Annotated in this window: 40 protein-coding genes (1 of these 40 running past the window's edge); 11 read left to right on the top strand and 29 right to left on the bottom strand. The window is 55.7% G+C overall.

The window, feature by feature from the left end:
• Nucleotides 1-159 precede the first annotated feature (159 nt).
• Nucleotides 160-393, top strand: coding sequence for a helix-turn-helix transcriptional regulator (locus tag JHD74_RS27040; protein WP_199062533.1), 234 nt, complete (start codon nucleotides 160-162; stop codon nucleotides 391-393).
• A gap of 400 nt (nucleotides 394-793) precedes the next feature.
• On the opposite strand, the gene JHD74_RS09445 is transcribed toward JHD74_RS27040, so the two are convergent.
• Nucleotides 794-1,813, bottom strand: a complete 1,020-nt coding sequence (locus tag JHD74_RS09445; protein ID WP_199062531.1) for a LacI family DNA-binding transcriptional regulator — start codon at nucleotides 1,811-1,813, stop codon at nucleotides 794-796.
• A 198-nt stretch (nucleotides 1,814-2,011) separates the two neighbouring features.
• Here JHD74_RS09445 and ascF point away from each other — a divergent pair, with 198 nt between their 5' ends.
• Together ascF and JHD74_RS09435 are read left to right on the top strand one after the other, a co-directional pair.
• Nucleotides 2,012-3,451, top strand: a complete 1,440-nt coding sequence (ascF, locus tag JHD74_RS09440) for a PTS cellobiose/arbutin/salicin transporter subunit IIBC (RefSeq protein ID WP_199062529.1) — start codon at nucleotides 2,012-2,014, stop codon at nucleotides 3,449-3,451.
• Nucleotides 3,452-3,488: 37 nt separating this feature from the next.
• A complete protein-coding gene (locus JHD74_RS09435) occupies nucleotides 3,489-4,919 on the top strand; it encodes a 6-phospho-beta-glucosidase (protein ID WP_199062527.1) in 1,431 nt (476 codons plus the stop codon).
• Between the two features lie 86 nt (nucleotides 4,920-5,005).
• Here the strand turns inward: JHD74_RS09435 and potE are convergent, their stop codons facing one another.
• The 3 genes from potE to speFL all read right to left on the bottom strand — a co-directional run bounded on the left by potE (nucleotide 5,006) and on the right by speFL (nucleotide 9,110).
• Nucleotides 5,006-6,322, bottom strand: coding sequence for a putrescine-ornithine antiporter (gene potE / locus JHD74_RS09430; RefSeq protein ID WP_024529041.1), 1,317 nt, complete (start codon nucleotides 6,320-6,322; stop codon nucleotides 5,006-5,008).
• A gap of 232 nt (nucleotides 6,323-6,554) precedes the next feature.
• Nucleotides 6,555-8,717, bottom strand: coding sequence for an ornithine decarboxylase SpeF (speF, locus tag JHD74_RS09425; RefSeq protein WP_199062525.1), 2,163 nt, complete (start codon nucleotides 8,715-8,717; stop codon nucleotides 6,555-6,557).
• 288 nt (nucleotides 8,718-9,005) lie between these two features.
• Nucleotides 9,006-9,110, bottom strand: a complete 105-nt coding sequence (gene speFL / locus JHD74_RS09420; protein WP_112363015.1) for a leader peptide SpeFL — start codon at nucleotides 9,108-9,110, stop codon at nucleotides 9,006-9,008.
• A gap of 429 nt (nucleotides 9,111-9,539) precedes the next feature.
• Between speFL and JHD74_RS09415 the strand changes: the two genes are divergently transcribed.
• The 3 genes from JHD74_RS09415 (at nucleotide 9,540) to JHD74_RS09405 (ending at nucleotide 11,758) form a co-directional block, all read left to right on the top strand.
• The gene (locus tag JHD74_RS09415; RefSeq protein WP_024529039.1) at nucleotides 9,540-9,971 is read left to right on the top strand and encodes a YhbP family protein; all 432 of its coding nucleotides are present in this window, start codon (nucleotides 9,540-9,542) and stop codon (nucleotides 9,969-9,971) included.
• 30 nt (nucleotides 9,972-10,001) lie between these two features.
• Complete coding sequence (locus tag JHD74_RS09410) at nucleotides 10,002-11,057, top strand: DUF1176 domain-containing protein (RefSeq protein WP_199062523.1); 1,056 nt, start codon at nucleotides 10,002-10,004, stop codon at nucleotides 11,055-11,057.
• Nucleotides 11,058-11,122: 65 nt separating this feature from the next.
• Complete coding sequence (locus JHD74_RS09405; protein WP_199062521.1) at nucleotides 11,123-11,758, top strand: NAD(P)H-binding protein; 636 nt, start codon at nucleotides 11,123-11,125, stop codon at nucleotides 11,756-11,758.
• Here JHD74_RS09405 and phnP read toward each other — a convergent pair.
• The 13 genes from phnP to JHD74_RS09340 all read right to left on the bottom strand — a co-directional run bounded on the left by phnP (nucleotide 11,753) and on the right by JHD74_RS09340 (nucleotide 23,927).
• Nucleotides 11,753-12,502 (bottom strand): phosphonate metabolism protein PhnP, encoded by a 750-nt coding sequence (gene phnP / locus JHD74_RS09400; RefSeq protein ID WP_199062519.1) that lies wholly within the window; start codon nucleotides 12,500-12,502, stop codon nucleotides 11,753-11,755. The two genes, JHD74_RS09405 and phnP, sit on opposite strands and share 6 nt — an antisense overlap.
• 217 nt (nucleotides 12,503-12,719) lie before the next feature.
• The gene (gene phnN, locus JHD74_RS09395) at nucleotides 12,720-13,280 is read right to left on the bottom strand and encodes a ribose 1,5-bisphosphokinase (protein WP_024529446.1); all 561 of its coding nucleotides are present in this window, start codon (nucleotides 13,278-13,280) and stop codon (nucleotides 12,720-12,722) included.
• On the bottom strand, nucleotides 13,280-14,416 hold the full coding sequence (gene phnM, locus JHD74_RS09390) for an alpha-D-ribose 1-methylphosphonate 5-triphosphate diphosphatase (RefSeq protein ID WP_199062516.1): 1,137 nt from the start codon (nucleotides 14,414-14,416) through the stop codon (nucleotides 13,280-13,282). The genes phnN and phnM overlap by 1 nt, the downstream gene beginning before the upstream one ends.
• Complete coding sequence (phnL, locus tag JHD74_RS09385) at nucleotides 14,413-15,117, bottom strand: phosphonate C-P lyase system protein PhnL (protein ID WP_199062514.1); 705 nt, start codon at nucleotides 15,115-15,117, stop codon at nucleotides 14,413-14,415. Before phnL ends, phnM begins: the two co-directional genes overlap by 4 nt.
• Nucleotides 15,118-15,130: 13 nt before the next feature.
• Nucleotides 15,131-15,919 (bottom strand): phosphonate C-P lyase system protein PhnK, encoded by a 789-nt coding sequence (phnK, locus tag JHD74_RS09380; RefSeq protein ID WP_024483394.1) that lies wholly within the window; start codon nucleotides 15,917-15,919, stop codon nucleotides 15,131-15,133.
• Entirely contained in the window at nucleotides 15,919-16,770 is an 852-nt protein-coding gene (locus JHD74_RS09375) for an alpha-D-ribose 1-methylphosphonate 5-phosphate C-P-lyase PhnJ (RefSeq protein WP_024529442.1), read from the bottom strand. The genes phnK and JHD74_RS09375 overlap by 1 nt, the downstream gene beginning before the upstream one ends.
• On the bottom strand, nucleotides 16,763-17,848 hold the full coding sequence (locus JHD74_RS09370) for a carbon-phosphorus lyase complex subunit PhnI (RefSeq protein WP_199062512.1): 1,086 nt from the start codon (nucleotides 17,846-17,848) through the stop codon (nucleotides 16,763-16,765). The genes JHD74_RS09375 and JHD74_RS09370 overlap by 8 nt, the downstream gene beginning before the upstream one ends.
• Nucleotides 17,848-18,429: a phosphonate C-P lyase system protein PhnH gene (gene phnH / locus JHD74_RS09365; RefSeq protein ID WP_024529440.1), complete on the bottom strand. Its 582-nt coding sequence runs from the start codon at nucleotides 18,427-18,429 to the stop codon at nucleotides 17,848-17,850. The genes JHD74_RS09370 and phnH overlap by 1 nt, the downstream gene beginning before the upstream one ends.
• A 3-nt stretch (nucleotides 18,430-18,432) precedes the next feature.
• Nucleotides 18,433-18,876 (bottom strand): phosphonate C-P lyase system protein PhnG, encoded by a 444-nt coding sequence (gene phnG / locus JHD74_RS09360; RefSeq protein ID WP_024529439.1) that lies wholly within the window; start codon nucleotides 18,874-18,876, stop codon nucleotides 18,433-18,435.
• On the bottom strand, nucleotides 18,877-19,605 hold the full coding sequence (gene phnF, locus JHD74_RS09355; protein ID WP_024529438.1) for a phosphonate metabolism transcriptional regulator PhnF: 729 nt from the start codon (nucleotides 19,603-19,605) through the stop codon (nucleotides 18,877-18,879).
• Between the two features lie 242 nt (nucleotides 19,606-19,847).
• A complete protein-coding gene (gene nrdG, locus JHD74_RS09350; protein ID WP_065684291.1) occupies nucleotides 19,848-20,312 on the bottom strand; it encodes an anaerobic ribonucleoside-triphosphate reductase-activating protein in 465 nt (154 codons plus the stop codon).
• 277 nt (nucleotides 20,313-20,589) lie between these two features.
• Complete coding sequence (gene nrdD, locus JHD74_RS09345; protein WP_024529434.1) at nucleotides 20,590-22,728, bottom strand: anaerobic ribonucleoside-triphosphate reductase; 2,139 nt, start codon at nucleotides 22,726-22,728, stop codon at nucleotides 20,590-20,592.
• A 311-nt stretch (nucleotides 22,729-23,039) separates the two neighbouring features.
• Complete coding sequence (locus JHD74_RS09340) at nucleotides 23,040-23,927, bottom strand: LysR family transcriptional regulator (RefSeq protein WP_199062510.1); 888 nt, start codon at nucleotides 23,925-23,927, stop codon at nucleotides 23,040-23,042.
• A gap of 104 nt (nucleotides 23,928-24,031) precedes the next feature.
• Between JHD74_RS09340 and JHD74_RS09335 the strand changes: the two genes are divergently transcribed.
• On the top strand, nucleotides 24,032-24,556 hold the full coding sequence (locus tag JHD74_RS09335) for an NAD(P)H-dependent oxidoreductase (protein WP_024529432.1): 525 nt from the start codon (nucleotides 24,032-24,034) through the stop codon (nucleotides 24,554-24,556).
• A 125-nt stretch (nucleotides 24,557-24,681) separates the two neighbouring features.
• Here JHD74_RS09335 and JHD74_RS09330 read toward each other — a convergent pair whose 3' ends face one another.
• The 4 genes from JHD74_RS09330 to treR all read right to left on the bottom strand — a co-directional run bounded on the left by JHD74_RS09330 (nucleotide 24,682) and on the right by treR (nucleotide 31,465).
• Nucleotides 24,682-26,715 carry a glycoside hydrolase family 3 N-terminal domain-containing protein gene (locus JHD74_RS09330; RefSeq protein ID WP_074028348.1) on the bottom strand — a complete coding sequence of 678 codons (2,034 nt, stop codon included), beginning with the start codon at nucleotides 26,713-26,715 and terminating at the stop codon, nucleotides 24,682-24,684.
• A gap of 500 nt (nucleotides 26,716-27,215) precedes the next feature.
• Nucleotides 27,216-28,880, bottom strand: coding sequence for an alpha,alpha-phosphotrehalase (gene treC, locus JHD74_RS09325; protein WP_199062509.1), 1,665 nt, complete (start codon nucleotides 28,878-28,880; stop codon nucleotides 27,216-27,218).
• Between the two features lie 18 nt (nucleotides 28,881-28,898).
• On the bottom strand, nucleotides 28,899-30,314 hold the full coding sequence (gene treB / locus JHD74_RS09320) for a PTS trehalose transporter subunit IIBC (protein WP_021179093.1): 1,416 nt from the start codon (nucleotides 30,312-30,314) through the stop codon (nucleotides 28,899-28,901).
• 203 nt (nucleotides 30,315-30,517) lie between these two features.
• The gene (gene treR / locus JHD74_RS09315; protein WP_065684297.1) at nucleotides 30,518-31,465 is read right to left on the bottom strand and encodes a trehalose operon repressor TreR; all 948 of its coding nucleotides are present in this window, start codon (nucleotides 31,463-31,465) and stop codon (nucleotides 30,518-30,520) included.
• A gap of 411 nt (nucleotides 31,466-31,876) precedes the next feature.
• Here treR and mgtA point away from each other — a divergent pair, with 411 nt between their 5' ends.
• Both mgtA and JHD74_RS09305 read left to right on the top strand, forming a co-directional pair.
• On the top strand, nucleotides 31,877-34,585 hold the full coding sequence (mgtA, locus tag JHD74_RS09310; RefSeq protein ID WP_065684298.1) for a magnesium-translocating P-type ATPase: 2,709 nt from the start codon (nucleotides 31,877-31,879) through the stop codon (nucleotides 34,583-34,585).
• A gap of 156 nt (nucleotides 34,586-34,741) precedes the next feature.
• Complete coding sequence (locus JHD74_RS09305) at nucleotides 34,742-37,135, top strand: beta-N-acetylhexosaminidase (protein WP_199062507.1); 2,394 nt, start codon at nucleotides 34,742-34,744, stop codon at nucleotides 37,133-37,135.
• Nucleotides 37,136-37,154: 19 nt separating this feature from the next.
• Here the strand turns inward: JHD74_RS09305 and JHD74_RS09300 are convergent, their stop codons facing one another.
• Nucleotides 37,155-38,084 (bottom strand): LysR family transcriptional regulator, encoded by a 930-nt coding sequence (locus tag JHD74_RS09300; protein WP_199062505.1) that lies wholly within the window; start codon nucleotides 38,082-38,084, stop codon nucleotides 37,155-37,157.
• 224 nt (nucleotides 38,085-38,308) lie between these two features.
• Between JHD74_RS09300 and JHD74_RS09295 the strand changes: the two genes are divergently transcribed.
• Together JHD74_RS09295 and metC are read left to right on the top strand one after the other, a co-directional pair.
• Nucleotides 38,309-39,556 (top strand): dicarboxylate/amino acid:cation symporter, encoded by a 1,248-nt coding sequence (locus JHD74_RS09295; protein WP_024529424.1) that lies wholly within the window; start codon nucleotides 38,309-38,311, stop codon nucleotides 39,554-39,556.
• Nucleotides 39,557-39,610: 54 nt separating this feature from the next.
• Nucleotides 39,611-40,798 carry a cystathionine beta-lyase gene (gene metC / locus JHD74_RS09290; protein ID WP_199062502.1) on the top strand — a complete coding sequence of 396 codons (1,188 nt, stop codon included), beginning with the start codon at nucleotides 39,611-39,613 and terminating at the stop codon, nucleotides 40,796-40,798.
• Between the two features lie 395 nt (nucleotides 40,799-41,193).
• On the opposite strand, the gene ridA is transcribed toward metC, so the two are convergent.
• The 7 genes from ridA to JHD74_RS09255 all read right to left on the bottom strand — a co-directional run.
• Complete coding sequence (gene ridA, locus JHD74_RS09285) at nucleotides 41,194-41,580, bottom strand: 2-iminobutanoate/2-iminopropanoate deaminase (protein ID WP_021179099.1); 387 nt, start codon at nucleotides 41,578-41,580, stop codon at nucleotides 41,194-41,196.
• Between the two features lie 147 nt (nucleotides 41,581-41,727).
• Complete coding sequence (pyrI, locus tag JHD74_RS09280; RefSeq protein WP_021807800.1) at nucleotides 41,728-42,192, bottom strand: aspartate carbamoyltransferase regulatory subunit; 465 nt, start codon at nucleotides 42,190-42,192, stop codon at nucleotides 41,728-41,730.
• Between the two features lie 12 nt (nucleotides 42,193-42,204).
• Nucleotides 42,205-43,140, bottom strand: a complete 936-nt coding sequence (pyrB, locus tag JHD74_RS09275) for an aspartate carbamoyltransferase (protein WP_024483414.1) — start codon at nucleotides 43,138-43,140, stop codon at nucleotides 42,205-42,207.
• Between the two features lie 348 nt (nucleotides 43,141-43,488).
• Complete coding sequence (locus JHD74_RS09270) at nucleotides 43,489-44,205, bottom strand: ABC transporter ATP-binding protein (RefSeq protein ID WP_199062500.1); 717 nt, start codon at nucleotides 44,203-44,205, stop codon at nucleotides 43,489-43,491.
• Nucleotides 44,192-45,028: an ABC transporter ATP-binding protein gene (locus tag JHD74_RS09265; RefSeq protein ID WP_199062498.1), complete on the bottom strand. Its 837-nt coding sequence runs from the start codon at nucleotides 45,026-45,028 to the stop codon at nucleotides 44,192-44,194. The genes JHD74_RS09270 and JHD74_RS09265 overlap by 14 nt, the downstream gene beginning before the upstream one ends.
• Nucleotides 45,021-45,842 (bottom strand): ABC transporter permease, encoded by an 822-nt coding sequence (locus JHD74_RS09260; RefSeq protein WP_024483417.1) that lies wholly within the window; start codon nucleotides 45,840-45,842, stop codon nucleotides 45,021-45,023. Before JHD74_RS09260 ends, JHD74_RS09265 begins: the two co-directional genes overlap by 8 nt.
• Nucleotides 45,839-46,204, bottom strand: partial view of an ABC transporter permease gene (locus JHD74_RS09255; protein ID WP_199062496.1) — the 3' portion only. 687 nt of this gene lie beyond the right edge of the window; the window shows 366 of its 1,053 coding nt (coding positions 688-1,053); its start codon lies off the right edge, out of view — the gene reads right to left on this strand; it ends in the stop codon at nucleotides 45,839-45,841. Before JHD74_RS09255 ends, JHD74_RS09260 begins: the two co-directional genes overlap by 4 nt.

The following is a 46,204-nucleotide window of genomic DNA, read 5'->3' as shown; positions in this document are numbered from 1 at the left end:
CCCCCCCCCCCCCCCCCCCCCCCCCCCCCCCCCCCCCCCCCCCCCCCCCCCCCCCCCCCCCCCCCCCCCCCCCCCCCCCCCCCCCCCCCCCCCCCCCCCCCCCCCCCCCCCCCCCCCCCCCCACCCCTTTTTTAGTTGGCATCGTCGGCAGCGTCAGATGTGTATAAGAGACAGACAGAGCTTTTTACATGTAACAAAAAAAACACTCAGCCTTTATCGTTACGTGAACGGCAAGTATTAAGTGGTATTTTAATGGAATTTAATTATAAGCAGATAGCTCAAATGCTTTCTATTAGTTCTAAATTGGTGGGGCATTATAAGCGGCTTGCCTTAAGAAAATTAGGAGCAAAGAGTATACAGTCACTGTTAATACCTACTAACTCACTGGATTGAGTTACACCAATTTCGACTCGGGCTCAGATAAATACGCATTTATAAATCCTGTTGACATGAAAAGGCGGTATTACCTGAAAGATGAGTGAGGAGATAGCTTGTTTCTAACGAATTAACAGCGACTTGATCATTGCCTGTCATTCTCTGTTTAAGAGGAAGATAGATACGACGGGAATGTAATAATTAATTGAATAAACATATGGTTACGTATGCACGTGGCACGTCTTCGCTTATGATTGATGTGCTCGCGAGAGTGATTTTAGGCTGGCGAGTCGCCATCAAGAATGGGACAGAAAACGCGTATTATAATTCCGTGATGAACGAGGTTAAAGTTACCCGTGCGCAGTTGGTGCTGCATACTGTGCTCGCTAGTTTACTGCCGTATAGGCAGTAAACTAGCTCACTGCTCCCAAAAAGGTCCCTTAGCAACAGAATCTCTAACCAGCAGCTCCGAAATAAAAACGTTGTCCTTTGACAGATAGCCGCCGTCTAGCATAGCGATCAGCCGGTCGATCACTTCGCTCATCATATCGCTCACCGGGTCTTTAACGCTGGATAACGCCGGGGAGAGATAGGGAGCCGTTGGGATATTATCGAAGCCGATCACGGAGACCTCATTGGGGACGGCAATGCCCGCCTCGTTCAATTTCTTGATGGCACCAATGGCCATATCATCATTGCTGGCCAGTACTGCACTAAACGTGATTTTATCCTTGAGCAAGGACTCCATCGCTGCCGCACCGCTGGCTGGTGTCCACTTTCCTTTAAAGATGAGTTTATCATCAAGCCCGATATCATATTGATTCAAGGCTTCTTTATAACCGGATAATCGCTCAATAGCCGTTGGCGAATCCAGTGAGCCGGTAATAAAAGCGATATTCCGGTGGCCCTGCTCAATCAGGTATTTTGTTGCCTTAAAGCTGGCTCCTTTGTGGTCGCAGCAGATGCAGTGGCTGTGATGTTTTCTCAGCCTACGGTTAACCACCATGATGGGTTGTTTGTGCTGCTCAATGATGTCGTCCATCGCTTCGATGGTTAAGAAACGCGGGTAGATAATGATGGCGTCGCAGCGTAAATCGAGCAGGAATTGGATCGCCTCTTGCTCCTCTGCGGCACTGTGTTTGCCGTCCACCAAAATCAACTGGCGACCGTTGTCTTCCAGCTTTTGCGCCGCCTGGGAAAGTATCTCGCTGAAATAACTGCCGTTATAGAGGGTGTTGGTGACCACCAGGCCAATGCACTGGGATTTATTGGTGGCCAGATTTCTCGCCAGTAGATTGGGACGATAACCCGCTTCTTCGATGGCTTTAAACACCTGATCTTTGGTGGCTTCGCTGACGTACCCTTTGCCGGAAAGAACGCGTGAAACAGTGGCTTTTGAGACGCCTGCTTTTTTTGCCACTTCCTGCATGGTAGACATAGGGTTTTCCCGGCTTTTAACAATTATCCCCATTCTACACATTCCACTGCGTTAGAGCAGGCCATTCGCAGCACCGCAAACCCACTCATGTCGATCTCAGTCACAGAACAGACAATAAATAAATATATCGATTGATCTGCAATCTTAATATCAACACTCTTATGTGAAACCGGTTACCTATCTATGAGAGTGGTCCTCATGTCTAAGAATTATGCGGCGGTATCAAGATCGATAGTGGATGCAGTTGGGGGAGCGAGTAACGTCGCGGCGGTGACTCATTGCATGACGCGTTTACGCTTTGTGCTCAACGACGACACCCTCGTCGATGCCGCCAGGCTGAAGGCAATTGGTGGCGTACTGGGTGTGGTAAGAAGCGAAAATCAGTGTCAGGTGATCATTGGCAACACCGTTTCACAGGCCTATGCCGAGGTGTTGAAACTGTTGCCCGAAGGGGCGGTAGCCCAGCAACCGGCGCCGGAAAAGAGCAAAATCACTCTCAAACGTATCGGTGCGGGGATCCTGGACGCGCTGATTGGCACCATGTCACCGCTGATCCCGGCCATTATCGGCGGCTCGATGGTGAAACTGCTCGCCATGATCCTGGATATGACCGGCGTGTTCGGCAAAGGCTCCTCGACGCTGATTATCCTCAACGTTATTGGCGACGGGGCGTTCTTCTTCCTGCCGGTGATGGTTGCCGCTTCCGCAGCGGTAAAATTCAAAACCAATATGTCGCTGGCGATTGCGATTGCCGGGGTATTGGTTCACCCCGCATTTATCGATCTGATGGCGAAAGCCGCGCAGGGCCAGCAGGTTGAATTTATGGGCATACCTGTCACGGCGGTGAAATACACCTACACGGTGATCCCGGCGTTGTTCATGACCTGGTTGCTCTCCTACATTGAAAGATGGGTCGATCGCATCACGCCAGCCGTGACGAAAAACTTCCTCAAACCGATGCTGATTGTGCTGATCTCTGCGCCGATTGCCATCTTGTTGATTGGCCCGCTGGGCATTTGGATTGGTAGCGGCATTTCCGCGCTGGTGTACACCATTCATAGCTACTTGGGGTGGCTATCTGTAGCGATTATGGGTGGGCTTTGGCCGCTGCTGGTTATGACCGGGATGCACCGCGTATTTACGCCAACCATCATTCAAACCATCGCGGAAACCGGCAAAGAAGGCATGGTGATGCCCTCTGAAATTGGTGCCAACCTCTCGCTGGGCGGTTCATCGTTGGCGGTTGCCTGGCGTACCAAAAACCCGGAACTGCGTCAGACGGCGCTGGCCGCTGCGGCATCGGCGATTGTGGCCGGGATTTCAGAACCCGCGCTTTACGGGGTGGCAATACGCCTGAAGCGCCCGCTTATCGCAGCGCTGATCAGTGGCTTTGTCTGCGGCGGCGTGGCCGGAATTGCCGGATTGGCGAGCCACTCGATGGCCTCTCCGGGCCTGTTTACCAGCGTGCAGTTCTTTGATCCGGCCAACCCAATGACCATTGTCTGGGTGTTTGGCGTGATGATTTTGGCGGTGGTGCTTTCCTTCATCCTTACGCTGTTGCTGGGCTTTGAAGATATCCCGGTCACCGAAGAGGCGGAAAGTGAAAAAGCTAAATCAGCGCCCGCGTTATCCGTATAACCTGTTGTAAAAATGCATATTTGAGAAGAGGTATCTTATGCCAGCATCTGTTTTCCCCGCAGACTTTTTATGGGGTGGTGCACTAGCGGCTAACCAGGCCGAAGGCGCTTACCTTGAGGGCGGTAAAGGGCTGACCACGGTTGATATGATCCCTCATGGCAAAGATCGGCTGGCGGTAAAGCTGGGCCAGCAAAAGCGCTTTGAGCTGCGGGAGGATGAGTTCTATCCCAGCCATGTTGGCATCGATTTTTATCACCGCTATAAAGATGACATTGCCCTGATGGCAGAGATGGGGTTCAGCGTATTCCGTACTTCGATCGCCTGGAGCCGCATTTTCCCTAACGGGGATGAAAGAGTGCCGAACGCGGAAGGGATCGCTTTCTACCGTGACGTTTTCAATGAGTGCAAAAAGCACGGCATCGAACCGCTGGTTACGCTGTGCCACTTTGATGTGCCGATGCATCTGGTGCGGGAATACGGTTCGTGGCGCAACCGGAAAATGGTGGAGTTCTTCACGCACTACGCCCGTACCTGTTTTGAGGCCTTTGATGGTCTGGTGAAATACTGGCTGACATTTAATGAAATCAATATCCTGCTGCACAGCCCGTTCTCCGGCGCGGGGCTGGTGTTCGAGCCAGGCGATAATCAGGAGCAGGTGAAATATCAGGCGGCGCATCATGAACTGTTGGCCAGCGCGTTAGCGACCAAAATCGCCCATGAGGTTAACCCGCACAATCAGGTTGGCTGCATGCTGGCTGGGGGCAATTTCTACCCGTGGTCCTGTAAACCCGAAGACGTCTGGGCTGCGCTGGAGAAAGATCGCGAGAACCTGTTCTTCATCGACGTTCAGGCTCGCGGCGCTTACCCGTCGTACACCAAGCGCCTGTTTCAGGAAAAGGGTATCACTATAGCAATGGAGCCAGGCGACAGTGAGATCCTCAAAAACAGCGTTGATTTTGTCTCCTTCAGCTATTACGCCTCCCGCTGCGCCTCGGCTGATATGAATGAGCACAACAGCAGCGCGGCCAATATCGTCAAATCGCTGAAAAACCCACATATCCAGGCCAGTGAGTGGGGTTGGGGTATCGATCCGCTGGGCCTGCGCATCACTATGAACATGATGTATGACCGTTACCAGAAACCGTTGTTCCTGGTGGAGAACGGGCTGGGAGCGAAGGACGAAATCAATCCGCAGGGCGAGATCGACGACGAATACCGCATCAGCTACTTGCGTGAGCATATCAAAGCTATGGCAGACGCTATCGAGGATGGTATCCCGGTGATGGGTTACACCTCCTGGGGCTGTATCGATCTGGTTTCTGCTTCTACCGGGGAAATGAGTAAGCGCTATGGCTTTGTCTATGTGGACCGCGATGACCAGGGTAATGGCACTTTGGCCAGAACCAGAAAGAAATCGTTTTACTGGTATAAGAAGGTGATTGCCAGCAATGGGGCGGATTTGAGTTAGCCAAATGGGTACCGAAGTGCCCATTTAGACAACTGATAAACCTAAACTTTATGGGCGCTGCTTACAGCGCCCTTTGTTATCAAAACTCACGCCTTCTTCTCAGCCATCTCAAAGCGAGGTGAAACCAACCCGTACAAAGTCCAACCGAAGAATGTAGCAATAGCGCCCCACATCATTGCCTCTTCACCGGAGCTGTAAAGCGCATAGAAGCTATACAGTGCACCAATCACGGCAATCACGTTGGCAATACGCGCCTTGTTCTCCGGTACTTTGGCTACTTTCTGGATAATAATCAGCGCGGCCATCGACAGGATATACGGAATAATATTGGTCACCACGGCCAGGTTAACCAGCACGTTAAACTGCTTATTCAGCGACGGGCTGATGGTCATCAGCGACATCACGCTCTGAATAATCACGATGGTCAGCATGCCTTTAACAGGTGCATCTGATTTACTGACTTTAGAGAAGATTTTCGGGAAGAAGCCGCTGTCGGCAGAGGATTTGAATACCTGGGCGATAGTGAACTGCCAGCCCAGCAGCGAACCCACGCAGGACATGATCATCAACGCCATGATGATTTTACCGACCGTTGGGTTGAACATATGTGAGAACGCCAGGCCAAACGGCGCGGTGGAGTTAGCCAGTTCCATATTTGGCACGATACCGGCGATCACGTTGGTGGAAACAATGTAGATCACTGCGGCACCCAGTGTGCCACCGAGTACGGCGATAGGTACGTTACGTTCCGGGTTTTCTACCACGTCGGTATTGGCACAGGCAGATTCAAGACCGAGGAAAGCCCACAGTGTCATCGAGATAGAAGACCCGATGGCTTCAAAGGTTGGCACCGCATGCGGGTTCCAGGCGGCGAGATAAGCGGTGCCACTGAACCAATACCAACCGATAATCGAGATACCGACCACCGGAATAATTACCCCCCAGACGGTGATCCCGCTGATCTGCCCGGTGATGCGTGCGCCACCGAAGTTGGCAACCGTAGCCAGCCACAGCACGGCGATAGTGGCAATACAGATGCCCAAGGGTGTCAGGGCAACACCAAACAGCTCGGTGCCATAACCCACGGCAGAAATGGCGATGGCGATATTGGCGATCAGCAGCGAAACGCCATAGGTGTAGTTGGCCATAAAGTTGCCAGATTTACCGAAAGCGTACTCGGCATAGCCGCCCATCCCGCCGGATTTACGGCTGAACATGCCGCATTTGGCAAACGCATAGGCTAAGGCCATCGAGCCTACGGCAGTCACCAACCAGGAAACGATGGAGATTGTCCCCACTTCGGCCAGCTTGGTTGGTAGCATAATTATGCCGGACCCCATCATATTAACCGCTGTCAGGATCGTTAATTGCACAACCCCCATCTTATTATTGGATTTGCTCATGATCGTTCTCGCTCTTATATTCCTCAAATTATACCCGTCGTCTTTCAAGCTGCAGCGTTGGTACCTGCGCTATCTCACCCCAGTCACTTACAAAAACGTAAGCTCCTGGGGATGAGATAGCTTGTCGCCTAGCTGCAACTTGAAATCCATAGGGTATGGATTCTTTTTGAAATTCGAGGAATAGCTAAATATGTCTGGCGGCAAGGAAATATGCCGCCTCCGGTAAAGTTAATTACGCTTTCATGACATAGCCGTAAGCCCGGTTCCAGCCATCTTCATCCTGCTGGATATACACGCCTTGTAATTCAGGGGCGAATCCAGGTAATAAATTAATCCCTTCTTCCAGTGCCAGGAAATAGCGTTGAGCAGAGCCTCCCCAGATTTCGCCCGGGACTACGCACAGCACGCCCGGTGGGTAAGGTAATGCCCCTTCAGCGGCAATGCGGCCTTCGGCTTTAGCGAGAGAAACCAGTTCCACCTTGCCACGTACGAATTCGGTATTGGCGGTTTGTGGATCCATGGCGACGCGTGGGAAATGGCTCTTACGGAACATTTCCTTCTGCAATTCTTTCACATTGTAGCTGACGTAGAGATCGTGCATCTCTTGGCACAGCTGGCGCAGGGTGTAGTTCTGGTAACGTTTTTCGTTGTTCTTGTACACGGTCGGCAGGACTTCACTCAGCAAGGAGTCTTGTTCGACGTGTTTTTCGAAGCGGGCAATCAGCGCCACCAGATGCTGCATTTTGGCGATATCTTCCGCCGGGGTGAGCAAGAACAGGATGGAGTTCAGGTCGCATTTTTCGGGCACAATACCGTTTTCGCGCAGGTAGTTAGCCAGAATGGTGGCTGGGATACCGAAGCTGCTGTACTCGCCGCTGGCGGTATCGATGCCCGGCGTGGTCAACAGCAGTTTGCAGGGATCCACAAAGTATTGTGATTCTTCATAACCCTCGAAGGCATGCCATTTTTCGCCAGGGATAAAGTTGAAGAAGCGTAGGTCGTTGGCCATGGCTTCAGTGCTGTAGGATTGCCAAGGTTTACCGTCGATTTGCTCCGGTACGAAAGGTTTGATCATGGTGCAGGTGTCCAACAGCATTTTGCGCGACTCAATGCCGATGCGCACACACTCTTTCCACAGGCGCTGGCCGCTCTTGCCTTCATGCATTTTAGCGTTCACATCCAGTGCGGCAAACAGCGGGTAGAATGGGCTGGTGGACGCGTGCAACATAAAGGCGTTATTGAAACGTTTATGGTTGCAGTAACGATCTTGTCCTTTGATGTGCTTGTCTTTTTTATGGATCTGCGAAGTTTGTGAGAAGCCGGCCTGCTGTTTGTGTACCGACTGGGTAACGATGATCCCCGGATCGTTTTCGTTCAGCTCCAGCAGCAGTGGCGAGCAGTCTTTCATCATTGGGATGAACTGCTCATAGCCGACCCAGGCAGAATCAAACAGGATGTAGTCACACAGGTGGCCAATCTTGTCGACGACCTGGCGGGCGTTATAGATCGTGCCGTCGTAGGTACCCAGTTGGATAATCGCGAGGCGGAATGGGCGAGCGTCGTTAGCGCGTTCCGGTGCAGTTTCACGGATTTGCTGGCGCAGATAGCCTTCTTCAAAGCAGTGAGCATCGATGCCGCCGATAAAGCCGAATGGGTTACGTGCTGTTTCGAGATATACCGGCGTTGCCCCGGCCTGGATCAGCGCGCCATGGTGGTTGGACTTATGGTTGTTACGGTCGAACAGCACCAGATCGCCACGGCTCAGTAGAGCGTTGGTCACTACTTTGTTGGAAGCCGAAGTCCCATTCAACACGAAATAGGTTTTATCGGCGTTGAACACCTTGGCGGCGTGTTTTTGGGCGTCACAAGGCGCGCCTTCGTGGATTAGCAGATCGCCCAGCTTAACGTCGGCGTTGCACATATCGGAGCGGAACAGCGTTTCGCCATAGAAATCAAAGAACTGGCGGCCAGCGGGATGCTTTCGGAAGAACTCACCGCCCTGATGGCCTGGGCAGGCGAAGGTGGCGTTACCCATCTCTACATATTGGGTCAGGGTATTAAAGAACGGCGGTAGCAGCTCGCTTTCATATTTTACCGCTGCGGCTTCCAGCTGCTTGCCGTAGAATTGGGTGTTCTTACCACAGAGTTCAAAAACGCCGTTCAGCGCCGGTAATACGGCGTTATCCAGTTCTTCTTCACAGCAGACGGCGACAAAGATCGGGATGTTTAAACCGGTTTCTTCCAGCTGTGCCACCAGGCCTTGCTGTACGTCTTGCACGGAAAGCACGATGGCGGCTACGTCATTAAAGTCGCTGTGGTGCACATCGCTAATTTCACGTGTGGTTTCAAAACAAGAGAGAGTTTTTTGGTTCGCTGCAATTTTTAGTTTGTTCATTTTTATCATTCTTCAGGCGAAAATATCCCGCCGGCAAATAAGGTCTTTGCCAGGAAGTATTTTCGTTAAAATAAAGGTATGCGTGAGCGTAATCATGTTCATCGAACATAATTAGGTTACGAGTTTATTTTGACGAAATATTTTTTGGGTTCTTAAACGAGGTTGCAATTATGCCGGATCCACTCTGTTTTGAACAAAAACATAGCGATACCGTCGCCGTCAGGCGCAGGGAATGATCGTTGGCATAGGTCTGACTGCAAGACGCAATAAGAACGCAGAGGAGGGAGTTTATCTGAAGTTAAAAAAGGCAAAGCTAAAGCAGCTGCGGTGAGCCATCATCATAATATGTGTAGTTCGTCGGATGTGAGCCATCTTTCTGTTGTTGTTTTCCATTTTCCATCTACCTATGGGTTTCGGACTTGGCGCTATTTTATCCCCTAAATGCGGAAATAAAGTGATGCAGATCACGTTAATTATGCGATTTATACTTAACTATTCAATTTCTATGCATCGAAGTGAATAGCTATGAATTCTGCAGCGAAGGCATATGTGAAGCAATTGCTACAAATGGAGCCAGCGGACTGGATAAATTTGGCTTAGGCTAACTCAACCCCTGAAAACCGCCTTTAATATAAACAGGTAATAGCAGGAATAGAGCTAGGATGTTTTTTATTTGTTATTACTGCGCTCAGGTTTATCTTGCATAAAGATGCATGGATTGCCAATGAATATGCTAGTTTTATGTTGGGCATAATTTGTCGCTAATTGTGACTGCCTTCAAATCTGCGGGTAAGATGGCGGAGGTGAAAAGGAGAACTTACGTTGAATCAGAGTGAAGATCGGCTGCACATTATCCGTTTTCTCAGTAAGCAGCATGTGCTCACGCTGTGTGCCGGTGATGGCACGGCAATGTGGTGCGCCAACTGCTTTTACGTATTCGATGCCGAGCGCATGGCGCTATGGCTGATGACCGAGCCGCATACCCGCCACGGCGAACTGATGCAAAGGAACAACCGGGTGGTTGGCACTATTGCCCCCCAGCCCAAGACCATTGCGTTGATCAAAGGGGTACAATATGCGGGGGAAATCACTCTGTTGGCGGGAGACGAGGCTGAACTTGCCCGAACGCGCTACTGCAAACGCTTCCCGGTGGCCAAGGTGATGAAAGCGCCTATTTGGCAGATCGCGTTGCAGGAAGTGAAGATGACCGATAACACCCTGGGCTTTGGCAAAAAACTGCACTGGGCACGTTGACAAACCAGCTGAATATTAAGGATCGATGGCATGAAAAACACCGAGATAGCCGCATTATCGCTACTGGCGGCATTGGTTTCCCCTGCGATGGCGCAAGATAGCGGCGTTTCCTTTGGCCATAAGAACTGGGAACTGGCCTGTGACAACACCAATACCTGTCGTGCGGCGGGCTACGCTAATGAAGATGAGCCAAGCGATTCGAACGGCTCGGTGCTGCTCACGCGCATTGCTGGCCCTGGCACCGTCCCAACGGGGGAAGTGACCTTGGCGGATTACGAAGGGGGTGACTCAGCCCCGGTGGCAAAGCTGACGTTGTGGATCAACGGCAAGGCGGCGGGGGCGCTCAAACCGACCAAGGATGGAAACTGGAACCTGTCAGCAAGCCAGACTCTGGCACTGATCGGCGCAATCAAAGGCAGCGGCACGGTTGAATTTAAAGGCGGCCCGGCACCTTTCGTGCTGTCAGGCGATGGGGCTTCGGCCACCTTATTGAAGATGGATGATGTGCAGGGGCGTATCGGCACGCCTGGTGCCCTGACTAAAAAAGGCGACAAGCCGGAAAGCAGCGTGCCAGCCGCTATTCCTGCCCCGGTGATCCAGGCAGTGAAGGTGCCCAAGGCGGAAGAACGCCCGCTTACGGCACCCGAGATCGCCGCGCTGACTCCCAAACTGCTGGCGACGCTGAAACCGGATGATTGCGACCGCATGCAGTCCCCACAGGATAATGACGGCGCAAGCGAAGATGGCATCACGCTGACCCCGCTTGGCAATGGTCATGCCCTGATAACCGCCGTGTGTTGGCGGGCGGCCTATAACGAAGGTTACGGCTATTGGGTGATCGACAGTGCCCTGAAGCAGGCCCCGGTCTTGGTGACCAATTCCGGCTCCGGCTATGATGAAGGGATAATCTCAATGGGGCAAAAGGGGCGTGGATTGGGTGATTGCTGGGCTACCGCCAGTTGGGTATGGGATGGCACGGCGTTCCGTCAAAGCAACGAGGCCACCACCGGCCTGTGCCGTTTAATCCATGCGGGCGGAACCTGGGATTTACCGACGTACGTCGCTGAGGTGAAAGCGGCGCAGTAAGGGACCCAGAGAGTCTCCACGGGCAGTTTTGTGCCTTGAGCATACAGAGGTGAGGGGGAAATCATATGGCACGGGTACTGATCACAGGCGCCAGCGGGCTGGTGGGGAGTGAACTGTTGCGTCTGCTGTTGGCAGATAGTCAGGTCACTTCGGTAATTGCCCCTACGCGTAAGGCGCTGCCGCCACACGCCAAATTGCACAACCCGATCGGCAGCGATCTGCACGAGTTGTTGACGCAACTGACACAGCCGGTGGATGCGGTATTCTGCTGCCTGGGTACCACGCGCAGTCAGGCTGGTAGCGCAGAGGCATTCCGCCACGTCGACTATCAGTTAGTGGTTGAAACGGCCCTTACCGGGCAGCGCCTTGGTGCGCAGCATTGCCTGGTGGTGAGCGCTATTGGGGCTAATCCAGGCTCTGTATTCTTGTATAACCGCACCAAAGGGCAGATGGAGCAGGCGCTGCGTGAGCAAAACTGGCCACGCCTGACGTTGGTACGCCCTTCAATGTTGTTCGGTTCTCGTGCGGAGCCGCGTTTGCTGGAGCGACTCAGTCAACCGTTGTTTGGTCTATTGCCTGGTAAATGGAAGGGCGTTGCCGCCAAAGACGTGGCGCAAACGTTGCTGACACAGGCCTTCAGCCCAGGCCGCGGGGTCAAGATTTTAGAATCCGACCAGTTGCACTGCTCGCACCGTTTATAGCTCAACGCAGAGATTATCGAATGCCAGTTCCATGCCGGGCGGCAGTTCGTTGGCCATCAACCATAAATCGAGGTGATGGCTGATGTGCGTCAGCAGCGTACGCCGTGGTTGCAAGCGTTGCTGGATCTCCTGCGCACGGGGCAGATCGTTGTGATTACGCGGTGTCTGTGGCTGCGGCGGCAGGCTGCAATCCAACACCAGTAAATCGAGAGTGACCTGTTGCAGGTAGCGTGTGGTTTCTGGCGGCAGGCCGACGGTGTCGGTCAGGTATGCCAGGATTTTGCCTGCCGCCTGGATCAGATAGCCGTGGGTGAGTTTGGAGTGGATTAACGGCAACGGCGTGACGTGCAGCCCGCCTAGTTCAACCGTTTCAAAGGGATGTAGCGGGGGTTGGAATGCCAGAATACCGGGGTGTTTGAACAAGTCGTCACAGCCTTGTTCATCTGCCGGGCCATAGACCGGGATCGCATTTCCACACCCCCAGCGCAAAGGAAATAACCCCTGAACGTGATCCATGTGGTAATGTGTCAGTAAAAAACGTTGAATTTCCCCCGCCGCAAAACGCCTTTCCAACGAGCTCAATCCCGCGTCCAACAACGTCGTTTCCCCTTCAAATTTGATCATCGCACTGCACGGTCGCCGCCGAAATGCCGGTTCACGCCGCGCCCGTTGGCACACCAGGCATTCGCAGCCAAAGGCGGGCACCTGTTGTGCCCCGCCGGTACCAAGAAAGGTCAGTTGCATGTTGGTTTCCTCTTGTTGACGGTATGGATCTCCCCTCACCCAAAGGGAGAGGGAGCTGGTACGGTGCCGTTTTGGTGCATTGAGCTCTCCATCAATCCCAACCGATACGGAGCTGAAGACAGGTTCGGAAGTTAATTTGTGGCACGTTCTGTCCCCTCTCCTTTTGGGAGAGGGCTAGGGTGAGGGGCGTCACTGTGCTCAAACTTGACTGCTCACCTCATGACAGAGTGTCCTGTGGTTGTTTTTCGGTTAAGGCCAGCAATGCGTCGAGGGTATGTCCGAGATCGCCATTGTTATCCAGCAGGTGGCAGCCAATCGGTAGGGTCTGCTGATAGTCAGCCGCCCGTGCGAGCCGTTGCTCGATCTGTATCGCGTTTTCCCGCCCGCGCTGTTCCAGCCTTTTACGCAACACCGGTGGGGATACCTGTAGGCAGACCGGCAGCAGTTGGGCACCGTAGCGTTGTAGCGCCTGTGGCAGATGAGCGCGGGATCCGTTGACCACCACGTCGATCCCTTGCAATAACCACAGATCGACCTCGATACCAAAGGCGTAATGGTGTTCGTGCGCCTGCCAGTCCAGGGCGAATAATCCTTTGGCGCGGCGGCGCAGAAACTCCTGTTCGCTCAGGGCGATATGGTTCTCGCAGCCAGCATTGGCCGGGCGGGTGATGTAACGGTGCGCCACCAGCGGCCCGGCACCGGTGGCGGCCCGTAACCGTTCGAGCAGGCTGTCCTTGCCTGCTCCGGACGGGCCCATCAGGTAGATGAGATAGGCCATCAGAACACCTGCTTGCCCTGGCGCCAGACGTTTTGCACGTAGATATGCTCGCCGTGCGGCCTGGCTAATACCAGATCGGCGCGCAACCCCTCGGCGATCAGGCCACGATCCTTCAAGCCCAACGCCCGTGCAGGGTTGCGGGTGATCAGTTGTACCGCCTGCGGCAGGCTGAACGCGTTGCGATCGTCGTTTGCCAGACGAAACGCCGCATCCAACAGGCTGGCAGGGTAATAATCGGAAGAGAGGATATCCAGCACGCCAAGGGCCGCTAGATGATGTGCCGCAACGTTGCCGGAGTGTGAGCCCCCGCGCACGATATTCGGCGCGCCCATCAGCACCTGCAAACCTTGCTGATGCGAGGCTCGGGCTGCCGCTTCGGTGGTCGGGAATTCGGCAATCACACTGCCCAGCGCACTGGATTCGCTGACGTGTTCGGCGGTGGCGTCGTCGTGGCTGGCCAGGGCGATATTGCGTGCCCGGCAGTGGGCGGCGATCGCCTCGCGGTTCGGTGTGGCCCAGCGTTCGGACAGACCGATCTGCTCTACCTCAAACTCGCTCATCTGCTGGTCATTGAGGTGATATTTTCCCTGGTAGTATTCACGGTATTTCTCACGGGAAGCGAACTGTCGCTGGCCTGGCGAATGGTCCATCAGCGACACCAAGGACACGCCCGGTTTATCCATCAGCTGTTCGAACAGTGGCAGGGTGCTGCTATGGGGCAGCTCGCAGCGCAGGTGGAGCCGGTGTTCGGCCCGGTTCACTCCGGCTCGCTGGCTGTAGATCACCGCATCGATCATTTTTTGCAGGTTTTCCAGCCGGTGCCCACCGTCGCGCACGTCACCGATCGCCACCGCATCCAGCACCGTGGTGATGCCGTTGGCGACCATCAGCGCGTCGTGGCTGCTCATGGCCGAATGCGCTGGCCAGTCCACGTTGGGGCGCGGAGTGAAAAACTTGTCCAGATTGTCGGTATGCAGTTCAATCAACCCGGGCAGCAACCAGCCGCCTTCGCCATCCAGCGCCTGCGGTAGCTGGCTTGGGGTATCGGCAAAGCTGCGGATCACGCCATCGGTCATTTCCAGTGAACCTGCAACGATCTGGTGTTCCAGCACCAGCTTGACGTTATTGATAATCATGGCGTCTCCAGAACCTGTGGGGCCTGCATGGTATGTAAACGGTCTGCCACCTGCTGACGGGTGCCTTCGTCGTGGAAAATACCGACGATGGCTGCGCCACGCTGTTTGGCCTGTTCGATCAGGTTCACCACCGCCGCGCTGTTGCGACTGTCGAGGGAGGCGGTAGGCTCGTCAAGCAGCAGGATGGGGTAATCCTTGATAAAGCCACGGGCGATATTCACCCGCTGTTGCTCACCACCGGAGAAGGTCGAAGGGGCCAATTGCCAGAGGCGCTGTGGCACGTTGAGCTGGCTGAGTAGGGCTTCGGCGCGTTCACGGCATTCGCTACGCTCAACGCCGGATTCCAGCAGCGGCTGCATCACCACTTCCAGCGCGCTGATGCGGGGTATCACCCGTAGAAACTGGCTGACCCATCCTATGGTGTGGCGGCGCACCGACAGGATCTGACGAGCTTCGGCCTGAACCAGCTCCAGCCAGTCGTTTTGGTGATGGATCCAGATTTTGCCGCTGTCTGGCAGATAGTTGGCATACAGCGAGCGCAGCAGGGTGGATTTCCCGCTGCCGGAGTGGCCATGCAGCACCACGCATTCGCCGCTGTTGACGGTCAGGTTGGCATCCTGCAAAACCGGCAGGCGGGTGCCGTGCTGTTGGTGCAGGACAAAGGTTTTACTCAGGTGTTCAACCCGGATTTTAATTGTCATTATCTCACCTACGTTACGACAGAACCGAAGAGACCAGCAGTTGGGTGTACGGATGGTGCGGGTCGTCCAGCACCCGATCGGTCAGACCGCTTTCCACCACTTCACCTTCCTTCATCACCAGCAAACGGTGGGCCAGCAGGCGTGCTACCCCCAGATCGTGAGTGACGATCACCGCCGCCAGCTGCATTTCCACCACCAGATTGCGCAGCAGATCCAGCAGGCGCGCCTGCACGGAAACGTCCAGCCCGCCGGTCGGCTCATCCATAAACACCAGCTTGGGATGGGTCACCAGATTGCGGGCGATCTGCAAGCGCTGCTGCATACCGCCGGAGAAGGTGGTGGGCAGATCATCCAGACGAGAAACCGGGATCTCCACGTCTTCCAGCCACTGTTTGGCCTGCTGGCGAATATCACCGTAATGGCGCTGGCCGATCGCCATCAGGCGCTCACCGATGTTGCCACCGGCAGACACCTGTGGCCGCAGACCATCGAGCGGATGCTGATGGACCACTCCCCAGTCGGTGCGCAGCAGGCGGCGGCGATCGCTTTCTGCCATCGCGTACAGATCCTGCTGTTGTCCCGGTTGTGGGCGGTAAAGGATCTGCCCCTGTTGCGGGGCCAGCCGGGCGGAGATCGACTTGAGCAGCGTGGTTTTACCCGAGCCGGATTCGCCGACGATGCCCAGCACTTCACCGGGATAAATATCGAATGACACGTTGCTGAAACCCTTGCCCGGCGCGTAAAGGTGGGTGAGGTTGTCGACCGTCAGCAACGGCGTGGCACTCAATGGAGCGGAAGTCATCAGTGCGATACCTCTTGGTTGAGTTGTTGCTGGCAGAAATCGGTGTCTGAGCAGACGAACATTCGGCTGCCCTGGTCGTCGAGCACCACCTCATCCAGATAGCTGTGGCGCGAACCGCATAGAGCGCAAGGTTCTTCCCACTGCTGCACGCTGAACGGATGGTCGTCAAAGTCCAGGCTTTCCACCTTGGTAAACGGCGGCAGGGCGTAAATGCGTTTTTCACGCCCGGCCCCGAACAACTGCAATGCGGGCATCATGTGCATCTTCGGGTTATCGAATTTTGGGATCGGCGAAGGGTCCATCACATAGCGATCGTTAACCTTCACCGGATAGGCATAGGTGGTGGCGATATGGCCATAGCGGGCGATATCTTCATACAGCTTCACCTGCATCACGCCGTACTCTTCCAGCGCGTGCATCTTGCGCGTCTCGGTCTCACGCGGTTCGATAAAGCGCAGTGGCTCGGGGATGGGCACCTGATAAATCAGGATTTGATCCGCCTGTAAGGGCGTTTCCGGAATACGGTGGCGGGTCTGGATCAGCGTAGCTTCTGGCGTGCGCTCGGTGGTAGCAACCCCGGCTACGCGCTGGAAGAAACGGCGGATAGAGACCGCGTTGGTGGTGTCGTCGGCACCCTGGTCGATAACCTTCAGCACGTCGGCACGGCCAATGATGCTGGCGGTGATCTGGATGCCACCGGTGCCCCAACCATAAGGCATTGGCATCTCACGGCCACCAAACGGCACCTGATAACCGGGGATCGCCACCGCCTTGAGGATGGCGCGGCGGATCATGCGCTTGGTTTGTTCATCCAGATAACCGAGGTTATAGCCGGTCAATACTTCACTCATGGCGGTTCTCCTGAAGAGCGGCAAATTCCTGCTGCAGGCGTTTGAGCAGCTCCAGCTCAGCCTGGAAATCGACGTAGTGCGGCAGCTTGAGGTGGGAGACAAAACCGGCGGCCTCCACGTTATCGGCGTGCGCCAGCACAAACTCTTCGTCCTGCGCCGGGCCCGCAACGTCTTCGCCGTACTCGGCGGTTTGCAGGGCGCGATCCACCAGCGCCATCGCCATGGCTTTACGTTCCGAGCGGCCAAATACCAGCCCATAGCCACGGGTGAAGTGCGGTGGGCGGTCCTGCGGGTCGACAAAACCGTTCACCATCTCGCACTCAGTCAGCAGGATCTCACCGATATCGACGGCGAAACCCAACTCTTCCGGCACGATCTCCACGGTAACGTAACCGCTGCGGATCTCTCCAGCGAACGGATGGTTACGGCCATAGCCGCGCTGGGTGGAGTAGCTCAGTGCCAACAGAAAGCCCTCATCGCCACGCACCAGTTGCTGTAAGCGCGCCGAGCGGGAGCAGGGATAGACCGGCGGGTTGCGGGTAATATCGTCCGGAGTGCTGCCGTCATCTTCTTCTGCCAGCGCCAACCGTTGCTGATTAAGCAGGTCGAACACGTGGGCGCAGCTCTCTGGTAGCGGTTCATCGGCCTGCGGTGTCGAAGGTGTTTCACCGTTGGCCAACAGCGCAAAATCCAGCAGGCGGTGGGTATAGTCGTAGGTCGGGCCGAGCACCTGGCCGCCAGGCAAGTCTTTGTAAACCGCTGAGATGCGCCGCTCAAGCCGCATGTTCTCGCTAACCAGTGGTTCGCTGACGGCCAGGCGCGGTAGGGTGGTACGATAGGCGCGCAGTAGGAAAATAGCCTCTACCAGATCGCCGCTGGCCTGTTTGATGGCCAGTGCAGCCAGTTGGCGATCGTAAATACCGCCCTCTGTCATTACCCGGTCAACCGCCAGGCCAAGTTGTTCACCGATTTGCTCAGCACTGAGCGCTGGGACAGTTTCGTCACCCCGGCGCAGATTTTCCTGAAGTTGATGGGCAGCCTCGATGGCCTTTTCGCCCCCTTTCACCGCAACGTACATCAGCACTCCTCCACGCGGGTGGTTCTTGGTAGCGCCATCAGGCGCTCACCGCAGGTCAAGATAATGTCCAGGCCCAGCGGGAAGCGCTGAGGCCGTTCGAGTAGATAAGCCCGTAGTGCAGCTGGCAACGGCGGGGAGATTTCCCGTTGTTTTTCAATGCCGGGGCCGGAAAGGCGCAGTGTGTGGCTGCCTGCCAATGCGGCAATTTGCACTACCAACGTGGCACCGAACTCCGGTGAGACTTCACTGCCGTGGGGTAAAGCGCTTAGTTCGGCAGGCCGTAACTGGTCATCCCATACCGCAAGTTGGATATCTTCCTGCCGGGTAGCCAGCGGAGCACCGGTATGAAAACGAATGTTAGTTAGCACTTGCTCACTATTTAGTGTGGAGCAGAGCTGAAGCGGGGTTTCCTGATCCGCCAGCGTCAGTATCACGGCGGTGCTGGCGGCGTTCAGCGCACCCCATGTCGGGCAACCAGGCAGTTCAACAATCACGCCAGGTTCACTCAACGCCTTTAAAATCAAACGGAAAGCAGACTGGGATTGCTCAATCGGCTGGTCAAAGCCGGCTAATAACGTCATGGTTTAATCCCCTCGCACCAGCGTAAAGAAGTCTACCCGGCTGGCAGCTACGGCACGGGCGCGCAGTTGGCGCTGCTCCTGTTGCAGTGCGGCCAGGGGCTCGATCAGTTGAAGCTGTAGCAATTCATGGTTGGCGGGTTGTTGTAGCAAGGCGTCGATCAGCGCACAGAGTTCGGCATGTTCCCTGTCACGCCCGGTTACGTAGCTGTAGCCTTGGGCACCGTTTTCCAACTGCACCACGGCGCGGGTTACGGTCATATCGCCCAACACAAAGCGGCGGCCGGTCGCTCCCATCCGTCCTAGCAGCTGTGTCAGGCCAATCTCAGGGGCGCGCAGGCGCTGGTAGCTTGGGTTGAGGTTCAGCGCCTGCCAGTGGCTGCGCAACTGGGCGGGTTGGCTATGCGCCAGGACCGACATCCAGCGTTGTCTCTGCTGTAAGGATTGCATTCAGTGCTCCATCGTCAGTTCGATCATGTCGGCGCGCGCCAGGCTGACGGAGTATTCCGCCACCAAATCGCTGCCGATACAGGTATTTAGGGTGCGTACGCATAGCAAGGGGGCATGGGTGGCGATCTCCAGCAGGCGGCTCTCTTTGGCCTGGGCACGTCGTGCGCTGATGCGGGTTTGGCGGCGTGTCAGCGGCTGGTGGATCTGCTGTTGGATAAACTCATGCAGCGAGCCGCTGTGGAACTGTTGCAGTGCGGGCCACCAGTCCAGATCGGGCAGATAGTGGTCGATCACGCTGAGAGGAACGCCGTTCACCCGGCGCAGGGTGCGTAAGTGGATAATAGTTTCCCCCTCTTCACGGTTGAGCGCGCTGGAGATATGCCCATTGCACGGGCGTAAAACAGCAAGTAAGCGCTCACTGGTGGGGTGGCTGCCCTGCTCGAACAGGTTCTGGCTGAAGCGGGTATTGGCGTGCAGCGGATAGTTATACGGGCGTAGCAGCACCAGAATGCCGATGCCGTGGCGGCGCTGCAGCCAACCGCGCTCTACCAGCTCGTCTACGGCGCGGCGCAGCGTGTGGCGATTGACCTCAAAACGCTCGGCAAGCTGTTGTTCTGATGGCAGATAATCTCCACAGCGGTATTGGCTGCACAGCTCCTGCTCCAACTGGGCGGCGATCTGCTGATATCGGGTGGGATAACTGGTCGGATGTCTAGATAAGTGCGTCATAGCTAACACCTCGGCACTTCGGTTGGGGGAGAAAGCGAAAAAGCGGCGATAGCATTCATGATCGGCACTCGGTAACAAAGTTGGGCTAATGTTGCCGGGGGCAGATGACAATCAGGTGACGCGTAGGTGGCGAACTGATGAACTATTTGGGACAGGGAGATGATGGTGTGTGGGGTTAGGACGGGGTGATATTTTGAAAGGGAAGAAGGGGGCGCAGCGTACGCTGCACCAAACCGGACAAACTAGCGCAGCTTGTGCACCACCTGATTAGCGCTACCGCGCCAGATCAGCGCCGGGTCTTTTAAATCCTGCACAAACTTGCCGTCTATCAACACGTTAATCCGATCGACGATCTGCATCTGCTCGCTATTCAGTTCATCCAGCTTATAGCCTGTCCACAGCCAGATATCTTTGCCGGGGCATTCGGCGTGTACTCGCTTGACCAACTGCAATACGGCGGCGACGTTGGCCGGGTGCAGCGGATCGCCACCGGACAGCGACAACCCTTGGCGTGGAATACGCGTGTCGTTGAGATCGGAAATGATTTGGTCTTCCATCTGCTGGGTAAACGGCAGGCCGGAGTTCAACCGCCAGGTGCTTTTGTTATAACAACCGGGGCATTGGTGCACGCAGCCTGCGACAAACAGCGTGCAGCGGGTGCCGGGGCCGTTGACCACGTCGATAGGATAATACTGGTGAAAATTCATAGTGTTGCGTTCTTTTATATTGCCCCTCACCCCACCCCTCTCCCACAGGGAGAGGGAGCTGGTACGGTGCGGTGGTCAGGTATGGAAGTCACCTGTGACGCATCCACTCATCTCAAGCCTCTCCTTTAGTAAGAGGGAACTGGCCCGATGTTGTGCTTAGATGCAGAAGTTACTCTGTAGCTAGACTATGTTGAGGATGAATGCTGTCGTTAAGAGTGGCACATTCGGTCCCCTCTCCCTGTGGGAGAGGGTTAGGGTGAGGGGGCATTCGCGATAGTTAGCCGATCTGCCCATTGCCCAGGTGTTTCACCCGGCGTTTCACCTCTTCCTGCTTACCGGCGTTGAACGGCCGGGCATCCGGGCTGCCCAGATAACCACACACGCGGCGGGTCACCGACACTTTTGCCGAATCATGGTTGCCACATTTCGGGCAGGTGAAGCCCTTGCTGGTGCAGGAGAACTCACCGGTGTAGCCACACTCGTAGCATTCATCGATCGGCGTGTTGGTGCCGTAATAAGGCACGCGGGTGTAGCTGTAATCCCACACGTCTTCCAGCGCCTTCAGGTTGTGCTGCAGGTTCGGGTATTCGCCGTAACAGATGAAACCGCCGTTGGCCAAAGGTGGATACGGTGCCTCGAAGTCCAGCTTGTCGTACGGGTTAACCTTTTTCTCCACGTCGAGGTGGAAACTGTTGGTGTAATAACCTTTGTCTGTCACCCCAGCGACTACGCCAAACTCGCTGGTATCCAGGCGGCAGAAGCGATCGCACAGGTTCTCACTTGGCGTGCTGTACAGGCTGAAACCGTAGCCAGTTTCTTCTTTCCAGCTTTCGGTGGCGTTTTTCAGGCGCTCAACGATGGCGATAGCTTTGGCGCGCAGTTGCTCGTCGTCGTACACGTGTTTTTCTGCGCCAAACAGTGCATTGATGGTTTCATGCACGCCGATGTAGCCCAGCGAAATCGAGGCGCGGCCGTTCTTGAAGATCTCCGCGATATTGTCGTCGGCCTTCAACCTTACGCCGCAGGCTCCTTCCATATACAGGATCGGTGCCACGCGGGCCTTGATGCCTTCCAGGCGGGCAATGCGGGTCATCAGGGCTTTCTTGGCCAGCAGTAGACGCTCATCCAGCAACTGCCAGAAACGCTCTTCGTTACCCTGAGCTTCCAGAGCAATACGCGGCAGGTTCAGGCTGATCACGCCGATATTGTTGCGGCCATCGTGGATCTGCTCGCCGTTCTCTTCATAGGTGCCAAGGAAGCTGCGGCAACCCATCGGCGTTTTAAACGAACCGGTGACCTTGACCACCTGATCGTAATTGAGAATGTCCGGATACATGCGTTTGCTGGCACATTCCAATGCCAACTGTTTGATGTCGTAGTTGGCGTCACCAAATTTGTGATTCAGGCCGTCGCGGATAGCGAAGACCAGTTTCGGGAACACGGCGGTTTTACGGTTTTTACCCAGCCCGGCGATGCGATTTTTCAGGATCGACTGCTGGATCATGCGCGATTCCCAACTGGTGCCCAGGCCGAAACCGAAGGTGACAAACGGCGTCTGGCCGTTGGCGGTGTGCAGGGTATTGACTTCGTATTCCAGAGACTGGAAGGCGTCGTAGCACTCTTTCTCGGTGCGGGTCATCGCATAGCCAGCCACGTCCGGGATCTGCCACTGCTGCGCTACCTGCTGATGCTTGTGGAAGCTCTCGGTAACGAAGGGGGCCAGGATCTCATCGATTCGGTTGATGGTGGTGCCGCCATAAATGTGGCTGGCGACCTGGGCGATGATTTGCGCGGTCACGGCAGTGGCGGTGGAGATCGACTTCGGCGGCTCGATCTCGGCGTTACCCATCTTGAAGCCGTTGGTCAGCATGCCTTTCAGATCGATCAGCATACAGTTGAACATCGGGAAGAACGGTGAGTAGTCGAGATCGTGATAGTGGATTTCGCCGCGCTCATGCGCCAACACCACGTCGCGCGGCAGGATATGCTGTTTGGCGTAGTGCTTGGCAACGATACCGGCCAGCAGATCGCGCTGGGTAGGGATCACCTTGCTGTCTTTATTGGCGTTCTCATTGAGCAGCGCGACGTTGCTTTGTTCCACCAGACCACGAATTTCCTGATTCAACCGCCCGCGCAGCTCACGCGAGACGTCACGATCGTGGCGATATTCGATGTAGGTACGTGCCAGTTGCTTATACGGGCCAGACATCAGCTGGTTTTCTACCGCCTGCTGGATTTCGTGGATGTCGACACGCGGTCGGTTTTCCATCTGTTGAGCGACCACGCGGGCGACGGTAGCACAGTAGTCGGCATCGACAACGTCAGCGGCCAAAGCGGCCCGCTCGATGGCCTGCTTGATCAGCATCTCGTCAAAAGATACCTGGCAACCGTCCCGTTTAATCACTACTGGTTTCACGTTGTAACTCCTGTCCCCATGGGGGAGCGTCGGCTTATCCACAGGGCAAAACCGCAGGGCGCAAGGGCTGCGGAGGGTGTGGATGATATTGTGGATAACTACTACATATAGTTGATTGAATCTCTATGGGCACTATATATGGGTGTGGTGCCGCTTTTTTTGACGTGGGTCAAAGAATGGGGGGAGCAGTTTGAACCCTGTACAGTTACCCGTTACAGGAATATTTGTAACCCTCGCTATCAGCGGCTTGAATGGAAAATGCCGATTATCCGAAAGATCGTTAAAGCGTGATTGCGATCGCATCATGTCGATTAGCGGCGAAAATGCGCCAGTAAAAAATCGACCCAGACGCGCACCCGTGGTGGCAGATCTGCCGAGGCATAGTAGAGCCAGATTTGCGTGGGTTTTGGCCAGTGATCTTGCAGCACTGGTAGTAAGGTTCCCTGGGCAAAATGTTGTTCCACATACCAGCGCGACAGGCAAGCTATGCCCAGCCCGGCCAGCGCGGAATCTAGCAACATCTCCGGGCTGCTGGCAGTCAGGCGGCCATGCAGATCCAGCGTTTTGTGTGCCAGTGGCCATTTTACATTTCGCCCGGTGGCAGGATTGCGGTGCAGCAGGCAGCTATGTTGCAGCAGATCTTCCGACACCTGCGGTGTGCCATGTTGGGCAAGGTAACCGGGGGAGGCGACCAATAGCATCTGCATCGGGTAGAGCGGGCGTGCCACCAGCCGGCTATCGGGATCGACCTGGCTGCCGATGCCCACATCAAAACCTTCACCGACGAGATTCACCACCCGGGCATCCAGCGACAGATCCAGATCGATCATCGGGTAGCGTTGTAAAAACTCAGGGATCAGCGGCATCAGTACCTGGCGGCCAAAGCCTGGGATCATGCTGACGCGAACGCTACCGGCAGGAGGGAGTTGTGCGCCCCCGGCCAGCTCCAGCGTGGCGGTCAGCGCTTGCCATAGCGGTGCCACCTGCTCCAGCAGGGCTTTGCCTTCGTCAGTCAGTACCACGCTGTGGGTGTTGCGTTGGAACAGCCGCAGCGCCAGCTTCTCTTCCAGCACGCGGATATTTTTGCTAATCGCTGCCGGGGTCACGCCCAGCTGGCGTGCAGCGGCGGAGAAGTTTTGTGTTTGAGCGGCGCTGAGAAACGCCGGTAACAGGCGGTGCACGTCAATCGGCAGCGACATAGTGGTTTATACTTTAGGTTGAAGTTAATGTGACTGTTTACAGACTACACCGGAAACGCAGGAAATGAAAAAATGGCTTACTTTCGATACACAAGGATTTCCCCATGTCGCGTATTTTAGTGTTGGCCGCTCACCGTTTCCCTGACGATTCCCGTATCAATAAGGCGCTGATCGAGGCGCTGCGTCCTTTACCTAACGTCACCGTGCATGAACTGATGCGCGTTTACCCTGACTACCAGATTGATGTGGCCCGCGAGCAGGAACTGTTGCAGGCGCACGATGTGGTGGTGATGCTGTTTCCGTTCTATTGGTACAGCTCACCGGCGATCCTCAGCGAATGGCAGGATGCGGTATTAACCCACGGTTTCGCCTATGGCAGCGAAGGTACCCAACTGCAAGGTAAGCCTTTGCAACTGGTGGTCAGCACCGGGGGCAATGCGCAGGCCTATTCACCGGCAGGGTATAACCGCTATCCGGTGGCCGACCTGCTGCGGCCATTTAACGCCGTTGCTAACCTGACTGGCATGGATTACCTGCCGCCACACCTGGTGCAGGGCGTATTTGATATGAGTGATGAAGTGTTGGCACAGGAAGCGACGAAGGTAGTGAAACTGGTACAGAGTTTTTAAGTTCGGGGACATCGTGAACACTTAACACCGAAGTTTGTTGCTCGGTGGTAAGTGTGGCAACCGCTTGATGACTAGCTCGGGCTACTCCCTCTCCCTTTGGGAGAGGGTTGGGTTGAGGGGCCGTATTACAGAATACCTGCGCCGATTGGGAACAGCGGATCGACCGAATCGTGCGGCACGTCCTCTTTCTGGTCCAGCACCGCCTGCCAACTGGATGGCAGCTCAAACGGTAACTTACCCTGAGCCTTGCTCTTGCCGGTGATCACATCCAGCACCGCCTCATCGGATGCGCCGAAGTTGGCCAGCAATACGTCGGTTTTATCCACGATGTTGGTCAGGATCGCCGGGCGATCGAGGTAAACGGAAATCACCGTTGGAATGTTGAGCGCCTTCACCTGTTTGATCAACTGATAGTCTTCACTGCCGCTGTAAGTGCCAGCTTTCTGATCCAGCACCACGGTATCGGCATCGTCAAAGCCCAGTTGGCCGAAGTTGACCGAAACGCCAAACGGGTAGTGCGGATCGTTCTGATGCGGTGTATCTACTCGCAGGATGGCGATCTCTGCCTCCTCCGGCGTAGCGACGACTTCCAACCCATAGCGGGCCGCCACGGTAGCGTTGACGTTATGCAGGAACACCTTCTTGCCGCTCAGTGCCAGTGGCAACAGGGAATTATTATTCTGCAACAGGATCTGCGCACGGCGCTGTGCATCATCCCCTTTCTGCTGGAACTCCGCGTTACCGACAATTTTCACCGCTTTGGCTTCGTCCACGTAAGGTTTCTCAAACAGCCCTAGCTCAAACTTTTGCTGCAAAATACGTGTGACGGAAGCGTCGATGGTGGCGATCGGCAGCTGTTGCTGGTTGATGGCTTCTATCAGATCGCTGGGATCGCTGGTACCACCGAACTGATCGATCCCGGCTTCCACCGCTTTCACTACACGTTCCTGGCGGGTGAGGTTCTCCACGCCCCACGACATGCCGATCCCGGCAGCCCAAGGCGAGACTCCGGCGGCGATGTCGGCATCGCTGATACCGGTGGCGCATTTACCTTCGCAGCTTTCCAGGATGCCCCAGTCACTCAGCACTACACCGGTGAAGCCAAAGCGGCCACGCAGCATCTCGGTCAACACCTGCTTATTAAAGCCAAAGCCTACTTCTTCAATCAGCTGATCCTTGTACCACAGGTTGATCGGTTGGCCGTAATAGGGCATCACCGAGGCCACATTGGCGGCAAACGCCCCTTCGAACGGTACCAGGTGGTATTCCAGATTCTCGCCTGGGTAAACCTGCTCTTTGCCAAAGATATTGTGTGGATCCAACCCGCCAAGCTGTGGACCGCCACCGGCAAAGTGTTTTACCACGGTGATGACGCTGTCTTGGGTCAAGCCTTTATCACCATGCTGGAAGCCTTCGATATAAGCTTGCACCTGGCGTTTGGCGAGCTGGTTATCCTCGCCGAAGGTACCGTTGATACGGCCCCAGCGCGGTTCGGTGGCAAGGTCGGCCTGCGGTGATAACGCCATATGGATGCCAACGGCCCGGTACTCCTGACGGGCAATATCACCAAAGGTTTTGGACAGTGCCGTATCATCGATTGCCGCCAGGCCGAGCGGTTCTGGCCATTGTGAGAAGCTGCCTGCCGCGACGCTGGTGGCATTAGGATCGTTAACGAAGTGGTTGCGCGGGTCGGTACTGATGGTCACCGGGATACCGAGGCGAGACTTCTCGGCCATTTCCTGCAGCGCATTGTTATCGGCGGATATATGCTGTGGATCGCCCGCCATACGGGTAATGAAGGTGTTGACGAAGCGCTGGTTAACATCTTCTTCGGCGGCGCTGATATCGACGCGGCCAGCACCATTGAGGCCGATGGTGCCGTGCATCATGGCACCGGCTTTTTCTTCCACGTTCATGCGGGCGGTCAGGTCGCGGGCGCGGGTGGCGCTATCAAGACGCCAGTCTTCATAAGGGTCTAGCTGGCCGTTTTTATTCAGATCTTTAAATTTCAGCCCGTCGACGGTAAGCGTGGGAATATTTCTGCTCTCCAGCTCCGCCTGATTGCTCGGAGTAATCTTGGTGTCATTATTGTCACAGCCGGTCAATCCGGCGGCTAATAAACCACTGACTATAAATATCGACTTCCTTTTGATGGTCATAAAAGTGCTCCATTTCACGAGAGGTAAAAAGGCAGATGGAAAAAATCAGTCTGGTGATTTAATTAAAATTGTTATATTTATTATGTAGTTATTTTTTTAAGCTAATTTTTTCCTATTATTGCATGTTTTTTTTACAGCGTGAAATAAATCTATTTGCGATTTGGGATATCCTTCACATTTTGATCTTGGATGCAGATCTTTTTGTGTCTGAAATAGCGTAGTAATGATTCAGGAAGAAATTTAAGGAAGTTAAGTGAAAGCATGAATAATTGTACTGGGTGACTTATTTATACGGGGAATAATAAAGGTCAGTTACTTGGTGTTAAATATATGATTCAACGGCAGAGCGTCGCGGTGTGATCCGCTGCTTGTTGACCCCTGCCTGGCGCTGAGTAACAGAGAAAGTGTTCCCAGCGCCAATTTCATTGTTCGATCCATGCAAAATCATTGTTTTTAAAACAATTATGTATGGATTGTAGCAAACAACTCCCGTCGACCAATCAGGACTCCAGCAGCCACCAACTCGCCTCGAAAGGCCGCAAAACTCCGGCCCGTGGCTGCTCTGCAGCATCCATGTAGTTGCTGATCAGTGGGCGCCACAGTTCAGAAAATTCAACGCCAGCGGCATCCCATGCCAACGGTTCGCGGCTCAGGTTCGCAACGACCAGCAACCGTTGTCCATTCCAGCTACGTTGATAACACCACAATGCCGGGTGAGCCGGGGCCAGATCCTGATAGTCACCGTGAGTCAGCAACGGATACTGCTTGCGCAGGGCGATCAGATGGCGATAAGCGTAAAACACCGAATCCCGATCGGCCAATGCCGCCGTGGCATTAATCTGCGGGTAGTTCTCTGCACAGGCGATCCAAGGCGTACCGGTGGTGAAGCCTGCGTGGGTTGTTGCGTCCCACTGCATCGGCGTACGACCATTGTCCCGTGATTTGCTGGCCAGAATAGCCAACAGTTCGTCTTCGTTTCTTCCCTGAGCCTGCAGTTCGGCGTACATATTCAGACTTTCCACATCGCGATAGCTTTCGATCTGCTGGAAGCCCGGATTGGTCATGCCGATCTCTTCACCCTGATAGATATACGGCGTGCCCTGCATACCGTGCAGCACCATCGCCAGCATCTTGGCAGAGGTTACTCGCAGCTTGCCCTCGTCGCCAAAGCGCGAAACGATACGTGGCTGGTCGTGATTACACCAGAACAGCGCGTTCCAGGCGCGGTTATGCATGCCTTGCTGCCAGTGGTGGAAAATCTGCTTCAACTCGACGTAATCCGGCTCGGCCAGCGTCCACTTCTGCCCGTTGGCATAGTCGACTTTCAGGTGGTGGAAGTTGAAGGTCATCGACAGTTCGGCACCGCTTTGCGCCGCATACTGTTGGCAGTGCTCCAGGGAAGTTGAAGACATCTCGCCCACGGTCATCAGGCCGCGTGGCTGGAACACGTCGCGGCTCATCTCCTGCAAAAACTCGTGAATGCGCAGGCCGTCGGTGTAGAAACGGCGGCCATCGCCCTGGCTATCGCTTGGGAAGTCCTGCTGCTTGGAGACCAGGTTGATTACGTCAAGGCGTAGCCCATCCACGCCTTTATCTGCCCAGAACTGGCACACTTTCTTCAGCTCTTCGCGCACCGGCGGGTGTTCCCAGTTCAGGTCGGCCTGCTCGGTAGCAAACAGGTGCAGGTAGTATTGGCCGCTGTCGGCGTGCCATTGCCAGGCGTTGCCGCCAAACTTGGAACGCCAGTTGTTGGGTAGGGCATCACCTTCGCCATCGCGCCAGATGTAGAACTGGCGTAGTGGGCTGGCAGGATCCTGCGCGGCCTTAAACCACGGGTGCTCGGTGGAGGTGTGGTTAAACACCATATCCATCACGATACGGATACTGCGCTGGTGGGCCTGCGCCACCAGGTGTTCGAAGTCGGCCATGGTGCCGTAAGCCGGATCGATGGCGCAGTAATCGGCGACGTCGTAGCCATTATCGACCTGGGGTGAGACATAGACCGGCGTTAGCCAAATGGCATCGACACCCAGCTCCTGCAAATAGTCCAGCCGTTGGGTCACCCCGGCCAGATCGCCATAGCCGTTACCGGTGCTGTCCTGGAAGCTCTTCGGATAGATTTGATAAATAACGCCGTTCTGCCACCAGGGAATTACATTGCTCATAAAAAAGTACCTTTCAGTTTAAACCGGTAACTCGCCGCGGCTGGCTTTGCGTTTGTAAACCATCATGGTCAGCAGCAGCGGGATCACCACGGCTACCAGGATAGCTACGGAGTAGATCAGCCAGAACTGCGGTTGGATAGACAGGATACCCGGCAGGCCACCCACGCCGATGCCGTTAGCCATCACGCCGGTCAGGCCACAAATCAAGCCCGCGAAGGCGGAACCGATCATCGCGCACAGCATGGGAAAACGGTATTTCAGGTTGATACCGTACATGGCCGGTTCGGTCACGCCGAGGTAGGCGGAGATGGCGGCCGGTACGGAAATCTCACGTTCGTTGGCCTTGCGGCTAACGATGATGATGCCCAGCACCGCCGAGGCTTGCGCGATATTGGACAGGGCAATCAGTGGCCAGACTGGCGTGCCACCCATGCTTTGGATCATCTGCATATCGATCGCCAGCGTGGTCTGATGCACCCCGGTGATCACCAACGGCGCATACAGGAAGCCAAACAGCGCGGCGCCGATCGGGGCGAAGCTACCGGTCATTACCCACTTCACCGCCCAGGCGACGCCATCACCGATCATGCGGCCAAACGGACCGATCAGCGTGTGTGCCAGGAACACGGCCAGCAGTAGAGAAACCACCGGCACCACCACCAGATACAGATAATCCGGCACGATCTTTTTCAGACGGGTTTCGATCCAACCCAGCGCCATACCGGCGAGGATCGACGGGATCACCTGCGCCTGATAGCCCACTTTCTCAATGGTGAACCAACCAAAGTTCCATACTTCCGGCACTTGCTGGCCGAGCAGGTAGGAGTTCATCAGTTGGGGAGAGACCAGGGTGATCCCCATCACGATGCCAAGCACCGGGGTACCGCCCATCTTCTTCACCGTTGACCAACAGATGGCCACCGGCAGGAACATAAAGATGGCTTCGCCCAGTAGCCACAGGAAGTCGTAAATGGTTTTCCAGGCTGGGTGCATCTGAGCCAGTGTTTGGCCGCCGGACATCGGGATATCGCCGATCACGTTGCGGAAACCCAGGATCAAACCGCCGCTGATCAGGGCTGGCAGCAGCGGGAAGAAGATCTCGGCGAAGTGGGAGATGCCGCGTTCGAACCAGGTCATATTCTGGCGGGCGGCCAGTTTGGCCTGTTCTTTATCAGCTTCGTTGATGCCAGTGGCAGCGATTAACGCCTGATAGTAATCACCGACTTCGGGGCCGATCACCACCTGGAACTGCCCGGCGTTGGTGAAGCAGCCTTTGACCATGCGTAACTGCTCAATCTCTTTTGGCTTGGCCTTGGCGGGATCGTTAAGGACGAAACGCAGGCGGGTAATGCAGTGGCTGACGGTGGCGATATTCTCGCGGCCACCCACCAGCACGATCAGGCGATCGATGTCCTGCTGCTGAACTTTGCTCATTATGGCACCTTTGTTATCAGTGAGGCTTAGAGGTATTGATGTTTTTAAGCTTAGCCACTAGGCCGTTTTTATTAAATGGGAACGTTCCCAACTTGCGGTAAGGATCACAAAACGAACAATAAAGCCTCAAGTCGCGTCACAATGAACTCCGGCTACAACACGGGGCAGCCGTACGCTGCCCCGTTCAGAAGTGAGCTTGCCCGTCAGGCAAGTTTGCAGGGGATAATGATTTGGCGGATGCTCAGTTCACCACTCAACTGGCCCAGCAGCTGAAGGGCCGCCTGCTGCCCAGCGGTGCCATAGCCCAACTCAACGGAAAATGTCTCTGGGAACAAAAAGTTGAGCATCGGAGTGTTACCGATGGCGCACACCTGGATTGGCGTAATCTGTTGCTGTTGCAGGTACTTCATCGCACCTAGCGCGATGGTATCAGAGGCACATACTAGCGCGGTGGTTTGTGGTTCAATCACGTTGGCGGCCTGTTGGAAACCGCTCTGATAGCTCAGTTCTCCCAGTGCCACGACCGGCGAGATCTTCTGTTCGCGACAGGTATCCAGATAGGCCTGATGGCGACGCATCCCGGTGGTGGCATCGGACTCTTGTACGCCAAGGTAGCTGATATGGCTATGACCCTGCTTGCGTAAGCGCTGCATCAGCAGTTTCACGGCACCTTCATCGTCATAACAAACCGAGGAGATCCCCGGATATTCGCGGGCGACCACCACCATCTTTTCCTGCCACGGTTTGAGCATGGCACCAGTCAGGCCGGTAAAACCGAACAGGATCACGCCGTCGACGTTACGCTGGCGCAGTACGTTGAGGTGCTCCTCTACCAGCCGGGTCTCAAACTGGCTTTCCATCACGATCGGATCGAAGCCCTGCTGATACAGCAGCGGCAGCATGGTGCGCACGGCCTGATTTTCCGAAGGGGAATCCAGACGGGAAACGATAATGGCGACCACTTTGTCGCTCTGGCCGCGCATGGCACGCGCCGATTTTGATGGGGTAAACCCCTGGCTGCGGATCACCGCCTCCACCCGTTCACGGGTTTGCGGGCTTACGCTGCCTTCGTTATTCATCACGCGTGAGACGGTAGACTTGCCTACCCCGCTCAGGCGGGCGATATCCTTGATTGTCAGCCGGTTTTGCATGGTTTACTTATCGTTTAGGTTATGAGGCTTAAACTTACAACATCCCACTTATGCTCGCTACCATAGCGCATTTTAACGCGCGGATCTTGGTGCGCAGCCCATAGTGTTGCAAAACGGAATGGCCGCCTTTGCCGTTCCCACTTTTTCTTTACCGGAGGTAAATCCCTGAATGGATCCTGATCCGAGCCCCGACACTACTCATTCGGTTCCCCGGTAAAACCTCTCCGCTCTGCGTTGCTGTTTTACCGGTTTAGGTAAGCAGCGGCACTTGTTCGATAGTTCGCCTCTGTTGTGATTGAAAATCAGTGATCTGCTCCGGCGGAGGATTTTTGGCGCGTCCGAAAATCGTGCCAGCGGGCCGATCCGCCGTTCACCCACTGCCGTGAGGCGCTGGGCAATGAGGTGCGAACGATGAAATTTAAACAAATCCCCCGTCGGCTGCTGGGTCTGCTCAGCCGTAATTTGCCACGCCGCCTGGTACGGCGTGATGCGCTGTTGGAAAGCGTCAGTGGATCGGCGCAAGAGCTGCCTGCCGGTTTGGCGCAACAACGTCTGGAATGTGCCGCCGCCAGCGCGATGCAGCTGTATGAGCGTTTCAACAGCCACCCGGAAGGCATCACCGAGCAGGAAGCAGAAACCGCACGCGGCCAGTTTGGCAGCAACACCATCGAAAACCAGCTGGCCGAAAGTTGGTGGAAGCATTTGTGGCACTGCTACAGCAACCCCTTCAACCTCCTGTTGACCGTACTGGGGTTGATTTCCTATGCCACCGAAGATCTGATTGCTGCGCTGGTGATTGGGCTGATGGTGCTGATCTCCACGCTGCTGCACTTTATTCAGGAAGCCCGCTCCAACAAGGCGGCGGATGCGCTGAAGGCGATGGTCAGCAACACCGCAACGGTGTACCGCAGTGACGCGCATACCGGTAAAAGCGAGCATAGCGAGTTGCCGATCTCACAGCTGGTGCCTGGCGATATCATCAAGCTATCGGCTGGGGATATGATCCCGGCGGATCTGCGGTTGCTCTCTGCCAAAGATCTGTTTATCAGCCAGGCAGCGCTGACCGGTGAATCGCTGCCGGTAGAAAAAGTGGCGGATCCCCGTGGCCAGGTGAGCGATCCGTTGGAGTGCCAAAACCTGTGTTTCATGGGCACCAACGTCGTCAGCGGTACCGCACTGGCCATGGTGATCGGCACTGGCAGCGAAACCTACTTCGGCCAGTTGGCGCAGCGGGTGACCAGCCAGGATGAGCAACCCAACGCCTTCCAGGCAGGGATCAGCAAAGTGAGCTGGTTGTTGATCCGCTTCATGTTGGTGATGACGCCGATCGTGCTGCTGATTAACGGCTTCACCAAAGGCGACTGGTGGGAGGCGGCGCTGTTTGCGCTCTCGGTGGCAGTGGGGCTGACGCCGGAAATGTTGCCGATGATCGTCACCTCTACCTTGGCGAAAGGGGCGGTCAAACTGTCGCGCCAGAAGGTGATCGTCAAACGTCTGGACGCGATCCAGAATTTTGGCGCGATGGATATTCTGTGCACCGATAAAACCGGCACGCTGACCCAGGATAAAATTGTGCTGGAGCGCCATACCGACGTGTTTGGTGCCAACAGTGAGCGGGTGCTGCGCTATGCCTGGCTGAACAGCTTCTACCAGACCGGGCTGAAAAATCTGCTGGATGTGGCAGTGCTGACCTGTGCCGACGAAAGCCAACAGCCGGACGCGTTGCAGCATTACCGCAAAGTGGACGAGATCCCGTTCGATTTCGAACGCCGCCGCATGTCAGTGGTGGTAGCGAAAGAGGCGCAGTACCACGAACTGATCTGCAAGGGCGCACTGGAAGAGATGCTGTCGATCTGTAGCCACGTGCGGCAGGAAGATGAGGTGATCCCGCTCAGCGAAGCGCTGCTGGCGCGCATCCGTCGTGTTACCGACGAGCTTAACCAGCAAGGGCTGCGCGTGGTGGCTGTGGCCAACAAAATCCTGCCGGCGACGGATCATGAGTATGGCGTGGCGGATGAGTCGGATCTGATCCTCGAAGGTTATATCGCCTTCCTCGATCCGCCGAAGGAGAGCACCGCACCGGCATTGGCTGCGCTGAAAAAGAATGGCGTGACCGTCAAAATCCTCACCGGTGACAATGAACTGGTCGCCGCCAAGGTGTGTAAGGACGTGGGGCTGGATGCGGAGCATATCCTGCGTGGCAGCGAGATCGAACTGATGGACGACGCCACGCTGGTAGCAGCGGCTGCGCGTACCACGGTGTTTGCCAAGCTGACGCCGCTGCACAAAGAACGCATCGTCCAACTGCTGCGTAAGCAGGGTCACGTGGTGGGCTTTATGGGCGACGGTATCAACGATGCCCCGGCGCTGCGCGCGGCGGATATCGGCATATCGGTGGACTCGGCGGTGGATATCGCCAAGGAAGCGGCGGATATTATCCTGTTGGAAAAAAGCCTGATGGTGCTGGAACAGGGGGTGATCGAAGGCCGCCGTACTTTTGCCAACATGCTGAAATACATCAAGATGACCGCCAGCTCCAACTTCGGTAACGTCTTCAGCGTGCTGATCGCCAGCGCCTTTTTACCTTTCCTACCGATGTTACCGCTGCATCTGTTGATCCAGAACCTGCTGTACGATATTTCACAGATTGCCATTCCGTTCGACAACGTTGATGACGATCAGATCACCAAGCCACAGCGTTGGAACTCCGGCGATCTGGGGCGCTTTATGGTGTTCTTCGGACCGATCAGCTCGATCTTCGACGTGCTGACCTTTGCCCTGATGTGGTACGTGTTCCAGGCTAATACGCCGGAAATGCAGACGCTGTTCCAGTCTGGCTGGTTTGTGGAAGGGCTGCTGTCGCAGACGCTGATCGTCCATATGATCCGTACGCGCAAAATTCCGTTTATTCAGAGTCGCCCATCTTGGCCGCTGTGTGTGATGACGTTGGCGGTGATCGCCGTCGGTATCGGCCTGACCTTCTCGCCGCTGGCTGGCTTCCTGCAGTTGCAGGCGTTGCCGCTGAGCTACTTCCCTTGGCTGGTGCTGATCCTGGCAGGCTACATGGTGCTGACCCAGTGTGTGAAAGGCTGGTTTGTCCGCCGGTATGGCTGGCAGTAAATTTGCTGATGGTGAGGTGAGGAGGGAAATCTCCTCACCGCCAAATCAATCTGTGATCCATCGCACCGTTTTGCCCCTGCGGTTGGACATCTCTCCCCAGCTCAGTCTTTATCTACTTCCTTGGCTAGATTGATTTTTTCCTCTGAGGAATTTCCGATGCACAAACCCTTCAGTTATACGCTACTGGCTTCTTCGCTGTTATTTTCTCTGAATGCGCTGGCTCAACCGGCTGGCGGTCTGCCGCTGATGCCCTGGCCGCAGCAGGTTGAGTTAGCTCAGCCGCAAGGCAAGCTGGTGCTGGATTACCGCTTATCTTTCAACGTTCAGGGGGACGATTTGAGCGAAGCGCAGGCTCGCTGGCGCGATCGCCTGGAACGCCAAACCGGCTGGACGTTGGCCCCACAGGACGAGAAAAACCAAGCGGCAACGATCAACATCATCATCAAACATCAGGTTGCAACCCAGCCGCTACCGGACAGCGATGAAAGCTACCAGCTCAAGGTCACGCCGCAGAGTGCCACGCTGACGGCCAACACACGCTTCGGTGCATTACGCGGTATGGAAACACTGCTGCAACTGGTGCAGACCGATGGCGAAAACACCTTTATGCCGTTGGTGAACATTACCGACGTTCCGCGTTTTCCTTGGCGAGGCGTGCTGCTGGATTCGGCGCGCCATTTCCTGCCGGTGGAGGATATTCTGCGGCAGCTTGATGGGATGGCGGCGGCCAAACTCAACGTATTCCACTGGCATCTGACCGACGATCAGGGCTGGCGATTTGCTTCCGAGCACTATCCAAAGCTACAGCAACTGGCCAGTGACGGTCATTTCTACACCCGTGAACAGATGAAGCAGGTCGTTGCCTACGCCACGGCGCGGGGCATCCGCGTGGTGCCAGAAATCGATCTGCCGGGTCATGCTTCTACCATTGCCGTGGCGTATCCAGAGCTGCTTAGTGCGCCGGGGCCGTATCAAATGGAACGCCATTGGGGGGTCCACAAGCCGACGCTCGATCCTTCGAACGACAAGGTTTATCAGTTTGTCGACAGCATCATTGGCGAACTGGTGGCGATCTTCCCCGATCCTTATCTGCATATCGGTGGCGATGAGGTGGATGCCACCCAGTGGAAAGCGTCAAAAACCATCCAGGCGTTTATGCAGCAGAACCAGCTGGCGGATGCCCATGCGTTGCAGGCTTTCTTCAACCAGAAGCTGGAAAAAATCCTCGAACAACATCAGCGCCGTATGGTGGGTTGGGATGAGATTTACCATCCGACCTTGCCGCGCACCATCGTGATCCAATCCTGGCGTGGGCCAGATTCTTTGGGGGCCAGTGCACAGGACGGCTACCAAGGCATTCTTTCCACCGGTTTCTATCTCGATCAGCCGCACAGCACCGCCTATCACTATCGCAATGAAATTTTGCCGCAACCACTGGGGGTAGATACCAACGTGCAGGCGGGGGAGCAGGCGCAGAGCTGGCAATTCAGCATGCCGCGTTTCAAGGGGAGCCCGGTGGAAGGCACCTTTACGCTGATCGAAGGCAAGCAAGGATGGCGTGGTTTTATCGATTTCAAAGACAAATCGCGGCGTGCAGTGCGGGACATCGAATGGCGCACTCCAGAACAGGTGACCTTCCGCATTGATAACTGGATGGGTGACACGCGCCCGGTATTTATTCTGCAGCGGGATCAACTGAGCGGTTACACGTTGGTGGGCAACGTGCGCTATCCAACCAGCGGCAGTAAATTGGCTGCGATCCCGGCGGGTGTGATGCCAGTGGTACCGGATGAACAGCATCAGGCCAATATTCTGGGGGGCGAAGCCGCCTTCTGGGCGGAAAACATTCGCGCACCGGTGCTCGATCTCAAGCTGTGGCCAAGAACCTTTGCCGTGGCGGAGCGTATGTGGTCGGCCAAGGATGTGACCAACGAGGACAATATGTACCAACGCCTGGCTGCGATAGATGCCTGGTCGGTGGTGTCTGTTGGCCTGCAACAGCACGCTGAAACGGCGCGTGAGTTTACCCGTTTGGCTAACAGCGTAGATATCACCCCATTGCAGATCTTGGCCGAAGCGGTGGAGCCGGGGCAGTATTACACCCGTCAGCACCTGAAGTTCAAGGCAGGTAATTACCATCAATTTGAGCCACTTAACCGCTTTGCTGATGCCATTCCCCCGGAAAGTGCGGCGGTACGCGATCTCGATAAGCAAGTGGCGTTGCTGCTTAAAGACAAGAACCATCGGGCGGCGGCGGAGGCGGTCCGTGAACGGCTACAACGCTGGCAACGTAACGGTGCACCGGTGAAGCAGGTGATAGCCGGTAACGTGGTGATGAAGGATTTGGCTCCGGTGGCGCAGGATGTCGGCGCGCTGGCCGATCTGGGCTTGATGCTATTGGAACGTTATCAGCAAGGAAAGCCTTTGAGTAAAGCCGAGGCGGAACAGGCCCAGCAACAGCTGGACGCGGCAGCACAGATCCGGGATGAAGTGGTGATTGCGGCGGTATACCCGCTGGAAACGCTGTTGCGCGCAGTGGCGGTGCGGTAACCGGGCAGGGATGGCGTGGTTAAGACTGCGCCAACCAACTATCCCAGATGGGCACCGGCTGTAGTTGCTCCAGCAGGAAATCGATAAAGGCACGCACCTTGGGGTTGCTGTAGCGGCTGGGAAAATACAGGGCATACAGGCCGTGGGTCGGGTGAGTCAGTTTGTCGTCCAGCGCCAGCGGAACCAGGGCACCTTGCTCAATCAAATCGCCCAACAGATAAGTGGGCAGATAGGCAATGCCTTGGTTTTCCAGCACTGATTTCAACAGTACCAGGCTGCTGTTGGCCTGGATCGGGGTACGTGTCTTCAAGTGGTGGGCGACGCCCTGTTCATCAAGGGTTTTCCATACCGGGGTCAAGCCAGGGTAAATCAGGCACTGATGATGGGGTAAATCCTGAATGGAATGCGGCGTACCGTAATTCTCGAGATATTTCGGGCTGGCGCAATAGGCCCAATTAACCGTGGCTAATTTACGCATTGCATAATTAATAGGCGGCTCAGAAGAAATGCGCAATGCGATATCAAAGTTGGTTTCATTAAGGTTAACAAAGTTGTCGTTAAGGTTAATATATAAATCAACATCGGGGCAACGATCACGAAAATGATTCGCCAACGTTGCCAAATGGGAATAACCAAAAGCCATAGAGCAGGTTATCCGTAATTCACCGTTGGGGTGATTATAGTAACCGGCGGTGGTGTTGAGCGATTCATTAAAGTCCAGCAACAGTTGCGTTGCACGATTGTATAAGTATTGGCCAGGTTCGGTGAGCGTAAAGCTGCGCGTGGTTCTCTTGATTAAGGTGGTGCCCAACTGACTTTCTAGCTGTGACAAGCTCTTGCTGACCGCCGAGGGTGAGACGTTCAGGTGTGCGGCAGCCTCCGACAGCCCACCACATTCCACAATTTTGACCAGAACTTCCAGTTGCTTTAACGACGCTGGGCTGCTCATTTTTTCCTTTAATTCACGAGTGATTTCATTAAACGGTACGAATGCGCTATTACATCGCTGCGAACAAGATGCCATTATTAATAGCAGAATACGCTGTACCGTACCGGATCACAACTAAACACCAAGGGGTGACCTGTCTCACACAAGTCACATATTACTGTAGAGAAAAATAAAAAAGTGACTTAAGTCACATGAACAAAAAAGATAAAAATAAGGAATTGAATATGTGGAAACGTTTAGAACCCTACAAATCATCATTTATTCTGCTATTTGCCTTAACGCTCGGGGGGATAGTCGGTATTTACGCGCCCGATATTGCGTTGAAATTACAGGCAATCGGTAAGATATTCCTTAACCTGCTGTTTATGATTATCGTGCCGTTGGTCAGTGTCAGCGTCATGTCCTCGATCGCCAGCATGACCGACCTGAAAAAGCTCGGGCGCATCATGGGGGTGATTTTTGCCGTTTCCATTGTGATGGCGCTGATACCTGCGGCCGGTATCGTCGGTTTGGCCACGCTGTTCAACCCCGCGCAGGGGGTCACCATCGAACTGGCGGAGAAGTTTAATGCCGGTGGTGGAGGTATGGATTTTGTCAGCATGGTGACCACCAACGACTTCGTCGGGCTACTGTCGAAATCCAACATCCTGGCGCTGATTATCATGTCCGTGATTGCCGGCATCGCTATCGGCCAGTCGGGTGAGCAGGGCAAGCGGGTGTCCAATTCACTCAACGATCTCAACACCATCATCATGAAGATTGTGTCGATCATCATGAAGGGGGCACCCATCGGGCTGGGCTGCTATTTTGCTTCCACCATGGCCAGCCAAGACTCACAGTTGCTGGTCACCTTTGCCAGAGCCATCGGTCTGTTCTTTGCTGCAACGCTACTGTACTACGTTTTTGGCTCCATTTTTTACTCGTGGATCGGCGGCGGCATGCCTGCGATACGTGCCTTCTGGCGTAACGCCATCGAGCCTTCGGCCACCGCTCTGGGCACCTGTTCCTCTTTGGGCACCTTGCCAGCCAATATCCGCGCTGCCAAAGCGATGGGGATCAATCCGGAAATCGTGGACATCTCCCTGCCACTGCTGGTAAACCTGAATAAGGGCGGCGTGGCGATGATTGCGGCCCTGAAGATCGTGTTTATTTTCGCGGTGCTGGGGCTGGATTTCACGATAGAGACATTCTTCCTGACGATGCTGATTTCCGTGCTGTCGGCGATTATCGTGGGTGGCGTCCCCGGCGGGGCTTTCCTGGGTGAGATTTTCATTGTCACCACGCTGGGGCTGCCGTTAGAAACCATCCCGATGCTGGTGGTTCTGGGCACCATAACCGACGCCCCGGCCACGCTGATCAACGTCATACACGATCTCAATGCCGCACAAATTGTTGAGCGCTTTGCGGGCAAAAAGCCGCAGCCGGTCTCTGAAAACGCAGGTATTACGGATATAGCAGAAAAAATCGCGTAAGGGTTGCTGCATAGCCCTACGCACCTGATTAACGATAAAAGCAGGCAAATTGTTATGACATCTAAAAAAATAGAAACCGCCCTGGTCACCGCTGGCCGTAAGCCTCGATTCACCCAAGGATCGGTCAACCCGGTGATCCAACGCGCCTCTTCCTTAACCTTCGATACGGTGAAGGCCAAAAAGTTTGCCACCGCCAACCGTGCCAAAGGGGAGTTATTCTACGGACGTCGCGGCACCCTGACGCATTTCTCATTCCAGGATGCGATGGCCGAGCTGGAAGGCGGGGTAGGCTGCTCGCTTTACCCTTGTGGGGCGGCGGCTGTCACCAATGCTATCCTGGCGTTTGTTGCCAGTGGCGACCATATCCTGATGACCGGAGCCGCCTATGAGCCGACGCAGGATTTCTGCAACAAGATCCTGAGCAAGCTGGGCGTGGCAACCACCTATTACGACCCGCTGATCGGTGCCGGGATCGCCGAGCTGATCCAGCCCAATACCAAAGTGCTGTTCCTTGAATCTCCAAGCTCGATCACCATGGAGGTCCAGGACGTACCGGCAATGGTGAAGGCGGCCCGGGCGGTGAACCCAGATATCGTCATCATGATTGATAACACCTGGGCGGCGGGCATTCTGTTCAAGGCACTGGATTATGGCGTGGATATCTCTATTCAGGCCGGAACCAAATATATCATCGGCCATTCAGACGCGATGCTGGGTACCGCGGTGTCGAATGCCCGTTGCTGGGACCCACTGCGTGAAAACTCCTACCTGATGGGGCAAATGGCCGACGCGGATACCGCCTATAACGGCAGCCGTGGGCTGAGAACGCTGGGTGTGCGTCTCAAGCAGCACGAGATCAGCAGCATCGCCATTGCCGAATGGCTGGCAGCACGGCCAGAGGTGGAGCGGGTCAACCACCCGGCGCTGCCTTCTTGCAAAGGGCATGAGTTCTTCCAGCGGGATTTCAGCGGTAGCTGCGGGTTATTCTCTTTTGTGCTGAAAGCACGGTTGACGAACGAGCAGGTTGCCCACTATCTGGACCATTTTGAGCACTTCAGCATGGCCTATTCGTGGGGCGGGTTTGAATCGCTGATCCTGGCCAACCAACCGGAAGAACTGAACGAAATTCGTCCGGCGGCCAAGGTGGACTTTACCGGCACGTTAGTGCGCGTTCATATTGGTTTTGAGAATATTGATGACCTGATCGCCGATTTGGAAGCGGGATTTGCGCGTCTGAAGTGACCCCTCACCCTAACCCTCTCCCACAGGGAGAGGGGACCTACCGTGCCACAGATTGGGCTTTGTGCCCGACGATAGCGACAGCTCTAAACGAGCCACAATTTGACTCCCGCACTCGACTACAACACTGACTCACCTTGGGAAGAGGACGGAACATGTCACAGATTGACTCCTACACCTGACAACAGCACTGAACTGGCTCCCTCTCCTTGGGGAAAGGGTTGGGGTGAGGGAGAATGCACCTTGGTCAAGCTAGAACATTTGGCGAGTTGGTAGAACCCATCTAACCCGTGGCTTTGAACGAGAGTGATTTTGCGGATGAATGTTTCAGATTGATGATGACGAAAAAACAAACGGCCAGCAAAGGCTGGCCGCATTCGATCGCACCGGGTTGCCGATTAACGGCGAACGGCGATGGCTTCGATCTCGATTTTCACGTCTTTTGGCAAACGTGCCACTTCAACGCAAGAACGCGCTGGGAATGAGGCGTTGTGCTCGGTGAAGAACGCTTCGTAGGCCGCGTTAACGGTAGCGAAATCGTTGAGATCTTTGACGAAAACGGTGGTTTTAACGATGTCGCCCACTTTCAGGCCTGCGGCTTCCACGATCGCCTTCACGTTGGCCAATGACTGGCGAGCCTGAGCGGCAACGTCATCGGGTACGGCACCGGTTTTTGGATCGACCGGGATCTGGCCGGAGGTGATGATCATGCTGCCCAGGTCAACGCCCTGCACGTAAGGACCAATGGCGGCTGGCGCGAGTTCAGTGCTGATATTACGTGACATTTTTTCTCCTGATATCCTGTTGTTGTTCAAACGGCGAGTCGACCCGCCGTAAACTCACATGGACGCAGCATGCAGCGCCCTACGACGCACCATTATAAAGGGTACCCGCCAGATTAACAGCGGCATACCCTGGTAAAACGGAGGATTTTAGTCGGTCTGTAGAACCACCTGATGATCGAACTCTTTCTCGCAGTAACGGCACTTGAGGTGCACTTCCCCTGCATGGGATTTGACGCTGAAACTGGAGGCCACCGGTTCGCTGCGGCTGATGCAGTTGCTGTTCGGGCAGGTCAGCACGCCGTCGATATGATCCGGCAGGCTGAGCGTCAGCTTGCGCACTACTTCATAGTTATCGATACGGTTGACCGTAGCCTTGGGCGCGTACATCGCCAGCTGGTTGGCCTGCTGCTCGGTCAGGAAGGTGTTCTCGATCTTGATCAAATCCTTGCGGCCCAGCTCTTTGGAGGGCAGGTTCAGGCCGATGGTGATGCGCTGATCGGTGGCGGTCAGTTTGAACAGCGAGAGCAGCTTAAAGCCGATTTGCGCCGGAATATGGTCGATCACCGTGCCGCACTTGATCGCTTCAACCTGGAGTTTGTTATCGTGAGTCATGACGGTTCCCCCTTAAAGAGCCAAATCTGCGTTTAAAACCAGTGCCAACAGCGCCTGACGGGCGTAAATACCGTTGCCTGCCTGTTGGAAATAGTGGGCATACGGTGTCTTGTCCACCTCAATGGCAATCTCATCAATGCGCGGCAGCGGATGCAGCACCTTCATGTTGTCCCGAGCACCGGCCAAATCAGAAGCTCGCAGGATGAACTGCGCCTTCACGTTGGCGTATTCGGACGGGTCCAGGCGCTCTTTCTGTACGCGGGTCATATACAGAATATCCAGTTCAGGCACCACTTCTTCAATGCTGTTGTGGCGGCTGTAGGAGATGCCTTTTTCGTCCAGCATCTTCAGGATATAGCTTGGCATCGCCAAAGCGTCTGGCGCGATGAAGAAGAAGTGGTTTCCTTCATATTTTGCCAGCGCCTGGGTGAGTGAATGCACGGTGCGGCCATATTTCAGGTCGCCGACCATGGCGATATTGATATTGCTCAGGCGGCCCTGGGTTTCCTGGATGGTGAACAGATCCAGCAGCGTTTGGGTCGGGTGCTGGTTCGAGCCGTCACCGGCGTTCAACACTGGGATACCGCCAGAGAATTCAGCGGCCAGGCGTGATGCGCCTTCCTGCGGATGGCGCATCACGATGGCATCAACGTAGGTGCTGATCACCGAGATGGTATCGGCCAGCGTTTCGCCCTTTTTGCCGAGGGAGGTGTTGCTGCTGTCGGAGAAGCCGACCACCGAAGCCCCCAGGCGCTGGATCGCGGTCTCAAACGACAGGCGGGTACGCGTAGACGCTTCAAAGAAGCAGCTGGCGATCACCAGGTGTTTGAGCAGCTCCGGCTGCGGGTTAGCTTTCAGGCTGGCGGCGGTGCTGAGCACCAGCTCCAGATCTTCACGGCTGAGATCGTTAATAGAGATGATGTTCTTGCGATACAGCGGATTGGCCATGTTCACTCTCCTCGACTCGGGCCCTTGGCGCGGGGCTTTTCAATGTAATAGCAATGCTTTGGACAAAAAAAAGCCCCTCAACGAGGGGCTTTAAATGATGGTTCATGCAACAGGGGAAATAACGGCAGTTGCCCGCCGATTGGCTGGCGGTTTTGTCGAGTGTGGCGAACAAAACAAAGGTCGTTTTTCATGCTTTCTCCTGGCAAATTGTCGCGCATTATACTCGCGCTTTTTTTCTCTGCAAGGGTAAAAACACCACTTTTTGCGATTTCGCAATCGATTGGCTTGGCGATTACCGCTGCGAGTGGCACTCGGTGTCTGGTTGTTTGGCCACGTTGCTGCTAGCGCTTAATCCCGCATATGCTCACCGGCCTGTAAGGCAGCCCGGTCGTAATGCTGCACGATGTGGCCGTTCTCCATCAGGGCGGCGCGTTCGGACATGTGGGCAATCACGTCACCGTCATGGCTGACCAGCAAGTAGGTCATACCGTGCTCGCGTTTGAGGTGGTTGAGCAGGTTGAGGATCTCCGCCTGCACCGACATATCCAGCGCCGAGGTGGGTTCATCCAAGAGCAGCAGCTTAGGCCGCAACAGCAGGGCACGGGCGATAGCGACGCGCTGGCGTTGGCCGCCTGAAAGCTGGTGGGGATAGCGCTGTGCCGTGGCCGCGCTCAGCCCTACCTGCCGCAAGGCTTCGTCGATCCGCGCCGTAATGTGTTTCTCACCGTGGATCTTCAACGGTTCACCCAGCGTACGGGCAATCTGATGCTGCGGATGTAACGAAGCGTAGGGATCTTGAAACACCATCTGCACGTCGCGGCGTAATTGGCCGGTGAAGCGTTGCTGTGGTTGCAGAGGCTGGCCGAGCAAGCGTATTTCTCCATGCCATTCACGTTGCAAACCGGCCAGCACGCGCAGCACGGTGGACTTGCCACAGCCGGAAGCGCCAATCAGGCTGAAGGTTTCCCCCGCCTCAACGCCAAAGCTCACTGACTCCACGGCGATCTTATGGCCGTTGCCCTGCGGGAAGCTGACCTGCAAATTTTCAATGTCAATCAGCGCCATGTTCGCTCCGGGTAAAATCGATGCTGCGATCCAGCACCGGCAGATCCTGGCCGTAGGTGCTGGCATTGGGGCGGCAGGCCCACAGCGTGCGGGTGTAAGGATGGGTGGCTAGCGGCAGGTTGGCCGCGATCCCCTGATCCACCAGCTTGCCCTGATACATCACCAATACCCGGTCGCAACGTTCAGCCACCAGCGGCAGATCGTGGCTGATCAGCAACAGCCCCATGTTACGCCGCGTGGTTTGTTCGACGATCAGATCGAGGATCTGATTACGTAATCTGGCATCCAGCGCCGAGGTTGGCTCATCGGCGATCAGCAGTTGCGGATCGTTGACCAGCGCAATCGCCAACATCGCGCGTTGCCCCATACCGCCGGAAAGCTGGCCGGGGTAGCTGTGATAGAGGCTTTCCGGCAAGCCGACGGCGGCCAGTGAGTTCAGCACTCGCTCATGGCGATCGGCCCGGGTCAGTACGTTATGCAGCACCAGGGATTCTTCGATCTGCTTACCGATGCTGCGCACCGGATTCAATGCGTAGCGCGGATCTTGCAGCACCATGGCGATTTTGGCGCCGCGTACCTCGTTCCATTGACGTGGCTGAAGCTTTAGTAAATCTGTCTCACGATAGTGCAGCTTTTCGGCGGTGACGATGCCCGGCTTACGCACCAGCCCCATCAGGGCGCGGGCGGTCATGGATTTGCCGGAACCTGATTCCCCCACCAGCGCCACTTTCTCCCGGCCAATGCTGAAAGAAAGGCTATCCACCACCTTGTGGCCGTTAAATTCGATATTCAGGTTCTGTGCTGTCAGCAGTGGTTCAGTCATGATGCGGATCCAGTAAGTCGCGCAGGCCGTCGCCCAGCAGGTTAAACGCCAGGCTGCTGATCAGGATCGCACAGCCAGGGATCGCGGCGATCCACCACTGATCGAAGATCACCTGCATCCCGTCGGCTACCATCGATCCCCATTCCGCCATCGGCGGTCGGGCACCCAGCCCCAGGAATCCCAGACCGGCGGCGGCCAGAATAATCCCCGCCAGATCCAATGCTAGCCGGACGACGGCAGAGGGCAGGCACATGGGCAGAATATGGCCCCATAGCAGGCGCGGCCCCTGAATGCCCATCATCTCGGCGGCGGCCAGGTAGTCGCTTTTACGCAGTAGTTGGATCTCGGCTCTGGCCTGGCGGGCATAGGCGGGCCAAGTGGTGAGCGCCAACGCCAGCGCGCCATTAACCAGCCCAGGGCCGAGCATCGCCACAAAGGCGAAGGCCAGGATCAGCCGTGGCATCGACATGACCACGTCGGTAAAGCGCATCAGCACGCGCTCCAGCCAGCCGCCGTAGTAGCCGGATAGCACGCCAATCAGCAGGCCTAGCGGCAGGGTGATGGCCGTGACCAGCAGCACTAGCCCAAGGGTTGGCCGGGTGCCGTAGATCAGGCGGGAAAGGACGTCGCGGCCATAGCTGTCGGTGCCGAGCCAATGGCCAGCTCCCGGCGGCAATAGGCGGTTGGCAGCGTTCTGCCAGTTGGGATCGACCGGTGCCAACCAAGGCGCAAACAGCGCTATCAGCACCAGTAACAGCAGGATGGTGGCTCCGCAGGTGGCGGAAGGTGAGCGTTTAAGTAGTGTCATGGTCATTGGCGCGCCCTCGGATCGAGCAAGCGCACCAGCAGGTCGGTGAGATTGTTGATAATCACAAAGCACAGGCCGATCAGCAGCGTGCCGCCCATGATGGCGGTGGTGTCCCCGGCAAACAGCGCGGTGGTCAGATAGCGGCCAATGCCCGGCCAGGAGAACACGGTTTCGGTCAGAACAGCTCCCTCCAGCATGCTGGTATAGGCAAGCGCGATCACCGTCAGCAGGGTACCGCTGATGTTGGGCAGCACGTGGCGGAACATGATGCGCATTTCGCTGGCCCCTTTGGCACGCGCCAGGGTGATGTACTCTTTATTCAATTCGCTCAGGCAGGCGGAGCGGGTCAGGCGGGTAATGCTGGCCAA

Source organism: Serratia sp. ASV30, assembly GCF_016428815.1.
GTDB lineage: Bacteria > Pseudomonadota > Gammaproteobacteria > Enterobacterales > Enterobacteriaceae > Chania > Chania fonticola_C.
Note: the sequence above shows the minus strand (reverse complement) of the source record. Positions and strands in the feature narration are given on the sequence as shown.

Bases quoted from the DNA above. Each gene is read 5' to 3' on its own strand.
- JHD74_RS09445 (WP_199062531.1), bottom strand. From the start codon at position 1,813: ATGTCTACCATGCAGGAAGTGGCAAAAAAAGCAGGCGTCTCAAAAGCC.
- ascF (WP_199062529.1), top strand. From the start codon at position 2,012: ATGTCTAAGAATTATGCGGCGGTATCAAGATCGATAGTGGATGCAGTT.
- JHD74_RS09435 (WP_199062527.1), top strand. From the start codon at position 3,489: ATGCCAGCATCTGTTTTCCCCGCAGACTTTTTATGGGGTGGTGCACTA.
- potE (WP_024529041.1), bottom strand. From the start codon at position 6,322: ATGAGCAAATCCAATAATAAGATGGGGGTTGTGCAATTAACGATCCTG.
- speF (WP_199062525.1), bottom strand. From the start codon at position 8,717: ATGAACAAACTAAAAATTGCAGCGAACCAAAAAACTCTCTCTTGTTTT.
- speFL (WP_112363015.1), bottom strand. From the start codon at position 9,110: ATGGAAAACAACAACAGAAAGATGGCTCACATCCGACGAACTACACAT.
- JHD74_RS09410 (WP_199062523.1), top strand. From the start codon at position 10,002: ATGAAAAACACCGAGATAGCCGCATTATCGCTACTGGCGGCATTGGTT.
- JHD74_RS09405 (WP_199062521.1), top strand. From the start codon at position 11,123: ATGGCACGGGTACTGATCACAGGCGCCAGCGGGCTGGTGGGGAGTGAA.
- phnP (WP_199062519.1), bottom strand. From the start codon at position 12,502: ATGCAACTGACCTTTCTTGGTACCGGCGGGGCACAACAGGTGCCCGCC.
- phnN (WP_024529446.1), bottom strand. From the start codon at position 13,280: ATGGCCTATCTCATCTACCTGATGGGCCCGTCCGGAGCAGGCAAGGAC.
- phnM (WP_199062516.1), bottom strand. From the start codon at position 14,416: ATGATTATCAATAACGTCAAGCTGGTGCTGGAACACCAGATCGTTGCA.
- phnL (WP_199062514.1), bottom strand. From the start codon at position 15,117: ATGACAATTAAAATCCGGGTTGAACACCTGAGTAAAACCTTTGTCCTG.
- phnK (WP_024483394.1), bottom strand. From the start codon at position 15,919: ATGACTTCCGCTCCATTGAGTGCCACGCCGTTGCTGACGGTCGACAAC.
- JHD74_RS09375 (WP_024529442.1), bottom strand. From the start codon at position 16,770: ATGAGTGAAGTATTGACCGGCTATAACCTCGGTTATCTGGATGAACAA.
- JHD74_RS09370 (WP_199062512.1), bottom strand. From the start codon at position 17,848: ATGTACGTTGCGGTGAAAGGGGGCGAAAAGGCCATCGAGGCTGCCCAT.
- phnH (WP_024529440.1), bottom strand. From the start codon at position 18,429: ATGACGTTATTAGCCGGCTTTGACCAGCCGATTGAGCAATCCCAGTCT.
- phnG (WP_024529439.1), bottom strand. From the start codon at position 18,876: ATGCAATCCTTACAGCAGAGACAACGCTGGATGTCGGTCCTGGCGCAT.
- phnF (WP_024529438.1), bottom strand. From the start codon at position 19,605: ATGACGCACTTATCTAGACATCCGACCAGTTATCCCACCCGATATCAG.
- nrdG (WP_065684291.1), bottom strand. From the start codon at position 20,312: ATGAATTTTCACCAGTATTATCCTATCGACGTGGTCAACGGCCCCGGC.
- JHD74_RS09340 (WP_199062510.1), bottom strand. From the start codon at position 23,927: ATGTCGCTGCCGATTGACGTGCACCGCCTGTTACCGGCGTTTCTCAGC.
- JHD74_RS09335 (WP_024529432.1), top strand. From the start codon at position 24,032: ATGTCGCGTATTTTAGTGTTGGCCGCTCACCGTTTCCCTGACGATTCC.
- JHD74_RS09330 (WP_074028348.1), bottom strand. From the start codon at position 26,715: ATGACCATCAAAAGGAAGTCGATATTTATAGTCAGTGGTTTATTAGCC.
- treC (WP_199062509.1), bottom strand. From the start codon at position 28,880: ATGAGCAATGTAATTCCCTGGTGGCAGAACGGCGTTATTTATCAAATC.
- treB (WP_021179093.1), bottom strand. From the start codon at position 30,314: ATGAGCAAAGTTCAGCAGCAGGACATCGATCGCCTGATCGTGCTGGTG.
- treR (WP_065684297.1), bottom strand. From the start codon at position 31,465: ATGCAAAACCGGCTGACAATCAAGGATATCGCCCGCCTGAGCGGGGTA.
- mgtA (WP_065684298.1), top strand. From the start codon at position 31,877: ATGAAATTTAAACAAATCCCCCGTCGGCTGCTGGGTCTGCTCAGCCGT.
- JHD74_RS09305 (WP_199062507.1), top strand. From the start codon at position 34,742: ATGCACAAACCCTTCAGTTATACGCTACTGGCTTCTTCGCTGTTATTT.
- JHD74_RS09300 (WP_199062505.1), bottom strand. From the start codon at position 38,084: ATGAGCAGCCCAGCGTCGTTAAAGCAACTGGAAGTTCTGGTCAAAATT.
- JHD74_RS09295 (WP_024529424.1), top strand. From the start codon at position 38,309: ATGTGGAAACGTTTAGAACCCTACAAATCATCATTTATTCTGCTATTT.
- metC (WP_199062502.1), top strand. From the start codon at position 39,611: ATGACATCTAAAAAAATAGAAACCGCCCTGGTCACCGCTGGCCGTAAG.
- ridA (WP_021179099.1), bottom strand. From the start codon at position 41,580: ATGTCACGTAATATCAGCACTGAACTCGCGCCAGCCGCCATTGGTCCT.
- pyrI (WP_021807800.1), bottom strand. From the start codon at position 42,192: ATGACTCACGATAACAAACTCCAGGTTGAAGCGATCAAGTGCGGCACG.
- pyrB (WP_024483414.1), bottom strand. From the start codon at position 43,140: ATGGCCAATCCGCTGTATCGCAAGAACATCATCTCTATTAACGATCTC.
- JHD74_RS09270 (WP_199062500.1), bottom strand. From the start codon at position 44,205: ATGGCGCTGATTGACATTGAAAATTTGCAGGTCAGCTTCCCGCAGGGC.
- JHD74_RS09265 (WP_199062498.1), bottom strand. From the start codon at position 45,028: ATGACTGAACCACTGCTGACAGCACAGAACCTGAATATCGAATTTAAC.
- JHD74_RS09260 (WP_024483417.1), bottom strand. From the start codon at position 45,842: ATGACCATGACACTACTTAAACGCTCACCTTCCGCCACCTGCGGAGCC.